38 protein-coding genes are annotated in these 42,244 nt (G+C 73.9%); 14 read left to right on the forward strand and 24 right to left on the reverse strand.

Features of this window, described 5'->3' with window-relative positions; all coding sequences use genetic code 11:
• From ACZ3YO_RS38150 to ACZ3YO_RS38175, 6 genes are all read right to left on the reverse strand, one after another.
• Positions 1 to 464, reverse strand: a 464-nt coding sequence (locus ACZ3YO_RS38150) for an adenosylhomocysteinase (RefSeq protein WP_465578660.1), incomplete at its 3' end; no start/stop codon positions are given.
• A gap of 322 nt (positions 465 to 786) precedes the next feature.
• Positions 787 to 1,761 (reverse strand): cation diffusion facilitator family transporter, encoded by a 975-nt coding sequence (locus ACZ3YO_RS38155; RefSeq protein ID WP_465554706.1) that lies wholly within the window; start codon positions 1,759 to 1,761, stop codon positions 787 to 789.
• Positions 1,762 to 1,848: 87 nt separating this feature from the next.
• Positions 1,849 to 3,105 (reverse strand): SIS domain-containing protein, encoded by a 1,257-nt coding sequence (locus ACZ3YO_RS38160; protein WP_465578662.1) that lies wholly within the window; start codon positions 3,103 to 3,105, stop codon positions 1,849 to 1,851.
• 71 nt (positions 3,106 to 3,176) lie between these two features.
• Positions 3,177 to 3,359 carry a Trm112 family protein gene (locus tag ACZ3YO_RS38165; protein WP_396325779.1) on the reverse strand — a complete coding sequence of 61 codons (183 nt, stop codon included), beginning with the start codon at positions 3,357 to 3,359 and terminating at the stop codon, positions 3,177 to 3,179.
• A gap of 154 nt (positions 3,360 to 3,513) precedes the next feature.
• Positions 3,514 to 4,947 (reverse strand): phosphomannomutase/phosphoglucomutase, encoded by a 1,434-nt coding sequence (locus tag ACZ3YO_RS38170; protein ID WP_465578665.1) that lies wholly within the window; start codon positions 4,945 to 4,947, stop codon positions 3,514 to 3,516.
• A 172-nt stretch (positions 4,948 to 5,119) separates the two neighbouring features.
• The gene (locus tag ACZ3YO_RS38175) at positions 5,120 to 5,485 is read right to left on the reverse strand and encodes a DUF3499 domain-containing protein (RefSeq protein ID WP_360192635.1); all 366 of its coding nucleotides are present in this window, start codon (positions 5,483 to 5,485) and stop codon (positions 5,120 to 5,122) included.
• A gap of 240 nt (positions 5,486 to 5,725) precedes the next feature.
• Between ACZ3YO_RS38175 and ACZ3YO_RS38180 the strand changes: the two genes are divergently transcribed.
• Positions 5,726 to 6,178 (forward strand): metallopeptidase family protein, encoded by a 453-nt coding sequence (locus tag ACZ3YO_RS38180; protein ID WP_465578667.1) that lies wholly within the window; start codon positions 5,726 to 5,728, stop codon positions 6,176 to 6,178.
• 75 nt (positions 6,179 to 6,253) lie between these two features.
• Here ACZ3YO_RS38180 and ACZ3YO_RS38185 read toward each other — a convergent pair whose 3' ends face one another.
• The 3 genes from ACZ3YO_RS38185 to ACZ3YO_RS38195 form a co-directional block, all read right to left on the reverse strand.
• Positions 6,254 to 7,969 (reverse strand): DUF5719 family protein, encoded by a 1,716-nt coding sequence (locus ACZ3YO_RS38185; protein ID WP_465578669.1) that lies wholly within the window; start codon positions 7,967 to 7,969, stop codon positions 6,254 to 6,256.
• A gap of 6 nt (positions 7,970 to 7,975) precedes the next feature.
• Positions 7,976 to 11,866: a glycosyltransferase family 2 protein gene (locus ACZ3YO_RS38190; protein WP_465578671.1), complete on the reverse strand. Its 3,891-nt coding sequence runs from the start codon at positions 11,864 to 11,866 to the stop codon at positions 7,976 to 7,978.
• Between the two features lie 238 nt (positions 11,867 to 12,104).
• Positions 12,105 to 12,377, reverse strand: coding sequence for a WhiB family transcriptional regulator (locus ACZ3YO_RS38195; RefSeq protein WP_148644569.1), 273 nt, complete (start codon positions 12,375 to 12,377; stop codon positions 12,105 to 12,107).
• 756 nt (positions 12,378 to 13,133) lie between these two features.
• On the opposite strand from ACZ3YO_RS38195, the gene ACZ3YO_RS38200 reads away from it, so the two are divergent.
• The 3 genes from ACZ3YO_RS38200 (at position 13,134) to ACZ3YO_RS38210 (ending at position 16,010) form a co-directional block, all read left to right on the forward strand.
• A complete protein-coding gene (locus ACZ3YO_RS38200; protein ID WP_465578718.1) occupies positions 13,134 to 13,649 on the forward strand; it encodes a cysteine dioxygenase in 516 nt (171 codons plus the stop codon).
• A 68-nt stretch (positions 13,650 to 13,717) separates the two neighbouring features.
• Entirely contained in the window at positions 13,718 to 14,677 is a 960-nt protein-coding gene (gene cofD, locus ACZ3YO_RS38205) for a 2-phospho-L-lactate transferase (RefSeq protein WP_465578673.1), read from the forward strand.
• A gap of 40 nt (positions 14,678 to 14,717) precedes the next feature.
• A complete protein-coding gene (locus tag ACZ3YO_RS38210; RefSeq protein ID WP_465578675.1) occupies positions 14,718 to 16,010 on the forward strand; it encodes a coenzyme F420-0:L-glutamate ligase in 1,293 nt (430 codons plus the stop codon).
• Positions 16,011 to 16,043: 33 nt separating this feature from the next.
• Here ACZ3YO_RS38210 and ACZ3YO_RS38215 read toward each other — a convergent pair whose 3' ends face one another.
• Positions 16,044 to 17,012, reverse strand: a complete 969-nt coding sequence (locus ACZ3YO_RS38215) for a DNA-3-methyladenine glycosylase family protein (RefSeq protein ID WP_465554693.1) — start codon at positions 17,010 to 17,012, stop codon at positions 16,044 to 16,046.
• Between the two features lie 6 nt (positions 17,013 to 17,018).
• Here ACZ3YO_RS38215 and ACZ3YO_RS38220 point away from each other — a divergent pair, with 6 nt between their 5' ends.
• On the forward strand, positions 17,019 to 17,510 hold the full coding sequence (locus ACZ3YO_RS38220) for an SgcJ/EcaC family oxidoreductase (protein WP_465578678.1): 492 nt from the start codon (positions 17,019 to 17,021) through the stop codon (positions 17,508 to 17,510).
• 26 nt (positions 17,511 to 17,536) lie between these two features.
• On the opposite strand, the gene ACZ3YO_RS38225 is transcribed toward ACZ3YO_RS38220, so the two are convergent.
• Positions 17,537 to 18,673, reverse strand: a complete 1,137-nt coding sequence (locus ACZ3YO_RS38225) for a peptidoglycan recognition protein family protein (protein WP_465578680.1) — start codon at positions 18,671 to 18,673, stop codon at positions 17,537 to 17,539.
• 104 nt (positions 18,674 to 18,777) lie between these two features.
• Between ACZ3YO_RS38225 and ACZ3YO_RS38230 the strand changes: the two genes are divergently transcribed.
• The 3 genes from ACZ3YO_RS38230 (at position 18,778) to ACZ3YO_RS38240 (ending at position 22,808) form a co-directional block, all read left to right on the forward strand.
• Positions 18,778 to 19,569, forward strand: a complete 792-nt coding sequence (locus ACZ3YO_RS38230; protein WP_465578682.1) for a TIGR03089 family protein — start codon at positions 18,778 to 18,780, stop codon at positions 19,567 to 19,569.
• A 36-nt stretch (positions 19,570 to 19,605) separates the two neighbouring features.
• The gene (locus ACZ3YO_RS38235; RefSeq protein ID WP_465578684.1) at positions 19,606 to 20,922 is read left to right on the forward strand and encodes an LCP family protein; all 1,317 of its coding nucleotides are present in this window, start codon (positions 19,606 to 19,608) and stop codon (positions 20,920 to 20,922) included.
• A 215-nt stretch (positions 20,923 to 21,137) separates the two neighbouring features.
• A complete protein-coding gene (locus ACZ3YO_RS38240) occupies positions 21,138 to 22,808 on the forward strand; it encodes an LCP family protein (RefSeq protein WP_465578686.1) in 1,671 nt (556 codons plus the stop codon).
• Positions 22,809 to 22,873: 65 nt separating this feature from the next.
• Here the strand turns inward: ACZ3YO_RS38240 and ACZ3YO_RS38245 are convergent, their stop codons facing one another.
• A complete protein-coding gene (locus tag ACZ3YO_RS38245) occupies positions 22,874 to 23,491 on the reverse strand; it encodes an acyltransferase (RefSeq protein WP_465578688.1) in 618 nt (205 codons plus the stop codon).
• Positions 23,492 to 23,556: 65 nt separating this feature from the next.
• Positions 23,557 to 24,597 carry a glycosyltransferase family 2 protein gene (locus ACZ3YO_RS38250; protein ID WP_396325794.1) on the reverse strand — a complete coding sequence of 347 codons (1,041 nt, stop codon included), beginning with the start codon at positions 24,595 to 24,597 and terminating at the stop codon, positions 23,557 to 23,559.
• A 164-nt stretch (positions 24,598 to 24,761) separates the two neighbouring features.
• Between ACZ3YO_RS38250 and ACZ3YO_RS38255 the strand changes: the two genes are divergently transcribed.
• Positions 24,762 to 26,525, forward strand: coding sequence for an LCP family protein (locus tag ACZ3YO_RS38255; protein ID WP_465578690.1), 1,764 nt, complete (start codon positions 24,762 to 24,764; stop codon positions 26,523 to 26,525).
• A gap of 106 nt (positions 26,526 to 26,631) precedes the next feature.
• On the opposite strand, the gene ACZ3YO_RS38260 is transcribed toward ACZ3YO_RS38255, so the two are convergent.
• From ACZ3YO_RS38260 to ACZ3YO_RS38275, 4 genes are all read right to left on the reverse strand, one after another.
• Positions 26,632 to 29,205, reverse strand: a complete 2,574-nt coding sequence (locus ACZ3YO_RS38260; protein WP_465578692.1) for an ABC transporter permease — start codon at positions 29,203 to 29,205, stop codon at positions 26,632 to 26,634.
• A gap of 19 nt (positions 29,206 to 29,224) precedes the next feature.
• Positions 29,225 to 30,010: an ABC transporter ATP-binding protein gene (locus ACZ3YO_RS38265; protein ID WP_396325797.1), complete on the reverse strand. Its 786-nt coding sequence runs from the start codon at positions 30,008 to 30,010 to the stop codon at positions 29,225 to 29,227.
• Between the two features lie 319 nt (positions 30,011 to 30,329).
• Entirely contained in the window at positions 30,330 to 30,884 is a 555-nt protein-coding gene (gene ssuE / locus ACZ3YO_RS38270) for an NADPH-dependent FMN reductase (RefSeq protein ID WP_396325798.1), read from the reverse strand.
• Between the two features lie 123 nt (positions 30,885 to 31,007).
• Entirely contained in the window at positions 31,008 to 31,094 is an 87-nt protein-coding gene (locus ACZ3YO_RS38275) for a putative leader peptide (RefSeq protein ID WP_352297720.1), read from the reverse strand.
• A gap of 252 nt (positions 31,095 to 31,346) precedes the next feature.
• On the opposite strand from ACZ3YO_RS38275, the gene ACZ3YO_RS38280 reads away from it, so the two are divergent.
• Complete coding sequence (locus ACZ3YO_RS38280; RefSeq protein WP_465578695.1) at positions 31,347 to 32,747, forward strand: LCP family protein; 1,401 nt, start codon at positions 31,347 to 31,349, stop codon at positions 32,745 to 32,747.
• A gap of 50 nt (positions 32,748 to 32,797) precedes the next feature.
• Positions 32,798 to 33,364, forward strand: a complete 567-nt coding sequence (locus ACZ3YO_RS38285) for an LbetaH domain-containing protein (protein ID WP_465578697.1) — start codon at positions 32,798 to 32,800, stop codon at positions 33,362 to 33,364.
• Positions 33,365 to 33,438: 74 nt separating this feature from the next.
• On the opposite strand, the gene ACZ3YO_RS38290 is transcribed toward ACZ3YO_RS38285, so the two are convergent.
• From ACZ3YO_RS38290 to ACZ3YO_RS38300, 3 genes are all read right to left on the reverse strand, one after another.
• Complete coding sequence (locus tag ACZ3YO_RS38290; protein WP_465578699.1) at positions 33,439 to 34,254, reverse strand: arylamine N-acetyltransferase family protein; 816 nt, start codon at positions 34,252 to 34,254, stop codon at positions 33,439 to 33,441.
• Between the two features lie 130 nt (positions 34,255 to 34,384).
• Entirely contained in the window at positions 34,385 to 34,879 is a 495-nt protein-coding gene (locus tag ACZ3YO_RS38295; protein WP_396325802.1) for a peptidylprolyl isomerase, read from the reverse strand.
• Positions 34,880 to 34,971: 92 nt separating this feature from the next.
• Positions 34,972 to 36,129: an alkene reductase gene (locus ACZ3YO_RS38300; protein WP_465578702.1), complete on the reverse strand. Its 1,158-nt coding sequence runs from the start codon at positions 36,127 to 36,129 to the stop codon at positions 34,972 to 34,974.
• A 208-nt stretch (positions 36,130 to 36,337) separates the two neighbouring features.
• Between ACZ3YO_RS38300 and ACZ3YO_RS38305 the strand changes: the two genes are divergently transcribed.
• The gene (locus ACZ3YO_RS38305; protein WP_465578704.1) at positions 36,338 to 36,940 is read left to right on the forward strand and encodes an NAD(P)H-dependent oxidoreductase; all 603 of its coding nucleotides are present in this window, start codon (positions 36,338 to 36,340) and stop codon (positions 36,938 to 36,940) included.
• Positions 36,941 to 37,123: 183 nt separating this feature from the next.
• Positions 37,124 to 37,735, forward strand: a complete 612-nt coding sequence (locus ACZ3YO_RS38310) for a hypothetical protein (protein WP_465578706.1) — start codon at positions 37,124 to 37,126, stop codon at positions 37,733 to 37,735.
• A gap of 83 nt (positions 37,736 to 37,818) precedes the next feature.
• Here the strand turns inward: ACZ3YO_RS38310 and ACZ3YO_RS38315 are convergent, their stop codons facing one another.
• The 3 genes from ACZ3YO_RS38315 to ACZ3YO_RS38325 all read right to left on the reverse strand — a co-directional run bounded on the left by ACZ3YO_RS38315 (position 37,819) and on the right by ACZ3YO_RS38325 (position 40,691).
• Positions 37,819 to 38,316, reverse strand: a complete 498-nt coding sequence (locus ACZ3YO_RS38315) for a GNAT family N-acetyltransferase (RefSeq protein WP_465578708.1) — start codon at positions 38,314 to 38,316, stop codon at positions 37,819 to 37,821.
• A 115-nt stretch (positions 38,317 to 38,431) separates the two neighbouring features.
• Positions 38,432 to 39,655, reverse strand: a complete 1,224-nt coding sequence (locus ACZ3YO_RS38320) for a beta-ketoacyl-[acyl-carrier-protein] synthase family protein (RefSeq protein WP_465578710.1) — start codon at positions 39,653 to 39,655, stop codon at positions 38,432 to 38,434.
• 172 nt (positions 39,656 to 39,827) lie between these two features.
• Positions 39,828 to 40,691, reverse strand: a complete 864-nt coding sequence (locus tag ACZ3YO_RS38325) for an oxidoreductase (RefSeq protein ID WP_465578712.1) — start codon at positions 40,689 to 40,691, stop codon at positions 39,828 to 39,830.
• A 151-nt stretch (positions 40,692 to 40,842) separates the two neighbouring features.
• On the opposite strand from ACZ3YO_RS38325, the gene ACZ3YO_RS38330 reads away from it, so the two are divergent.
• A complete protein-coding gene (locus tag ACZ3YO_RS38330; protein WP_465578714.1) occupies positions 40,843 to 41,754 on the forward strand; it encodes a LysR family transcriptional regulator in 912 nt (303 codons plus the stop codon).
• Between the two features lie 58 nt (positions 41,755 to 41,812).
• On the opposite strand, the gene ACZ3YO_RS38335 is transcribed toward ACZ3YO_RS38330, so the two are convergent.
• Positions 41,813 to 42,244 (reverse strand): acyl-CoA dehydrogenase family protein (locus ACZ3YO_RS38335; protein ID WP_465578716.1); only part of this gene is annotated, 432 nt, incomplete at its 5' end.

The raw sequence follows: 42,244 nt of genomic DNA on the forward strand, positions 1-42,244 counted from the left end.
ACACCCTTGTGGATCAGCAGCGTGGCGTCACCGCCGTCGTCCAGGATCATGTTCGGGGTCTGCCCGTCCGGCCAGGTCAGCGCCTGCTCGGTGCACCACCAGTACTCCTCCAGCGTCTCGCCCTTCCAGGCGAACACCGGAACACCCCGCGGGTTCTCCGCCGTGCCCTCCGGACCGACCGCGATCGCCGCGGCCGCGTGGTCCTGGGTGGAGAAGATGTTGCACGAGCACCAGCGGACCTCGGCACCCAGCGCCGTCAGGGTCTCGATCAGCACCGCGGTCTGCACCGTCATGTGCAGCGAACCGGTGATCCGCGCACCGGCCAGCGGCTGCGCCGCGGCGTACTCCGCACGGATGGACATCAGGCCGGGCATCTCGTGCTCGGCCAGCTGGATCTCCTTGCGCCCGAACGGCGCCAGGGAAAGGTCGGCAACCTTGAAGTCACCGGTGATGTCGGTCGACATGCGTCTGCTCCTCGCTGATGGGGTGGGGCATGGCCAAGGTCCTCAGGGTGCGTCACAGCACGGCGGGCCGCACGGGTGCGCGGCAACGCCGGATCGGCCGTCCGCGGTGGGACCGGCTCCCTGCTGCTCGGCACATACCGTCGGAGGACCTCTCTCCCTCGACCGGCGCGCACCCTCGCGGGCACGGGACCACCGATCGACCGCCATCAGCAGCGACGTTCTGGCTCTGGTGACGAATCTACACCGACGGCCCCGCGCACCGGCCCGGTACGACCGGATTCGGCCGCCGCGCCCGGCCCGAAGGAGCCCGTGCGTGCCGGGTTCAGTGCGCGCCCGGTACCGGACCGCCGGGGGTGGCGTACGGGTCGTCGCCCGCGGCCTCCTTCTCGGCGCTGTAGATGTCCGGCTCCAGGTAGATGACGCGGGCGATCGAGACGGCCCGCCGGACGCGCACCTCGGCGGCGTCGATCGCGGCGGCCACCTGCGCCGCGGTGTCCTCCGCGTTGACCGCGATCTTCGCGGCGACCAGCAGCTCCTCCGGGCCGAGGTGCATGGTGCGCATGTGGATGACGCGGGTGACGGTGTCGTGGTCGACCAGGGCGTCGCGGATCTCGGCCACCACCTCGGGGTGGGCGGACTCGCCGATCAGCAGCGACCTCGTCTCCAGCACCAGCACGATCGCGATGGCGATCAGCAGCACACCGATGGACAGGGTGCCGATGCCGTCCCAGACGCCGTCCCCGGTGATCGCGGTCAGGCCGACGCCGAACAGCGCCAGCACCAGGCCGATCAGCGCGCCGGTGTCCTCCAGCAGGACGACCGGCAGCTCCGGCGCCTTGGCCCGGCGGATGTAGGCGGGCCAGCCGTGCACGCCCTTGTCCTTGACGGCCTCGCGGTAGGCGGTGAAGAAGGACCAGGCCTCCAGGCCGATGGCCAGGAGCAGCACGCCGACCGGCCAGTACCAGTTGTCCAGCTCGTGCGGGTGGGCGATCTTCTCGTAGCCCTCGTAGAGGGCGAACATGCCGCCGACGCTGAACAGCACGATCGAGACCAGGAAGGCGTAGATGTAGCGCTCGCGCCCGTAGCCGAACGGGTGCTCGGGGGTGGCCCTGCGCTGCGAGCGCTTGCCGCCGACCAGCAGCAGTACCTGGTTGCCCGAGTCGGCCAGCGAGTGGACACCCTCGGCCAGCATCGAGGACGAGCCGGAGAACGCGAAGGCCACGAACTTGCCGACCGCGATGCCCAGGTTCGCGGACAGGGCCGCGACCAGGGCCTTGGTACCGCCTTCGGTGCTCATGCTCGGGTGGGTCCCTCCGCCGGGGGCCGTTCAGCCCGCGCTCAGTCGTTGTCGAGCGCATACGGTACCGGGCCTCCGCCCCCGGGCTCAGGACTGCGCTGCCGCGAGCCCCAGGTACACGGCGGCGAAGTCGGTCAGCGCGACCAGGTCGGCGAGCGCGTGCAGCGGGTCGGGCCGGGCGCTGGCGTACTCGGTGAGCCGGACGCCGTGGGCGGCGGCCAGCCGGTGCGCCCGGGCGGCGCCGAAGCTGCGCGGGCCCTCGTCCTCGGCCGGCACCTCGGCCGGGCCCGTCTCCTCGTCGGGCGGGCCGCCCGGGGTGCCGGGGACGTGCCGCAGCAGCAGCACCTGGAGGTGCAGCGGGTCCGGCTCGTCGACCCGGTCGCGGAAGAAGTCCTCGGGGTCGGCGCCCGCGCCGAGCTGCCCGGTGAACATGCCGCGGTGCGCGGTGAGCACCTGCGGCAGTTGCCCGGCCAACGCCGGGCGGCCGGCCCGCTCGGCCAGCTGGGCGGCGAACCGGGCGGCGGCCGCCCCGGCCACCGGGCCCTCGGCCCAGAGCAGCGGGACGGTGCCGGCCAGCCGGGCGGCCAGGCCCTTGGCCGGGTTGGTGTACGCGGCGGCGTCCGGCCGGCAGCGGACGGCGGCCGCGTCCAGCAGGTCGGCGGTGGCGGCCGGCGCGTCGTACGGGAGCTGGGTGACGCCGAGCTTCTGGGTGAGCGCGAGCAGGGGGGTGAGGTGGGCCCAGAGCGCGGCCGGGTCCTCGGCCGGCAGGTCGGGCTCGGCGGCCGGGCCGGGCGACGGCGTGCCGTCGTCGGGCAGGTTCGGCGGGACGTACGGCAGCGGCAGCGCGCGCACCTGGAGGGCGGCCTCGGCGAGCGGGCTGCCGGCCGGGGCGGTGACCACGATGGCGCAGCCGCGGGCGTACGCCTGCTCGGCGAGCGCGATCAGGCCCTGCTCCCCGCCGTCGGCGGAGCTGACGACCAGCAGGTCGAGCGGCCCGGCCCAGCCGGGGAGCTGCCAGGCCAGTCCGGCGGTGAAGACGGGCGGGGCGGCGGCCCGGTCGGTGCGCGGGACGTACGCGGCGTCGGTGGGCCCCAGCGGGGAGACCAGGACGGCGGTGCCGGCCAGGGCGGCGAGGATCTCGGCCGCCGTCAGGGCACTGCCGTGGCCGGCGACCAGCACCGCGCGCGGGCGCCCGTCGGGACGCAGCCGGTCGAGGCCGGCCGTGTCGGCGAGCCGCAGCGCGGTGCGCACCCGGGCACCGGCACCGGCCAGGGCGAGCAGGGCACGGTCGTGGTCGGCGCGCTGGAGGGCGGCCGGGTCGTCGAGCAGGGTGTCGTCGAGCATGCGGCTGGCCTCCGGCTGCTGGCTGGGCGCTGAGGGCTGCGGGGTCGGGGTGCGGGTGTCCGACCCAAGGATCAGGCCGGGCGGCGGGCCTCGTCCACCAGCAGCACCGGAATGCCGTCGCGGACGGGGTAGGCGAGGCCGCAGCTCTCGGCGGTGCAGACCAGCTCGGGGTGGTCCTCGGTGCCGCCCTCGGTGAGCGCGGCCCGGCACTGCGGGCAGACCAGGATCTCCAGCAGGAAGGATTCGAGCTTCATGGCGTTCGGGCTCCCAGTCTCGGGTGGCGGGGTCGGAGGGGTGGCACGGCGGTGCCCCGGCCGAGAGGAAACCCTACCGGCCGGGGCACCACGGGCGTGCGTCAGGCGCGTGCGCGAGGCCGCGTACGTCCGGGCCGCGCCCGGACCGCGTCCGTCAGGCGCGGACGATGGCGAGGACGCCGTCGCGCAGCTCGGCCATCCTCGCCGGGTCCTTGGCCTCGACGTTGAGGCGCAGCAGCGGCTCGGTGTTGGAGGCGCGCAGGTTGAACCACCAGTCCGGGCCGGCCACGGTGAGGCCGTCGAGCTCGTCCACCGTGGTGCCCTCCAGGTCGGCGTAGGCGGCGCGGACGGCGGCGGAGCGGTCGGCCTGGTCGGCGACGGTGCTGTTGATCTCGCCGGAGGCGGCGTACCGGTCGTACTCGGCGGTGAGCGCCGAGAGGGTGCCCGGCTGCCCGCCGAGGGCGGCCAGCACGTGCAGGGCGGCCAGCATGCCGGTGTCGGCGCGCCAGAAGTCGCGGAAGTAGTAGTGCGCGGAGTGCTCGCCGCCGAAGACCGCGTCGGTCTCGGCCATCTCCTGCTTGATGAAGGAGTGGCCGACCCGGGTGCGGACGGGCTTGCCGCCGAGCTCGCGGACCACCTCGGGGACGGTCCAGGAGGTGATCAGGTTGTGGATGACGGTCGGCTCGTCCTCGCCGGCGGCCCGGGCGCGGGCGATCTCGCGGGCGGCGACCAGCGCGGTGATCGCGGACGGGGAGACCGGCTCGCCGCGCTCGTCGACGACGAAGCAGCGGTCGGCGTCACCGTCGAAGGCGAGACCGATGTCGGCGCCGACCTCGCGCACCCTGGCCTGGAGGTCGACCAGGTTCTTGGGGTCGAGCGGGTTGGCCTCGTGGTTGGGGAAGGTGCCGTCCAACTCGAAGTACATCGGGACGAGCTCGATCGGCAGGCCGTCGAAGACGGTCGGCACGGTGTGGCCGCCCATGCCGTTGCCGGCGTCGACGGCGACCTTGAGCGGGCGGATCGCGGTGAGGTCGACCAGGCCGAGCAGGTGGTCGGCGTAACCGCGCAGGGTGTCCTGGGCGGACAGCCCGCCGGGCTTGACGTCGAGCGCCGGGACGGTGACGGTGTCGTCCTCGCCGGTCCAGGACTCGACCAGCTCGCGGATCTCGGAGAGGCCGGTGTCCTGGCCGACCGGGGCGGCGCCGGCCCGGCAGAGCTTGATGCCGTTGTACTGGGCCGGGTTGTGGCTGGCGGTGAACATCGCGCCGGGCAGGTCGAGCTTGCCGCTGGCGTAGTACAGCTGGTCGGTCGAGCAGAGGCCGATCTCGACCACGTCGGCGCCGTATGCGGCGGCGCCCTCGGCGAAGGCCCGGCTGAGCGACGGGGAGGAGGGCCGCATGTCGTGGCCGACCACGATCGCGGACGCTCCGGTGACCTGCACGAACGCGGCGCCGAAGGCGCGCGCGAGGCTCTCGTCCCACTGGTCCGGGACCACGCCTCGTACGTCGTACGCCTTCACGAGCTGCTTGAGGTCGCGCACTGCGGCTCCACCCTGGTTCTCTGTCTGATCGGCGGGCTGGTCGCCCATGGTCACGATACGTCCGAGTACGGCACCGGTCGGTGCCCGGACAGGGGGGCAGCGTACCGGGAGGCGGCGGACGGCCGGTCCGCGGCAGGGGTGGGGCGGGGTTCGAACGGGTGGGGCGGGGCCCGGGCGGGGCTGAGCGTCGGGGCTGAGTCGTCGGGCTCGGCCGTCGGGCTCAGTTGTCGGGCGAGCGCAGCACCCGCAGGTGCCCGCGGCGGCCGGCCTCGGTCGACTCGCCCTCGGGGCCGCGGCCCTGACGGGGGGTCTGCGGGCGGGCGGCCTCGCGGACGGCGTTGGCGAGCGCTTCGAGGTCATCGCTGCTGCGGCGCAGCGGGCCTGCCTCGGCGGCGAGCCGGACGACCTCCCAGCCGCGCGGGGCGGTGAGGCGTTCGGCGTGCTCGGCGCACAGGTCGTAGCAGTGCGGCTCGGCGTAGGTCGCGAGGGGGCCGAGGACGGCGGTGGAGTCCGCGTAGACGTACGTCAGCGTCGCGACGGCCGGTCGGCCGCACGCGGTCCGCGAACAACGACGTACAGAGCTCACGAGGGTGGACGGTACAGCACTCCTCGCCGGGGAGCGAAGACCGCCTGTCCGGAGGGTGTGCCGTGTCGCGGTCGGCGCGCCTTCGACACCCCCCTCGCCCCGGTCGGCGGGCGCGTCGTGCAAGGCGCACCCCCGGTGATCTGCTCGGTCCGCTCGCTCATGCGCGCCCCCTCCGCCCCGGGCGATTCGGCGCCGGGGTGGTCCACTTCCGACCGTCCAAGGACTACCCTCGGCAGTGATATGGACAGCTCTGCACCGCAGTCATCGACGGGACCTTCGCGCCGCCCCCGGCACCGCGACCGGCACGGCCGGGGTCTGCGCGGCCCGCTGGCGCCTCCGCAGGTGCCGATCTCGCTCACCCGCTCCGAGTTGTTCGACGACTACGTGCGCGAGTCGGTGGAGCGTCTCGAACGGCGCTGGCCGCAGCTGATCGAGGTGGAGTTCGCCGTCCAGGAGGTGCCGCTGCACGAGACGGACGGCCCGGACGCGGACGGCGGGGTGCCGCTGGGCCGGGTGTCGCCGGGGCAGCAGGGGCGCAAGAGCCAGATCGTGGTGTACCGGCGGCCGGTGGAGATCCGGGCCAAGTCACGGGAGGACCGCGCGGCGCTGGTGCACGAGGTCCTGATCGAGCAGGTGGCGGAGCTGCTGGGGCTGTCGCCGGACGCCATCGACCCCCGCTACGACGAGGACTGACGCGGCGACGCGCAGGTGTGACGACGAAGGGGCGGTACCCGGAGGCCCGGGTACCGCCCCTTCGCCGTCGGCGGGTCAGCGCAGCACGACGCCCGGGTCCTGGGCGGCCTGCGGGACCTTGACGCTGCTGCGGTCGTCGCGCAGCGCCTGGACGGTGAACATCGGGACGTCCTTCGCGGGGATCGCGAGCATCCGGGCAGCCATGACCGGCCCGCCGGAGACGGTCTCCACGGTGAGCGCGAAGCTGCCGTTCAACCCGCCGGGCTCGGGCGCCGGGATGGCGACCGTGCCGCCGGCCGGCAGCTGGACGTCCTTGCTGACCGGGGTGCCGCCGCCGGTGCCGGCCGAGGCGGTGACCTTGACGGTGGCGGCCTCGCCTGCGGAGGTGAGGAACAGCGTGCTGGCGCCTCCGCCCCGGTTGTCGGCCACGGTGGCGCGGGCGCCGACCGGGACGGTGCCGGCCAGCCAGGCCGCGTCGGACTTGCCGCTCTGGCCGGCGCGGTCGATCCGCAGGCCGGCCACGACCGGGGTGGGGTGCTTGGTGTCGCTGGGCGACAGACGCAGGCCGGCCACCTCGTCGCGGGTGATCTTGCCGAGGTCGACGGCGGCCACCATGCCGGCCTTGACGTGGATCGACTCGTTGCCGGCCGGGGTGAACCAGCCGTTCTTGCCGGAGAGCTCGATCTTCAGGTCGGCGTCGTCCTCCGGCGGCGCCCAGACCACCAGGCGGGCGCCGGCGGTGTCGGCGGGCAGCCCGGGGAGCACCTGGGTGGCCGCCGGGTCCGCCGAGGCGGGCACCCAGTCGGCGCCCTTGCTGCCGTCGGCCGCGTGCAGGGCGGCGCCGACCCGGCCGGTGCGGGCCACCACGTGCACGGCGAGGTCGGCGACCTGGCCCTTGCTGATGGTCGGCAGCAGGACGGACTGCGAGCTGCCGGCGGCGACGGTGATGCTGTTGGCCGCGTCGTTCTCGATCAGGCCCTTGTCGCCGTACAGCTTGATGTCGACGACGGCGGCGGTGGCCTCGGGGTTGACGAGGCTGACGTAGTCGGTGCGGTCGCCGGCCGTGCTGGCGCCGGCGAACCAGAAGCTGGTGCCGGCCGGGGTGCAGGTGATGCCGGACAGGCCCAGCCCGCGCTGCTCGGTGACGGTGGTGGTCTGGGTGACGGTGAAACCGGGCGCGAGGGCGCCGTTGGCGACCGCGCCGGCGCCGGGCGCGGTGTCGCCGTTGGCCGCGGGGCCGGTGACCGGGGTGCCGGGCTTGGCCAGGGTCAGCCGGGCGTCGGAGGGTGCGCCGCCCTTGTCGGGGGCGGGCGCGCCGGACGCGGACGGCGCCGGGGCCGGGGGCGCGGCGGCGGACGGCGTCGCCGAGGGCGCGGCGGTCGGCGGGGTGGCGGGGGCGGCCGCGTCGGTGATCCAGCCGGCCCCGGGGGCCGCTCCGTCCGCGCCGGCCGTGCCGCCGGGCGGGGTGTAGGCGGTGAGGCTGGTGGAGCCGGTCAGGCCCTGGAGCGGCTGCGGGCAGACCGCGGCCGTCCGCTCGACCTGCGCCGAGCTGGCGACGCCGCCCCGGTCGGCACCGGCCGGTGTGGCCGGCGGGCGCAGCTCGGCGATGCCGAACACCACGGCGAGCACGGCCGCGGCGGCCAGCAGCGACTGGGTGGTCCTCGTCCCGCCGGACGACCGGGGGGCGCCGTCGGGCCCGGGTGCCCCCGGGCCTGCGGAGAACCCGGCGGCGTCCGCCGGCACGGCGCCGGCCTGGTCCTGCGTCTTCTTCTTGAACGCGGGCTTCTTCATCGCGGGTCAGCTCCCCGATCCGTGGTGGTGCGGGTACCGGCCCGGCCCGTGGGGATGGTCGGGATCCTGCGGGTCGTGCGGGGCATTGGGGTCGTAGTAGACCTCGCCCTGCGGCTGCCCCGGCACCCAGGGCTGCTGACCGTCCTGCTGGTAGGGGTCGTAGCCGTACTGCTGGTCCTGCGGGTACTGCTCGTAACCGGGCTGGCCGCCCTGCTGCGGGTAGGCCTGCTGCTGCGGGTAGCCGTCGGGGCCGTACCCCTGGCCGCCGTAGGGCGCGGCCACCGGCTGCTGGGCGGTGTACGGGTCGTAGCTGTACGGGTCGGCTTGCTGGTAGCCCTGGTACGGGTCGGCGTACGGCTCGCTCTCCTCGACGGCGGCGGCCGCCCGGACCGCCTCGACCGGCGGGTCGCCGGCGGGCTGCGCCGGGATCGCGCCCGGCCGCCCCTCGTACACGCCGCCGTCCCCGTCGCCGCCCTCGCCGCCCTCGCGTTCGGCCATCCGGCGGGCCCGGCGGCTGCCGGGGGCGGGCGCCTGCGCCTGGGCGGCGGCGGCCAGCGCGGCGGCGGCGACCACCTCCTCGGGCAGGTCGTCGTCCTTGTGGCTGCGGCGGCCGGGCAGGGCCAGCACCAGGAGGGTCAGGCCGAGCAGCAGCTGCGCCCAGATCCAGCCGGTGTGCAGGAAGCCGCCCTCGCGGGTGACGACCAGCTTGCCGCCGCCGGCCGGGAGCTTGAAGCCCTGTGCCCAGCCGTCGACGGTGGTGGCCTCCAGCGCGGTGCCGTCCAGGGTGGCCTTCCACTCCGGGGCGGCGGCCTCGGCGAGGCGGAGCACCCGGCCTTCGGGGCCGGCCGGGACGGTGGCGTCGAGGTCGCGCTCGCCGGAGGGGACCACGACCGCCGTGGCGCCGGGGGCGGTGATCAGGGCACGGGCCGCCGGGGCGCCGTTGACCTGCCAGAGTGCGGCGCCGTCGTCCTGGTTGGCCTTGACCAGGCCGGGGGTGGTGTCCAGGACGTCCTTGAAGGCGGCGATCGCCGGCCGGTCCACCAGCACGTACGCGATGCCGTAGCCGGTGAGCGCGCCGGCCTGGTCGGCGCCGGAGCCGGCCAGCAGGCTGCCGACCACCTTGTTCAGGCCCGCGATGGTCCCGGTCTCCGGGTCCACCGTGGACTCGGCCTGGCCGAGTGTCAGGCCGGCGCCACGCACCAGGGTGTAGCGGACGGAGCCGCCCTTCGGGTCACCGGTGACGACGAGGGTGCGGGCACGGTCGGTGGTGCCGGCCTCCTCGGCGATGAACGCGGGCACCTGGGCGGCCTGCGACCGGTGCAGCGGGCCGTCGGCACCGGTGACGGCCCACCAGAGGCCGGTGCCCAGCGGGGCGAGCACGGCGGCGGCCACCACCAGGGCGGCGACCGGCTGGCGCCAGCCGAAGGCGATGCCGGCCACGCGGGCGTTGGCGCCGTCGGCGCCGATCGCGGCGGCGGCGAGCAGGGCGATACCGGCGAGCAGGGAGGCCGGGCCGGCCCAGGCGGGCACGGCCGGGCCGCCGGAGGCGGGGGTCACCGAGGTACCGGCCACGGCGACCGCGAAGACCATGGAGGCCCCGGCGGCGCCCCAGGCGGCGAGCACCGCGCGGCGGCGGTCGGCGCGCAGCAGGGCGGCCAGCGCGGCGAGCACCACGCCTGCCGAGAGCCAGACCGGTGGCACCCCGGCGCCGCCGGGGTTGACCAGCACCAGGCCGAGCGCGCTCGCGCCGCCGCCGTGCAGGCCGGGCAGGCCGGCCTCCAGCAGCAGCCGCTGCGGGTGCGAGAGCACCTGCAGCGACCAGGGCGCGAGCACCAGCACGGGCACCGCGAGGATCACCAGGACGCGCAGCCCGAGCAGGCGCAGCGCCTGCGCGCCGGAGCCGAACGCCCCGCCGCGCACCACCGCTGCGGCCAGCACGGCCAGGCAGAGCGGTACGGCCAGCGCCCAGACCAGCGGGACGAACGCGGTGGCCAGGGTGAGCAGGAGGACGGCCATCCAGACGGGCCGCCAGCCGGGCCGGGCGCCCTTGGCGGCGCTCTCGGCGCGGATGCCGAGGCCGGCGGAGATGGCGGCCGCGCGGGCCAGCGGCGGCAGCAGCACGGCCAGCACGGCGGTGCCGATCCGGCCCTGGGCGAGCGCGCCGGTGGCGGCGGGCAGCAGCGCGTAGGTGGCGCTGGCCCAGGCGCGGACGAGCTTGGAGTCGAGCAGCGGCCGGGAGACCAGGTAGGCGCTGACGGCGGCGAGCGGCACCGAGAGGACGACCAGCAGGGTGACCGCGAGGTCGGCGTGGTCGAACAGCATCCAGGAGAGCACCGACAGCACGCCGAGGTACGGCGGCGCGGCGGCGGTGGAGCCGGTGCCGACGGGGTGCCAGGCGTCCGCGTACATCGACCAGAGGCCGCCGGCACCGCCGGTGGCGGGCAGCAGCGCGCCACCGAAGAGCTCGCCGCCGCCGAGCAGGCCGCGGCAGGCGACCAGGGCGAAGACCAGCAGGGCGGCGAAGAGCACCGGTGCCGGGCGCCGGGCCAGCTTCTTGATCAGCGCGAACTGCTCGACGACCAGGTCCTCGGTGTCCTCGTCGCCCGGTCCGGCCTCGACCGAGCCGTGGCGGCCGGCCCCGGAGTCGTCGGCGCCCCCTATGCCGAGGGAGCTGATCACACCCTCGACGGCGAGCCTGGCGGTCGCGCCCGGCGCGGGGAAGAGCGTCCGGTCGTCCAGCGCGTCGGCGGCCCGCAGCCGGGCCCGTCGTTTGCGGGCGGCCAGCAGCCGGGGCAGCCGGACCAGTTCGTGGCTCAGGCCGGCCAGTTCGTCGAAGGCCTGCTTCGGGTCCTTGCCGAGCAGGTTGGTGACGACCCGCAGCAGGGTCCCGAGCACCAGCCGGAGCAGGACGTAGGGGAAGAGCAGGCCCTTGGAGTTGGCGAGGAGGGTGAAGACGGCGCCGGCCTTGTCCACCCGGTGCGGGTGGGTGGGGCCGCAGTCGATGACGCGGCGCTCGCGGCTGGCCGCCTCGGCGTGCCGCAGCACCGCGTCGGGGGCGATGACGACGCGGTGGCCGGCGGCGTTGACCCGCCAGCAGAAGTCGGTGTCGTCGCGCATCAGCGGCAGCGCCTTGTCGAAGCCGCCGAGCTCCTCGAAGACGTCGCGGCGCACCAGCATGCCGGCGGTGGAGACGGCGAGCACCGGGCGGACCTGGTCGTGCTGGCCCTGGTCCTGCTCGCGGCGGTCCAGCCCGGTCCAGCGGCGGCCGGAGCGGGCGATGCTGACGCCGACCTCGAGCAGCTGGCGGCGGTCGTACCAGCTGCGCAGCTTGGGGCCGACGACGGCGGCGCTGGGGGTGGAGTCGGCGACCTGGAGCAGCCGGCGCAGCGCATCGGTCTGCGGTTCGCAGTCGTCGTGCAGGAGCCAGAGCCACTCGACCGGCTGGGTCTCGCGGGGGCCGCCGCGGCCGAGGTCGTCCTCGTGGCCGAGCGGGTCGCCGAAGTCGTCCCAGCCGCCGGTGACCGGGTCGTACCCGGAGGGGTCGAGCCGGTACGGCAGGTCCTCGGGCCGCAGCGGCGGGCTGTTGAAGACGGCCTCGCCGACGGCGGTGCCGAAGCCGGCCCGGCGGCCGAGAATGATCGGGCCGCCGTCCGGCATCCCGTCGGCGTGGCCGAAGTCGTCGAGCGCCTTGGCGAGCAGCTGCGGGGAGTTGTCGGTGGAGCCGGTGTCGACGGCGAGCACCCGCTGGACCTGGCGGTCCTGGCCGAGCAGGCCGGCCAGGGCCTGCGGCAGCCAGCGGGCGCCGTCGTGCGAGACGATCACGGCGGTGACCAGGTGACGCGGATAGGCGGGCGGCCTGGCAGCGGTGAAGCCGCTCTGGTGGCTGTAGACGGTCATCGAGTGCGCGGGCCCCAGTTCTCGGTGGACACAGCCGGTGAACGGCAACCGGATGGCGCACCACACTAACGGCTCCGGATGGCGCCTTTGTCCGCGGTGTCCGTGGAGAGGCTGTGGACGGCGGACGCCGGGGACGCCCGTACGGGCCCGGGAACACGAAAGCGCCCCACCACCGCGGTGAGGCGCCCGTAACAGCTGTGTGGTTGTCGCAGGGTCAGCAGGGTCAGGGGCGACCCGCTCAGACCGCGCTCTTCTTGAGCCGACGGCGCTCGCGCTCGGAGAGGCCGCCCCAGATACCGAACCGCTCGTCGTTGGCGAGGGCGTACTCCAGGCACTCGGAGCGGACCTCACAGGCGAGGCAGACCTTCTTGGCCTCGCGGGTGGAGCCGCCCTTCTCCGGGAAGAAGGACTCGGGGTCGGTCTGGGCGCACAGCGCGCGCTCCTGCCAGCCGAGTTCCTCTTCTTCCTCCTCGATGCCGTCACCGATCAACAGCTCAAAGAGCTCGCTCATGTGGCGCGCCTCCTCTGCCCCTATTTGGCGTCCCCGTGGTTGCCGTTGCCTCGTGCGGCTGACGACACGAGTGAAATTACAGTTGCGTCACTCTGGCCCAGTCAAGCCGAGCTCTGGTATTGGGGCCAGGATTCACTCCCCGGCACCAAGCCGTTACGAATAGTGTACATATTCGGACACATCGGACTTACTGCCCGGATGGCATCGAACCATTCGCAACCCTCCGCCGAGTGACGTGCAGTCACCGTCACAGGCCGGTCATCGGCCTGCCTTCCCGGCGATCTTCCCATCGAAACATAGAGGGTGATTTATCACCCCATCGGGTACTTCATGACCTAACCCGCCCGAATGCCCCAGCTCCGGACTTGACACCGGCCTCCCGCATGCGGTCTCCTTTCCCCCATGTCAGAGTTGGCCAGCACCCGGAGCGGTTCCACGCTTCGCCCTGCCGCGAACTCTTGTTGTCGCCTCTGTTCCTGCTGTATCTAGGCGCCCGCGTCCCACCGCGCGCCGCCCAGGAAGCACAGAGGCCGCCCGCGATTCCCGCCCCAGGACATCCCGGATCCGGCTGATCCCCCGACGAACCAGCCGTACTCCGAGGACGACCCCGTGCGAACGACCCGCATCCGCAAGCGGAACCGCGACCGCAACAAGCCGGCCCACCACGGCCTCGCCCCGACCGCCCCTCCCTCCGCACCCGCCCGCGCCGTTCACCCCGCGCAGACCGTGCACCCCGGTCAGGCGTGGGCCGACGGCCTGAGCGACGTCTCCATCGCCGGCGATCCGCTCGCCTTCCCGCACCTGGCCCGCACCGACCTGCCCAGCCACCCCACCACCGTCGCCGGCTACGCCCGACTGGTCCGCGAGATCGCCGCCGACCGCGCACGATGGGAGCCGCTGGTCCGCTACGACGCGCTCACCCGCTGGTACTCCCGCCTGGAGACCGGCCCCGGCTACGAGGTCTGGCTGCTCAGCTGGCTGCCCGGCCAGAGCAGCGGGTTCCACGACCACGGCGTCTCCTCCGGGGTGATGACCGTCGTCCAGGGTGAGCTGATCGAGCGCTCCCTCACGCACGCGGGCGAAGGCGCCCGCACCCTCAGGCCCGGCGGGCAGCGGGTCTTCTCCTCCGGCTACCTGCACGAGGTGGTCAACGGCGCGCTGGAGCCCGCCGTCTCCATCCACCTCTACGCGCCGGGCCTGACCGAGATGAACCAGTACGGCGGCACCGCCGTCCCCGAGCAGCACCCGCAGGAGCAGGCCGAGGCCCGCTGACGGCGGGCGCGGCAGCGGTCGGTCGAGGGTCGGGCTGACGACCTGTCGGGCCGTGGCAGGATGGGCGCATGCGCATCGTGGCACTGGCAGGCGGGATCGGCGGAGCGCGTTTCCTGCGCGGACTCCGGGAGGCCATCGGTCCGGAGGACGAGATCACCGTCATCGGCAACACCGGTGACGACATCCACCTCTACGGCCTGAAGGTCTGCCCCGACCTCGACACCGTCATGTACACCCTCGGCGGCGGCATCCATGAGGAGCAGGGCTGGGGCCGGACCGACGAGACCTGGTCGATCAAGGCCGAGATGAAGGAGTACGGCGTCGGGCCCGAGTGGTTCGGGCTCGGCGACCGCGACTTCGCCACCCACCTCGTCCGCAGCCAGATGCTCACCGCCGGGTACACCCTCAGCCAGGTCACCGAGGCGCTCTGCGTGCGCTGGAAGCCGGGCGTCCGGCTGCTGCCGATGAGCGACGACCGGGTCGAGACACACGTGAAGATCACGGACGGGGACGGGACCCGGGCCGTCCACTTCCAGGAGTACTGGGTCCGGCTGCACGCCGCCGTCGACGCCGAGGCGATCATCCCGGTCGGCGCGGACACCGCCAAGCCCGCGCCCGGCGTGCTGGAGGCCATCGCCGCCGCCGACGTGATCCTCTTCCCGCCGTCCAACCCGGTCGTCTCGATCGGCACCATCCTCGCCGTCCCCGGCATCCGGGCCGCGGTCGCCGCCGCCTCCGCACCGGTGGTCGGGCTCTCCCCGATCATCGGCGGGGCGCCGGTGCGCGGCATGGCCGACAAGGTGCTCGCCGCCGTCGGCGTCGAGGCCACCGCGGAGGCCGTCGCACTGGACTACGGCTCCGCGCTGCTGGACGGCTGGCTGGTGGACACCGCCGACGAGGCCGCGGTCGCCGCCGTCGAGGCCGGCGGGATCGCCTGCCGCGCCGTCCCGCTGCTGATGACGGACGTCGACGCCACCGCCGAGATGGCCCGGGCCGCGCTGGCGCTCGCCGAGCAGGTCCGCGCGTGAGCGTTCGGGGCACGAGCCCTGCGTCCGGCGAGGCGGGCGCATGAGCCTGCACATCCTGCCGGTCGAGGGGCTGCCCGAGATCGACGCCGGTGCCGACCTCGCCGGGCTGATCGCCAAGGCCGCCACGTACGAGGACGGCGACATCCTGCTCGTCACCTCGAAGATCGTCAGCAAGGCGGAGGGCCGGCTGCTGCACGCCGTCGACCGCGAGGCCGCGATCGACGCCGAGACCGTCCGGGTGGTCGCCCGGCGCGGCCCGGCCCGGATCGTCGAGAACCGCAACGGCCTGGTGATGGCCGCCGCCGGCGTCGACGCCTCCAACACCGCCCCCGGCACCGTGCTGCTGCTGCCCGAGGACCCGGACGCCTCCGCCCGCGCGCTTCGGGCCCACCTCCAGCAGCTCACCGGCCGCCGGCTCGCCGTCGTCGTCACCGACACCTTCGGCCGGCCCTGGCGCAACGGGCTCACCGACGTCGCCATCGGCGCCGCCGGGCTGCCCGTCCTGGAGGACCACCGGGGCCGCACCGACTCCCACGGCAACGAGCTGGCCCTCACCGTCACCGCGACGGCCGACGAACTCGCCGCCGCCGCCGACCTGGTGAAGGGCAAGGCCACCGGCACCCCGGTCGCCGTGGTCCGCGGCCTCGGCCACCTGGTCACCGCTGAGGACGGCGAGGGCACCCGGCCGCTGATCCGCCCCGCCGCCGACGACATGTTCCGGCTAGGCACCTCCGAGGCGCTGCGGCAGGCCGTCACCCTGCGGCGCACCATCCGCGCCTTCGGCCCCGAACCGGTCGACCCCGGCGCCGTCCGCCGCGCCGTCGCCGCCGCCGTCACCGCGCCCGCCCCGCACCACACGACGCCCTGGCGGTTCGTGCTGCTGGAGTCGCCGGAGACCCGGACGGTGCTGCTGGACGCGATGCTCGCCGCCTGGCAGCGCGACCTGCGCGAACTCGACGGCTGGGACGACGCCAGGATCGCCCGCCGCACCGCCCGGGGCGACGTCCTGCGCGCCGCGCCGTACCTGGTGGTCCCCTGCCTGGTGATGGACGGCTCGCACGACTACCCCGACCGGCGCCGGGCCACCGCCGAACGCGAGATGTTCACCGTCGCCATCGGCGCGGCCGTGCAGAACCTCCTGGTCGCCCTCACCGGCGAGGGCTACGGCTCCGCCTGGGTCTCCTCCACCATGTTCTGCCGCGACACCGTCCGCGAGGCCCTCGACCTCCCCGCCGGATGGGACCCGATGGGCGCCATCGCCGTCGGCCGCCCGGCCGAGCCCCCGCGCGAGCGCCCCGACCGCAGCGCGGACGCCTTCATCGAGGTGCGGTAGGGGCCGGAGCCGGCGACGCGTCCCGGCGGTCGCTCATCTCCCCCTGTGGTCGTTGGGGGTGAGGCGGGGGCCGTAACGGGGGGCGTGGGTGCCGGTGGCGAGGAGGAGACGGCAGAGGCGGTGGCGGTGGGGCCGGTAGGGCTCCAGCAGCGCGAGCATCTGGGCGTCGTCGCTGCGGGGCCGGCCGGCCAGGGCCCAGCCGACCAGGTTGGGCAGGTGGTAGTCGCCGACCGAGACCGCGTCCGGGTCGCCGTTGCTGCGCTGGAGGGTCTCGGCGGCCGTCCAGATCCCGATGCCCGGCACCGCGGTGAGGCGGGCAAAAGCCTCGGTGTGGTCCATCGCGGCGGCCTCCTCCAGCCGCGGGGCCAGCCGGACCGCGCGCACGACCGTCGCCGAGCGCTTCGGGTCCACGCCGGCGCGGTGCCACTCCCAGCTGGGGACGAGCGCCCACTCGCGGGCCGACGGCGCCACCCGCATGCCCTCGGCCGGACCGGGTGCCGGCGTGCCGAAGTCGCGCAGCAGCGTCCGCCAGGCGCGGTACGCCTCGCTGGTGGTGACCTTCTGCTCCAGGATCGCCGGCACCAGTGACTCCATCACCAGCCCCGTCCGGGCCAGCCGGACCCCGGCCACCCGTCGCTGGGCGTCGCGCAGCGGGCCGGGCGGGAGCACCAGGCCGGCCGGGTCGTCCTCTGCGCCGAGCAGGACCGGCAGCTTGTCCAGCAGCCACTCCGCGCCCGGGCCCCAGGCGTTCGCCTCGACCGTGCCCTCGGCGGGGCGGGCCAGCACGCGCAGGGTGCCGATGCCGGCCGGGGTGCGGGAGGCCCGCCAGAGCGCGCCGTCGCCGGTCGTCCGGTACGCCGGGTCGGCAGGGCCGCGGCGCAGCGGCAGCAGGGTGCGGGCCGCGTCCAGGGGGAAGCCGGGGCGCCAGCGGCGTACCGCGCCTTCGCTCGTCGCCGCGGGGGCTGTCACCGCCGTGCACCTCCTTCGCTCTCCGCCGACCATGGGGTTATGAACGATACGCGGCTGCCGGAGCTGTCCCCCGCGGACGAGGGCGCCGTCCGGGCGCTCTACCACCGGGCGCTGGAGGGCTGGAACCTGCGGGACGGCGCGGCCTTCGCCGGGCCGTTCGCCGGGGACGGCGAGGTGATCGGGTTCGACGGCACCCGGCACAGCGGCCGCTCGGTGATCGCCGCCGAGCTGGGGCGGATCTTCGCGGACCACGTCACCCCCGAGTACGTCGCCAAGGTCCGGCGGATCCGGGGGCTGGGGCCGGGGGTGGCCCAGCTGGACGCCGTCGCGGGGCTGGTGCCGGACGACGCCGAGGACCTCGATCCGGCGCTGAACGCCCTGCAGACGGTGATCGCGGTCAACGCGGGGACGGGCTGGCGGATCGCGCTGCTGCAGAACACCCCGGCCCGGTACGACCTGCGGCCGGACCTCGCGCGGGCACTCACCGCGGAGCTGCGGACGCTGATCGGACGCGGACCGGGGCCGGTGTAGGGCGCGGAGCCGCCGACGGGCCGGGGTCAGTGTGTCTGGAGGTACACGGCGTGGGAGCGGATGGTGGGGAGGAGGGGGTAGAGGGCGGAGCCGGGGCACTCGGTGGCGAAGGCGTCGCGGTGGCCGGAGATGGCGTCGAAGGTGACCACCGTGTCCTTGGGGTAGAGGCTGCCGTCGGAGGTGGAGGTCAGCTCGGTGGTGCCGGCCGGGTCCTGGCCGGTGAGGCCGAGTTTCCAGGCGGCCGTCCGGGCGAGGCCGTCGAGCAGGGCCAGCGGGGGGAGGTCGGTGACGTAGGTGCCGATCGCGGCGACGCCCGCCGAGTCGGTGTTGAAGCCGAGGGTGTGCGCGCCGTGCACCGGCAGCTCGGCGCCGCCGGCCCGGCCCTCGTAGACGGTGCCGCAGCGGTCGACCAGGAAGTTGTAGCCGATGTCCCGCCAGCCGTTGGTCTGCACGTGGTACTGGTAGATGCCCCTGATCACCCGGGGCGCGTCCGCGCAGTCGTACGCGGTGGCGCTGGCGGTGTGGTGGACGAAGACCGCCCGGACCGGGCCGGTGTACTCGAAGTCCGGGTCCCGAAGGGACTCGTCGGCGCCCCAGCCGGCCCGGGTGACGATGGCGGGCCGCGGGGCCTGGTGCCCGTCCGACGGCCTGGCCGGCAGCGTCCGGGCTGTGGCGGGGGCGGCGCCCTCGCCCGGGTCGACCAGTTCGACCCGCAGGCCGGCCGGCAGGCCGCCGGGGCCGGGGGTGACCTCGACGGCGACACCGTCGCTGCGCCCGGTCCAGAGCGGGGCCGTCGCGCCGTGCGGCCCGGCGTCCGTCGAGGCCGTGTCCGGCCCGTCCTCGCCGTCCGCCTCCAGGGTGTGCCAGCCGGTCCAGATCCCGGTGGCGGCGTCCCTGGTGCGGACCCGGACCGAGCCGCCCGCGAGCGCGCCGGCCGGGCCGTCCCAGCCGACGCCGAGCAGCTCGAACGGGCGGGTGGTGCTCGGGGGCATGGCCCGGCCGCCCGGCAGCGGCAGGGCGGTGACGGAGCCTCCGCCGGCCGAGGTGCGGTACCGCGGGGCCGGGCCGGCCGGGGCGCCGGTGGCGGCCGGTTGGAGGAGTAGCACGGCGGTGCAGCCGGCGAGGACGGCGGCGGGGAGGGCCGCCGGGAGAGAGATGCGCATAAAAGGGATGTTCACGGTAAATCGCCGTGCCCGCCACGCCGCCTCGCACCCTCCCGGGCACCCCTCCCGGTCGCCCACCCGAAGGCCGTAGGCTGGGGCGCACCATGACTGCGCCTTTCGCTGCCGATGCCCGAACCCCCGTCGAGCTGCTGCACGCATACCTGCGAGGTGGCACTCCTTCAGTCGATCCCGCGGCCCCGCTGGTCACCTTCTACGACGACGCCACCGGCGAACGGGTGGAGCTCTCCGCCCGGACCTTCGACAACTGGGTGGCCAAGACCGCCAACCTCCTCCAGGACGAGCTGAACGCCGGCCCGGGCGACCGCGCCGCGCTGCTGCTGCCCGCCCACTGGCAGAGCGCCGTCTGGCTGCTGGCCTGCTGGTCCGTCGGGGTGGCGGCGGTCCCCGGCGGCGAGCCCGCCGACGCCGACCTGGTGGTCAGCGGCCCGGACGGCCTGGAGTCCGCCCAGGCCTGCGAGGGCGAGCGGGTGGCCCTCGCGCTGCGCCCGCTCGGCGGCCGCTTCCCGCAGCGCCCGGACGGCTTCCTGGACTACGCCGCCGAGGTGCCCGGCCAGGGCGACCGGTTCGCGCCGTACTCCCCCGTCACGCCGGACGCGCCCGCGCTGGAGACCGGGGTGGACGGCCTGCCGCTGAAGCTGACCGGTGACCAGACCGTGCAGCTGGCCCGGGAGGGTGCCGCCCGGCTCGGCATCAAGACCGGCGACCGGGTGCTCTCGACCCTCTCGTTCGACGACTGGTCGGGCCTGGAGGCCGGCCTGCTGGCGCCGCTGGCGGCCGGCGCCTCGGTGGTGCTCTGCCGCAACTCGGAGGGCCTCAGCGCCGAGCAGTGGGAGAAGCGGACCGAATCCGAACGGGTGACACTGCGCCTCGGGTAACTCCCGGCCCCGGCCCGGCGGGTAGGGATCCCTGCCATGGCCGAGGACGACACCGAGCACCCCCCGACCGACAACCCCCCTCCCCGGGACGCCGCCGAGGCCCCGGACACCCCGACCGCACCCGGACGACGGCGCCGGCGGTGGCTGATGATCACCGCCGGCGTCCTCGCCTTCCTGCTGGTCGCCTGCGGCGCGCTGCTCTGGATCGCCTACCGCAAGCTCGACGGGAACATCCAGACCGACTCCACCACCGACCGGCTGCTGGCCCGGCTGGAGGCCGAACGGCCCAGCCGCACCTCCGGGGCCAAGGGTGCCGAGAACATCCTGCTGATCGGCAGCGACGACCGCACCGGCACCAACGCCTCGTACGGCGAGGCCGGCGGGCAGCGCTCGGACACCACAATCCTGCTGCACCTGGCGGCGGACCGGAGGCACGCGACGGCGGTCTCCATCCCCCGCGACGTCATGGTCACCGTCCCCGCCTGCGAGAAGCCGGACGGCACCCGGAGCCGGCCCGCGCTGCTGCAGTTCAACGCGGCCTTCGAGACCGGCGGCCCGGCCTGCTCGATCCGGACCGTGGAGCAGCTGAGCGGCATCCGGATCGACCACTACGTGATCCTCGACTTCACCGGGTTCAAGTCCATGGTCGACGCCGTCGACGGGGTCGAGGTGTGCGTACCGCAGGCGATCCACGACAAGGACGCCAAGCTGGACCTCCCGGCCGGGCGGCAGACCCTGCACGGCGAGCAGGCGCTCGGCTACGTCCGCGCCCGGGAGACCCTCGGCGACGGCAGCGACACCCAGCGGATGGGCCGTCAGCAGCAGTTCCTGGCCGCGCTGATCCGCAAGGTGCAGTCGCAGGGCGTGCTGCTCAACCCGGCCCGGCTCTGGCCGGTGCTGGACGCGGCGACCTCCTCGGTCAAGGCCGACGGCGGGCTCTCCTCGCTGGGCGCGCTCTACGACCTGACCCAGGACCTGCGCGGGATCCCCTCCTCCGACGTGGTGTTCCTGACCGCGCCGCGCCGCCCGTACCGCTTCGACTCGGACCGGGACGAGTTCGTGCAGCCGCAGACCACGCAGCTGTTCACGGCGCTGCGCGACGACCGTCCGGTCGCCGTCCGCCCGCCGGGGTCCGCCGCTCCGACCACGGCGGGACCGAGCTCGGCGGGAGCGAGCGCGCGGCCGAGCACGGGACCTACTCCGACATCGAGCGCGACCGCCGCGCCGAGTGCGGCTGCCGGGGCGACAGCGCCGGCCGGGGCGGACCGGGCTGCCGGGGCGTCACCCTCCGCCACGGCGCCGCCCTCCTTCGAGGGGCGCACCGCCGACGTGGACTCCTGCGCGATCCATTGACCGCGGGCCGGGTCACCCTTTTGTGTACAGATCATGGGGCTGCCGGGCATTCCCCGGGAATTCCCAGGCGCCTGATTGCCTGGTGAATTGGGGTTTCCGGACATGGCGGAGATCACATCAGGAACAATTCCCCCATGCGGCTCGTCTAGTGTGTCCGGGTCGGTGCGCGGCACGCGCGCCGACCCGTGCAGACCGGTCGGAGGGAGGGAACCCCCGTGCAGCAGGACAGGCAGGAGGTCGACCCCGCCGACCAGTGGGTGCTCGACCCCGACACCGGGCAGTACCGGCTCGACCCGGGCGCGGGCATCCCCGCGCAGCGCCGCCGGGCGGCCGCCCCCGAACCGGGTTCCGCGGCCGCCGCACCGGAAGCCGCCACCGAGCCCGGTCACCCCGGCGGCCGGACCGGACACCGCCGCAGGGGCGCGGCCAGGCGCAACCGGCGGCGCCGGGCGCTGAAGTGGACGGCCGGGGTCGGCGCGCTGGTCCTGGTGGCCGGCTGCGGCGGCGCCTACTACGCGTACCAGCACTTCAACGACAACATCACCGCCGTCAAGGTGCAGCTGGGCAGCGAGGAGGAGCGGCCCAAGGCGGCCGGTGACGCGCTGAACATCCTGGTGATCGGAACAGACAGCCGGGAGGGCCTGGGCCGCGAGTACGGCGACGAGGGCAGTGCCGGGCACGCCGACACCACCCTGCTCTTCCACGTCGCCAAGGACCGCAGCAACGCGACCGTGATCAGCATTCCGCGCGATCTGATGGTGCCGGTCCCGGAGTGCGACACCGATACCGGAAAGAAGATCCCCGGCTCGGCACGGGCGATGTTCAACGAGAGCCTCGGGCAGGAGGGACGCGATCCGGGCTGCACCTGGAAGACCGTCGAGAAGATGACGGGTATCCGGGTCGACCATTTCGTCATGGTCAACTTCGATGCCGTGAAGACGCTCTCCACCGCCGTCGGCGGAGTCGAGGTGTGCGCGGCCAAGGACATCAACGACCCGGACTCCCACCTGAAGATGACCAAGGGCCGGCACGTGGTGCAGGGAGACGAGGCGCTGGCCTTCGTCCGCACCCGGCACGCCGTCGGCCTGGGCGGGGACCTCACCCGGATCCCGCTCCAGCAGCAGTTCATCAGCTCGATGATCCGCTCGGTCAAGAGCAGCGACACGCTGACCAGCCCGACCAAGCTGTGGAAGCTCGCCGACGCCGCCACCAAGGCGCTCACCGTGGACTCCGGTATCGGCAGCGTCGACAAGCTGAAGGACCTGGCGCTGGACGTCAGCAAGGTCGACACCAAGAACATCACCTTCGCCACCGTGCCGGTGCTGGACGACCCGAAGGACGAGAACCGGCTGGTGCTGAAGCAGCCGGACGCCGGGCAGGTGTTCTCGCTGGTCGCGAACGACCGCTCGCTGACCGAGACGGCGGCCCCTGCCGCCCCGGCCGCCCCCGGGGCCACCACCCCGGAGGCCGCGGCAGCGCCGGCACCCTCGCCGACGGCCACCACCCCCGCGGTGGACGCCAAGGACGTCCGGGTGATCGTGCGCAACGGCAGCGGGACGCCCGGGCAGGCGCAGCAGGCCGTCGACAAGCTCCAGGCGAAGAGCTTCTCCAAGGCCGCGACCGCCGCCAACGCACCTGCCACGCCCACCACTTCGGTCGCGTACCCGGCCGGGAAGGCCGCCGAGGCCGCCGCGCTGGCCGCCGCCCTCGGCCTGCCGGCCGATGCGGTCAGGGAGGACCCGAAGGCGGGTGCCAGGGACGCTCTGGTCCTGGTGCTCGGCAAGGACGTGCTGACGGCTGCGGCCACCCCGGGCGCCGCGCCGACCGAGGCGCCCAAGGACCTCCAGCGCGTCCAGGCGGACGACACCGACGTCTGCGCCAAGTAGCGGCCGGGACGCCTCCAGGTCCTGGCCGGCCGGTCGCGCGCCCGGCAGGACCGGCCGGCCGAGACCTAGAGCGGCGCGAGGGTGCCGTCGGTCTCGCGGTACCGCTCGCCGGTGCGCGGGCAGCGCCAGTGGTCCGGGCCGTCCGGCTCCAGCGGCTCGCCGGCCCGGCCGACCCACTTGATCCGGCGGGCCGGGACGCCGGCCACCAGGGCGAAGTCCGGGACGTCGCGGTGCACCACGGCGCCTGCGGCGACCAGCGCCCAGCGGCCGACCGTCACCCCGGCGACGAGGACGGCGCGGCCGCCGACCGAGCAGCCCTCGCGGAGCGTCACCCCGCGGGCGTGCCAGTCGTCGCCGCGCTTCAGCTTCCCGTCGACGTCGACGGAGCGCGGGTAGAGGTCGTTGGTGAGCACGGCCGCCGGGCCGACGAACACGCCGTCCTCGACCACGGCGGGCTCGTACACCAGCGCGTGGTTCTGCAGCTTGACGCGGTCTCCGATCCGCACGCCCGGGCCGACGTAGGCGCCGCGGCCGATGATGCAGTCGGCGCCGACCACGGCGTCCTCCCGCACCTGGGCGAGGTGCCAGACGGTCGTCCCGGAGCCGAGCACCGCCCGGTCGTCCACGTCCGCGGTCGGCTCGACGCGGGCACCGGCGACGGGCCCGCCCTCAACTGTCCCCATGGCGCCCGACGATAGCGTCGGCGCAGGGGGCACGAGGGCGGGTCGGCGGGATTGGCCGGATCGGGTCAGCCGACCTCGGCCACGACGTCGGTGGCGGCCGGGGCGCGGCTGCCGATCACCCGGCGCGCCAGCGAGCGCGGCGAGGTGAGGAAGCCGAAGCCCCAGCTGAGGTGCATGGTCGCGAAGGCGACCGGCAGCAGTGCCTTTGCCTTCGCCGGGAGGCCGCGGCCCACGACCACCGCGCCGCCGAGGATGCCCAGCAGGTAGGCGGCGGGCACCGCGAGGAACGCCGGGTGGACGGCGGCGCCGAGCACCAGCCCGAGGGTGACGCCCAGGAAGGCGGCCGGCGGGGCGAGGTAGCGGAAGTTGACCGAGCCCCGGTGGTAGCGGGTGACCACCCGGCGCCAACGCCCGTAGTCCTTGTACTGCTTGGCCAGCGCCCGCACGGTGGGGCGCGGGCGGTAGGTGACCCGCAGCTGCGGGGTGAACCAGACCAGGCCGCCGTCCTGGCGGATGCGGTAGTTGAGCTCCCAGTCCTGGGCGCGGACGAACTCCTCGTTGTAGCCGCCGAGCCTCTCCAGCACCTCGCGCCGGAACACCCCGAGGTAGACGGTGTCCGCCGGGCCGGCCAGGCCGCCGGTGTGGAAGGCCGCGTTGCCGACACCGATCTTGGAGGTCATCGCGGCGGCGACCGCGTTCTCCCAGTCGGTCTCGCCCTCGGCGTGCATGATGCCGCCGACATTGGCGGCCTCCATGTCGCCGAGCAGCCGGACCGCCGTGGTGATGTAGCCGGGGGTCAGCAGGCCGTGACCGTCGACGCGGACCACTATCGGGTGGCTGGACCCCCGGATCGCCGCGTTCAGACCGGCGGGCGTGCGGCCGGTGGGGTTCTCCACGGTACGGACCCGCGGGTCCTCGGCGGTCAGCTCGGCGGCGATCTGCGCGGTGCGGTCGGTGGACGGGCCGAGGGCGATCACCACCTCCATCGGCCCGGCGTAGTCCTGTTCCAGGATGTGCCGGACGGCCGTACGCAGGTGTCGTTCCTCGTTGAGCACCGGCATGATCACGGAGACCGCCGGCAGCTCCTCAGCAGCCTTGGTGTTCATCGGGGCCAACCGTACCGGTGCCGAAGGGTCGCCGTCTTGTCCCGGTTCGGGTACCTCCGCACACCCTTCACCGGAGGAACGTTTCATCGACGAGGCCCACCGTACTCCTCACCCCCGGCGCGCCCTCACCCAGCCCGGAGCGGACCGCCCCTACCATCCGAGAGATGCCCGTCTCCCCCCTGCACGCCCCGCCCGGGCGGCGCCGCGCCTGGCCCAGCCGGCTGGCCGCCGGCATCGCCTTCAGCGTCCTCGCCACCTCCTGCGGCGGCTGGGCGGTGCTGCACGGCCTCGGCTCGATCGACCGGGTCGACGCCTTCAGCGGCGACCAGGCCCGGCCCGCCGACGACGGCTCCACCACCTTCCTGGTGGTCGGCACCGACGAACGGGACGGCATCCCCGAGAGGACCCTCAAGGACGTGCTGCACGCCGGGGGCGAGTCGTGCCACTGCACCGACACCATGATGATCGTCCAGCTCGCCGGGGACGGCGCCCGGGCCAGCGTGGTCAGCATCCCCCGTGACTCGTACGTGGACATCCCCGCCCACCGGGACCGGATCACCCGCAAGGAGGTCCCGGCCGCCAAGGGCAAGATCAACGCGGCGTACGGGATGGGCGGGCCGCAGCTCACCGTCGCCACCGTCGAGCAGAACACCGGGTTGCGGATCGACCACTACCTCCAGGTCGACTTCGCCGGGTTCGTCTCCGCCGTGGACGCCGTCGGCGGCGTGAAGGTGTGCACCGCCAAGCCGCTCAAGGACGAGTACTCCGGGCTCGACCTGCCGGCCGGCACCAGCACCCTGGACGGCGCCGGGGCGCTCAAGTACGTCCGCGCCCGGCATGTGGACGCCAGCTCCGACCTGGGGCGGATGCACCGGCAGCAGAAGCTCGTCGCCCAGTTGCTGCACCAGGTCACCAGTGGCGGCACCCTGCTCAACCCGGTCCGGCTGGCCCGGGTGACCGACAGCCTGCTCGGCTCGGTCAAGGCCGACAAGGACCTCACCGCGGACGACCTGATCACCCTGGCCACCCGGATGAAGGAGCTGTCGACGGGCCGGGCGGACTTCGCGACGGTGCCGCTGGCGCAGGTCGACCACCCGGTGAGCGGGTGGGGCTCGACGGTGCTCTGGGACCAGGCCGGGGCGCGGGCCCTGTTCGACGCGGTGCGGGCCGGGCGTCCACTGGGGGACGGGACGGCGGAGACGTCGCCCTCGGCGGTTCCGGCTCCGGCGCCGGCCGGGGCTTCCGGTCCGACGCCGGCCGGGGCCGCCGGTCCGGCCGCTGCCACCGCGACCGCCGTCGCGCCGGAGCAGGTGCACGTCCAGGTGTTCAACGCGGCCGGGGTCGTCGGGCTCGGCGCGCGGGTCGACGGCGACCTGCGACGGGCCGGCTTCGCCACCACCGGCGCGCCGTCCAACGCCCCCGCCGGGACGGCGCCCGGCCGGACGGTGGTCCGGTACGACCCGCGCTGGGCCGAGTCGGCGCGGACGCTGGCGGCCGCCCTGCCGGGCGCGGAGCTCGCGACCGTTCCGGGGCTCGGGCCCACCCTGCAGGTGTTCGCGGGCGCGGACTACCCGGCGGCCCCGGGTGCGTCGGCGAGCGCGAGTCCGAGCGCGAGTCCTAGCGCGAGTCCTAGCGCGAGTCCGAGCGGGGGGCCTGGCGCGAGTCCTAGCGCGAGTCCGAGCGGGGGGCCTGGCGCGAGTCCGGGCGGGGGGCCTGGCGCGAGTCCGGGCGCGAGTCCGGGCGCGAGTCCGAGCGGGGGGCCTGGCGCGAGTCCGAGCGCGAGTCCGAGCGGGGGGCCTGGCGCGTCCGGTCCGCCCGCGCCTCCGCCGCCCCCGGCCTCTTCACCGGCTCCGGCCTCTCCGGCCGCCACGGCGGCGCCTTCCGTGCCGGTGACGGCCGAGCGGGCGACGGACATCATCTGTCCTTAGGCCCTGATCCTCCGGACAGGACCCGGCCGAGGCGGGTACGCGGCAGGGGCCGGGTGCTGTCGCGCACCCGGCCCCTGCCGTCCCCCGGTCCCCCGATCCGGGGGGGTCAGTCCGTCGCGATCGCCGCGAGGACGTTCATCCGCCCGGCCCGGAAGGCCGGGACGAGGGCGGCGACCAGGCCGATGACCACCGAGGCGACCAGCGTGACCACGATCGTGCCGGTCGGCACGGCCAGCGTCGCCAGGCCCTGCTCCTTGAGGACCTGCTGCCCGGTGATTCCCCAGGCCAGGCCGAGGCCGGTACCGAGGATCGCGCCGAACAGGGCGATCACCACGGACTCCAGCCGGATCATCCGGCGCAGCTGGCGGCGGGAGAGCCCGATCGCCCGGAGCAGGCCGATCTCGCGGGTCCGCTCGACCACCGAGAGCGCCAGGGTGTTGATCACACCGAGCACCGCGACCACGATCGCCAGGCCGAGCAGGCCGTAGATCATGTAGAGCAGGGTGTTGATCTGCTGCTGGACGAGGTCCTTGTAGCCGGCCTGGTCCCGGACCTTGAGCTGCGGGTAGTCCTTGAGCGACTCCTCCAGCGCGGCGAGCGTCTTGGCGACGTCGGCGCCGGCCGCGGCCTTGCCGTAGATCTGCACGTCGAGCGGCATCTCGGCCGCCGGGATGGCCTTGGCCACGGTGTCGATGCCCACGAACGTGGCGCCGTTGAAGAGCGAGTCGCCCTTGGACATCACCACCCCGACCGGCACGGACTGGGCCCGACCCTGGCCGTAGTCCAGCTTGACCGTGTCGCCGACCTTGAGGCCGTAGTCCTTGGCGAGGTCCTCGCCGATCGCCAGCGAGCCCTGGTTCAGCGAGCCGGCCGCGCCGGACTTGACCGGGAGCCGGAAGTCGTCGGTGAAGTCCGCCGAGACCGCGGAGATGCCCGTGGTCACCGTCCGGCCGTCCGGCACGTTGATCTTCACCCCCCGCAGTTCCTTCTGCTCGGTGACGTGCGCCACGCCCGGGGTCTTCTTCGCCGCCTGGACCATCGCCTCGCCGATGATGCCCTGGCTGCTGGAGATGACGTAGTCGGCACCGACCGACTTGTCGATCTGCTCGTTGGTCGACTTGACCATCGAGGAGGTGAAGACGGAGGCGCCGATCACCAGCGCCAGCCCGATCATCAGCGCGGCCGCCGTGGCCCCCGTACGGCGCGGGTTGCGCATCGCGTTGCGCTGGGCCAGCCTGCCGGACGGGCCGAACAGGGCCGGCAGCACGGCGCCGAGCCCCCGGACCACCGTGGTGGCCAGCAGCGGGCCGAGGACGACGAAGCCGATCAGGGTGAGCAGCACGCCGAGGCCCAGGTACTGGCCGCCGGTGGCGGCCTTGCCGGCCTTGGCCGCCAGCACCAGCAGGCCGCCACCACCGGCGGTCAGCACGAGGCCGACGACGGTGCGGACCACGTTGGAGCGGGCCTCGGCCGGGGTGCCGTGGTCACGCAGGGCCGCGATCGGAGCGATCTTGCTGGCCCGGCGCGCGGGGATCCAGGCGGCCAACACGGTGATCACGATGCCGACCGCGTACGCGGCGACCGGCACGTTCAGCCCGATCTGCAGATCGGTCGCGCTGAGGTTCATCCCGACGGCCTTCATCAGCTGGATGAGGCCGGTCGCCAGGCCGAGGCCGGCACCGAGGCCCAGCGTCGAACCGAGCAGGCCGAGGATCAGCGCCTCCACCAGCACCGAGCGGTTGACCTGCTTGCGGCTACCGCCGATGGCGCGCAGCAGGCCGATCTCACGGGTGCGCTGGGCGACCAGCATGGAGAAGGTGTTGATGATCAGGAAGCCGCCGACCAGCAGCGAGATACCGGCGAAGCCGAGCATCGCGTACTTCATGAAGTTGAGGAAGGAACCGACGCTCTTGTTGTTCTCCTCCTTCTGCTCGGCCGCGGTCTTCACCTGGTAGCCGGCGCCCAGCTTGCCGAGCGCGTCGGCCTTGAGCTGGTCGTTGGAGCGGCTGCCGTCGCCGAAGACCTCGACCGACGTGAACTCGGCCTTCCCGAGGAGGTCCTGCTGCGCCGTCGGGGTGTCCAGGAAGGCGAGCGCCGCACCCGGGTTGGTGGTCTTGAAGGTGGCGATTCCGGCGAGGGTGAAGTCGTGGTTGCCGTTGGTGGCGGTGATGACGCGCACCTTGGCACCGAGGCCGAGCTTCGCCTTCTTCGCCGTGTCGGCGTCCAGCACGATCTGGTCGCCGCCCTGCGGCACGTGGCCGCTGGTGATCTCGACCGAGTTGCGCGGGGTGTCGGTCCAGTTGCCGGTCAGTGTCGGGGCGCCGCCGGTCGGGCCGATCTGCTTGTTGGTGAGCGGGTCGACCAGCACGGCGCTGCCGACGAAGACCTGGCCGAGAGCCTGCTTGACCCCGGGCGCGGCCGCGGCCTTCTGGACCACGTCGGCCGGCACGGTGGCGACCCTGCCGGCCGGCTGGTCCGGCTCGTCACCGTCGGCCTTGGCCGGCTGGACGGATATGTCGGAGGCGGTCGAGGCGAAGAGCCTGTCGAAGGTGCTGGTGGCGGTGTTGGAGAACACCAGGGTGCCGGACACGAACGCGACCGACAGCACGACCGCGATCAGCGAGAGCACCATCCGCCCCTTGTGGGCGAAGAAGGTTCTCAGTGACGTCTTGAGCAGCATGAGTCTGTGTCCCGCCCGCTCAGCTGGTGCGCTTGCCGTCGAAACGGCGCATGCGTTCGAGGACGGAGTCGGCGGTGGGGGCGTGCATCTCGTCGACGATCACGCCGTCGGCGAGGAAGAGCACGCGGTCCGCGTAGCCGGCGGCGACCGGGTCGTGGGTGACCATGACGATGGTCTGGCCGAGCTCGTCGACCGAGCGGCGCAGGAAGGTCAGCACCTCGGCGCCGGAGCGCGAGTCGAGGTTGCCGGTGGGCTCGTCCCCGAAGATGATCTCGGGGCGGGCGGCCAGCGCCCGGGCCACCGCGACACGCTGCTGCTGTCCGCCGGAGAGCTGGGTCGGGCGGTGCTTGAGCCGGTCGGCCAGCCCCACCGTCTCGACCACCTGGTTCAGCCAGGCGGTGTCCGGCTTGCGGCCGGCGATGTCCATCGGGAGCGTGATGTTCTCCAGCGCGTTCAGCGTCGGGAGCAGGTTGAACGCCTGGAAGATGAAGCCGATCTTGTCCCGGCGCAGCTTGGTGAGCTGCTTGTCCTTGAGGCCGGTGATCTCGGTGTCACCGATCCGGATCCGGCCCTCGGACACGGTGTCCAGGCCGGCCAGGCAGTGCATCAGGGTCGACTTGCCCGAACCCGAGGGGCCCATGATCGCGGTGAAGCGGCCGCGCTGGATGTCCACGTCCACCGCGTCCAGCGCGGTGACCCTGGTCTCGCCGGTGCCGTAGGCCTTGGTCACCTGACGGGCCGAGGCGGCGACGGCGGCCGCGCCGCCGGGAAGCTGGGGGTCGTACACGGCTGCTGCCGTCGTCACTGGATTCTCCTAAGAAGTGGGCCCACCCGTTACCCCCAGCCTTGCCGCTGCCACCTGTGCTGCGACAGGGTGCAGGAGAGAGTCCTCGACCGGGAGTCAGCTCCACCCTTCCGGTGGACCTGGCTGCCGACCCGACAGAACCGGACCCTCCTCGGACGGGCGGGGATGTGATCCACGTTAGGAGCGGCGGCACGATCGCTCGTCATCCGCCGGTATGAAGCGCCTCAACCGTAGTTGTACGGGGCGCGGCGCCCCTCCCCCTAGGGGTAGCCGCCACCCGGGTCGGGGTCGGCCCGTACGGGGCCGTTCCCGAAGGCCGTCAGCCGGTGAGCGCGGGCACGGCGAGCCGCTCCAGCGCGGCGGCGAAGGCCTCCACCACCGGCGTCAGCAGCACGTCCGTCTCCCGCTCGATCGCGGTGCCGCCGTCCTCCCGGACGGTGATGTGGCGGTCGAGCACGAACCAGCCCTGGGTGATGTGGCCGGCGCCCATCGAGCTGAGCACCGGGCGCAGTGCGTAGTCCACCGCCAGCACGTGCGCGGTGGAGCCGCCGGTGGCCAGCGGCAGGACGGCCTTGCCGGTCAGCGCGTACTGCGGGAGCACGTCCAGCAGGGTCTTCAGCAGGCCCGAGTACGCGGCCTTGTAGACGGGGGTGCCGATGACGATGCCGTCCGCCCGGGCGAACAGCTCCAGGGCGGCGACGATCTCGGGGTGGGAGAAGTCCGCCGAGAGCAGCGCGTGCGCGGGCAGGCTGCGCACCTCGAACGGGACGACGTGGTGGCCGCGGGCTTCGAGCTGCGCGTCGACGTGGCGCAGCAGGCGGGTGGTGCGGGACGTCGCGGACGGCGAGCCGGAAACGGACAGGACGGTGGCCATGGAGTTCACCTCTGGGGCGGGAAGCGGGGACGGCGCTACGGCTGCGGGGCGCACGCTGCGCGGGCAGCGGCGGAGCAGGGTGCGGAGCGGTGCGGGAGCTGGAGAGGGTTCGACGGGCGCGCGTCAGCCACGACAGAGCGAACAGGACACACGCTGAAGGTCGACGTGCCGCCGACGCGTGAGGGTCCATCGCTGATCCATGGCAGTCATGCAAACACGCAGCGTTCCGGCCGGTCAAGGATTGTTCCGGCAGGTGAACCAGGGGCGAGAAGGATGGTGGGACGCGGTAGTGGGCCGCGGTGGTGCGCGCTGGGGGCTCGGCCGCCGCGGCGTCGGCCGCCGGGTCCGCCCCGCGCGAACTTGCGGCGGAACGATCCGGCACGTGCATCAAAACTGCTACAAGGCGCCTGGTGGGGGCCCCGGGGGGAGTCACCGCACCCGGCGTCGGGCATCCTCTCCCACATGAACACGTGGCAGGAGGGCCGCCCGGGCGGCGGCGGGAACCCTTCCCCAGCCTTTGGCTGGGGGGACCCCCATGGCGGCGGCAGCGGCAACGGCGGCGCGTACGGACACAGCGGGGGCGGTACGGCGGCCGAACCGCCGCTGCCGGCTTCGCTGAACCCGCGCGGGCCCGGGGCCCCCGCGCAGCGGCAGCCACAGGAGTACGGGCAGCCGTCCGGCGGGCAGGCGCCGGTTCCGGCGCAGGCGCCCGGGTACGGGCCGTCCCAGGGCTACGGGCAGCCGCCGTCGCACGGGCAGCCGGGCACTCGGCCCGGGGTGCCCGCGCAGGGGCCGGGGGCGACCGGTGGCGCCGGTGGCCCCGGCGGGCCGATAGCCCCGGGCGGCACCCAGCCGCCCTCGGCCGCCAGCCCGTCGCGCTGGCCGCGGCGCCGGATCATCAAGTGGTCGGTGTTCGGCGTCCTGATCGCGATGATGGTGACCGCCGTCTCGACCTGGTTCTGGGCCGGCTCCAAGCTGAACCACGAGAACGTGCTCACCGACTACGCGGGCCGCCCCGCCGCCGGCAAGGGCACCAACTGGCTGATCGTCGGCTCCGACAGCCGCAACGGCCTGTCCGACTCGCAGGAGGAGGACCTGCACACCGGCCACGCGGGCGGCAAGCGCAGCGACTCGATGATGGTCCTGCACATCGGGGACAACGGGAACACCCTGATGAGCATCCCGCGTGACTCCTGGGTACCGATCCCCGAGCACCCCGGCGACAACGGGAAGACCGTCAAGGCCACCACCTCGAAGATCAACTCGGCCTTCGCGGCGGGCGGCGGCAAGCTGCTCGCCCAGACCGTCGAGCAGAACACCGGCATCCGCATCGACCACTACGCCGAGATCGGCTTCGCCGGGTTCGTCGGCATCGTCGACTCGGTCGGCGGCGTGGACATGTGCATCGACCAGGACGTCAAGGACAAGGACTCCGGCCTCGACCTCAAGGCCGGCTGCCAGAACCTCACCGGCACCCAGGCGCTCGCCTTCGTCCGCCAGCGCCACCAGATGGCCGACCAGGACCTCGGCCGGATGCGCAACCAGCAGAAGTTCCTCGGCGCACTGGCCAAGCAGGCCGCCTCGCCCGCCACCCTGCTGAACCCCTTCACCTTCTACCCGCTGGTGGACTCCGGCCTCGGCACCCTGATCGTCGACGACGACGCCGGCCTGACCGACCTCGGCTCGCTCTTCCTCGCGATGAAGGACGTCAACGGCGGGGGCGGCAAGAGCATCACCGTGCCGATCGCCAACCCGGACTTCAAGACCAACACCGGTGAGTCTGCGGTCAAGTGGGACAGCGCCAAGGCCAAGCAGGTCTTCGACGCGTTCAAGAACGACACGGCCGTCCCGGACACGAAGTAACCCCCGCGACCACACGTGACGCGGCGTGACGCCATCGGCACAATGGGTGGATGTCACTCGTCACCGCGCTGATCTACCGCCGCCGTCACCGCCTCCTGGGCCGCCTGGTCCAGGAGGCGCTCGCGTTCTACGGGATGGAGGTGCCGGCCGCCGCCGCGATCGGGCCCGGACTGACCGTCTTCCACCGCGGCTTCGGCACCGTCCTGCACCCGAACACCACGCTCGGCGCCGGCGTGACGCTCTACAACGGCGTGACGATCGGGCGGGCCGACCCGTGGGTGCCGCAGGAGCGGAGCGCGATGCGGCGGGTGGTGGTGGAGGACGGCGCGGTGCTCTGCACGGGAGCCAAGGTGGTCTGCAAGGAGGGCGTGCTGACCGTCGGCGCGGGCACCGTCGTCGGCGCCAACGCCGTCCTCACCCGCTCGACCGGCCCCGGCGAGATCTGGGCCGGCGCTCCGGCCCGCAGGGTGGGCCTGCGTGAGGGCTCGTGGGCGGCGGGCGCAGCGGCTCCGGACGAGCTGACGCCCGGTGAGGCTCCCGGTGAGGTGGCTGCCGGCGGGGTGGCTGCCGGCGGGGCCCCCGGCGAGGCGGGGCGGGCCCCGGCCGACCTGCGCTAGCCGGCCGCCTGGTCCGCTGTTCCGCGCACCCGACCGGCCGGTCCGACTCCCCTCCTCCGGTCACCGGCTTCCCGCTACCGCGGGTGCAGCACCGTGGGGAGGCGGTCCAGGGCGATGCCGAAGAACGAACGGTAGGCGGCCAACGCCGCGGCCTCGTCGAGGAGTTCCTCGGTGCGCCCGCCGTCGGCGCCGGTGCGGATCAGACGGGTGCCGCTCAGGGTGACCCGGCCGCCGTCCGGGGCCGGCAGCGAGCAGGTGGTCGAGTGGGTGAAGTGCGAGTCCGGCGAGGTGGCCTGCCACCAGCAGGTCGGCACGAAGTCGGCCGGCTCGTACGGGCGCAGGCCGAGCCGGTACTGCGGCTCGCCGTCCATCCGCACGTCGAGCTCGTCGCCGCCGTACGGGGTGATGGTGAACTCCCCCGCTGGGTCCGGCTGTTGCCCGCGGTCGTCCAGGCGCAGCGGGAGCCGGCTGAACCGTCCGAACCCGACGTCGGCCAGCCAGGGCCCGTCGAGGTCCACCCGCAGGGCGAGGTGGTCGAACGGCGGCCCGAGGCGGTCCCCGTCGAAGACGCGCGCGCCGAGCAGGCTCACCCGGTAGCCGAGTGCGCGCAGCAGGGCCGCGAAGGAGGCGTTGAGTTCGTAGCAGAATCCGCCGCGGCGCCGGGTGACGATCTTCTCGAACAGCGCGCCGGCTCCGAGCAGCACGGGCTCGCCGAGGTGCACGCTCAGGTTCTCGAACGGCACGGCGTCCAGATGCGCGCGCTGCAGCTGCGCCAGCGCGGCCTCGGAGGGCCGACCGGGCCGGACCGCGCCGATCCGGGCGAGGTAGGCGTCCACCTGCGCGGCGGTCAGCCCGCCGCCGGTCGATGAAGGATGTTCCACACCACCCATTCCATCGCGCCGGGCTCCGTTCGGCCATCGGTCCTTGGTCCTAGGGCACGCTCCGGGGCCCGGAAACGGCGAGGAGCAGGAAGTCGGCCGGGCCGACGTCCTGCTCCACAGCGCCTCGAGGCGGGCGGAACTACTCCACGATGCCCGAGTCGGCGATGGTGATCTTCGCCTTGGTGCGGCCGCTCTGCGAGCCGAGCGACTCGATCTTCGTCACCAGCTCCAGGTTTTCGACGACCTCGCCGAAGACGACGTGCTTGCCGTCCAGCCAGTCGGTCACGATGGTGGTGATGAAGAACTGCGAGCCGTTGGTGTTCCGGCCGGCGTTGGCCATCGAGAGCTGGCCCGGCTTGGTGTGCTTGAGCTGGAAGTTCTCGTCCGCGAACTTCTCGCCGTAGATGCTCTTGCCGCCGGTGCCGTCACCACGGGTGAAGTCGCCGCCCTGGAGCATGAAGCCCGGGATCACACGGTGGAAGGACGAGCCCTTGTAGCCGAAGCCGTGCTGGCCGGTGGCCAGCTCGCGGAAGTTCTGGGCGGTCTTCGGGACGATGTCGTCGAAGAGCTTGAAGACGATCCGGCCGGCCGGCTCGTCGTTGATGGTGATGTCGAAGTAAACGTTGGAACCCATGCAGGGATCATGGCATGCCGCCCCCCGCGACGCGCGACGACCCCGGCCTGCGGTCACAGGGCGCTAACGGCCCGGGGCAGGCGGCACCGGCGTCAGGCGGCGGCCGGCTCGGCGGCGAGCACGGGGTAGTCCGTGTACCCCTCCGCGCCGCTCGCGTACATCTGGGCGCCGCGCACCGGGTTGAGCGGCGCGCCGGTGCGCAGGCGCTCGACCAGGTCGGGGTTGGCGAGGAAGCCGCGGCCGTAGGAGATCAGGTCGGCGCCGGCCGCGAGCAGCCGCTCGCCGGCCGAGCGGCCGCCGTCCGCCGGGAGGGGCTCGCCCCAGCCGAGGACCGGGTTGGCGATCAGCGCACCGTCCCAGGCCTTCCGGATCTCCCGGAAGAGGGGCGACTGCGGGTCGGCGAAGACCACGTGTAGGTAGGCCAGGCCCTCCCCCGCCAGCTCGCCGAGCAGGGTCCGGTAGATCTCCTCGGTGTCACCCTCCTCGATGCCGTTGACGGTCAGGCCCGGCGCGATCCGCACGCCGACCCGCTCGGGGCCGATCGCCTCCGCGACCGCCCGCACCACCTCGACGACGAACCGGACGCGGCCGGCGGCCGCGCCGCCGTACGCGTCGGTGCGACGGTTGGTGTTCCGGGCCAGGAACTGGTGCAGCAGGTAGCCGTTGGCCGCGTGCACCTCGACACCCGCGAAACCCGCCTCGACCGCGTTGCGGGCGGCGGCCGCGAAGTCGGCGACCGTCTCGTGGATCTCGGCGACGGTCATCTCCCGGGGCACCACCGCCTCCCGGTGGCCGCCCGCGGTGTGGATGGTGTCCGGCAGGGCGACGGCCGAGGGCGCCACCGGGTGCAGTCCGCTGTTCTCCGGGTGGCCGACCCTCCCGCCGTGTTGCAGCTGCAGGAACATCCGGCCGCCCGCCGCGTGCACGGCCTCCGTCACGAGCCGCCACCCGGCCACGTGTTTCTCCGCGTGGATCGCCGGGATGTCGGCGTAGGTCTGCCCGACGGCGTTCGGGGTGGTGGCCTCGGCGATGATCAGGCCGGCGGAGGCCCGCTGGGCGTAGTAGGTGGCCATGATCGGCTGCGGGACGCCGTCCGCGGTGGCGCGGGTACGGGTCATCGGGGCCATCACCAGGCGGTTCGGCAGCTCCAGCGCACCGAGGCGGGCCGGCTGGAAGAGCGAGGTCGGCTGCGTGGTGGTCGTGGTCCCGGCCGGGCTCGTGGTCTTCGTCGCGTTCGTCGTGTTCGTCATGCGCAAACCGTAGAAGTTGACATCAGTGTCAGGTTCAAGTCCGTCCTCGAACCGCGCGGCCCACACCGGGGCGGCCCCCGGCGACCGGGCGGCCGCCGACCCCGCCCACCCCGGCGACGGGCGCCACACCCCACCCGGCGCCGCCGGGAGGGGCCCGCCGACGCACCCTAGGATCATCACAGAGCAACTGACGGAGGGGGAACGGGACATGGGCGCACTGAGGGTCGGGGTCTATCTGGCACATCCGGGGCCGGGGAGCTTCAACCACGCGCTGTTCGAGGCCGTGGCGGACGAACTGCGCGGCCACGGCTGCGAGGTGGTGGCGCACGACCTGTACGCGGAGGGGTTCCAGCCGGCACTGACCGCCGGGGAGACGGAGACCGTCGCCGCGGCCGGTGAGTCCGCCGACCCGCAACTCGCCCTGCACCGGGCCGAGGTGGCGACCCTCGACGCACTGGTCCTGGTCCACCCGAACTGGTGGGGCATGCCGCCCGCCGTCCTGGCCGGCTGGGTGCAGCGGGTCCTGGTGCCCGGGGTGGCGTACAAGCTGGGCACGGCGGACGGCGAGCCGGCCGGGCTGCTCCGGGCCGGGCGGGCGCTGGTGCTGAACACCTCCGACACCCCGGAGGAGCGCGAGCACGGCGAGTTCGGCGATCCGCTGCAACGGATCTGGACGGCCTGCGTCCTGCCCTACGTGGGCGTGGACGACGTGCGGCGGGTGGTCTTCCGGACCGTCACGGACTCGACGGAGGCCACCCGCGCGCAGTGGCTGCAGCAGGCTCGGCGGGAGGCGGCGGCGCTGCTCGACTGAGCCCGGGAGCGGCCGCACGGACGGATATGGCCGACGGACGGGCGTCCGGTGGCGGGTAACCGCCCCTGCCGTCCGGCGGGGGTGCGGAGATCCACATGAGCATGCTAGAACCAGCGGCGGGCACAAAACCTTGCCCGAATCACCGTGCGACCTTCACACCACCGGCCACCCCTTGGGAGACCCATGTCCGCCGCACGCACCGCCCGCACCGGCGCCGTCCGCCTGGTGCTCGCCGCCCTCTCCGTCCTGGCACTGCTGCTCTCCGGCGCCGCCACCGCGACCACCGCCTCCGCCGCCACCACCGCCGTCACCAGCCTCGACGGAGCCTGGGCGTGCGACGTCCCGGCCGGCTACGTCTACGACCAGGTGTCCATGAACCGGACCTGCAGCTCCGGTAGTTGGAACGCGCCGCAGTTCCACCTGCGCACCCCCGTCGACGGGCTGACCGCCTGTAAGAGCGCGCCCGGCTTCGTCTACGACGCCATCACCTGGGGCAGCGCCTGCAGCCAGATGCCCGGCGTGACCTCCAACGCGTACCACCTGCGGACTCCGGTCGACGGCCTCACCGCCTGCATGGCAACCCCGGCCTTCACCTACGACCGGATCACCTTCACGAGCCAGTGCAGCCTCAACCAGGGCGTCCAGGCCACGACCTTCCACCTCCGCAAGCCGGCCAACGGGATCTGGGCGTGCACCATCCCCACCGGCTTCACCTACAGCCAGACCATCCAGAACACCGACTGCAGCAACATCCAGGGAAGCGTCCTGTCGACCAAGTACCTGCTGCTGGGCTGACGCCCGGCGCACCGGTGGAGCAGGAGGTCGGCCGGACCGGCCTCCTGCTCCACACGCGTCCGGGCCGCCCGGACGGGCCGGGGTCAGTCCCCCGGCAGAGCGAGCTCGGCCACCTCCTGGTCGCCGCTGAACTCGCCGGTGGGGCGGAAGCCGAGGCTCGCGTAGAACCCGGCCGGCCCGTGGTCGCCCGGCACGTAGGTGACCGTCACCCGGCGCCCGCCGCGGCGGCGGATCTCCGCGCAGACCTGCTCGACGGCGAAGCGCCCGTACCCGCGGCCCTGCTCCTCGGCACCGATGTTGAGGCGCCAGAGGCCGGAGCGCGGCTGGTCCCCGGGCTGGTCGGGGTTGAAGCGGATGTCGAGGAACGCCATCACGAACCCGACCGGCCGGTCCCCGTCGAAGACCAGCCGGGGCCAGGCGGTGTCTCCATGGGCGTACGCCTCGGCCAGGGACTTCACCACCGGCGACACCAGCCCCTCCTGGTCGGGCCGCACCTTCAGGGCGAGCGCGGCGTCGATGGTGGCGGGGGTGATCGGCTCCAGGCGCAGGGCCGGCGAGGGCGAAGGCGACGACGTAGACATGCCGGTCACCCTAGTGAGGGCCGGCGGCACGGTCGCCCGGTTTCAGGGCCCCGGCGCGCAAGGCGCCGGCTTCCCGGGTGCCGCATTCAAGGTGCCGGCTCCGAGGCGCCGGCACTCAGGGCGCCGGGGTGAAGACCAGGGACGCGTTGTGGCCGCCGAAGCCGAAGGAGTTGGTGAGCGCGGCGCTCAGCGCACCGCGCCGCGGGGCGCCCGCCACGACGTCCAGCTTGACCGCCGGGTCCAGGGTCTCCAGGTTCCGGGTGGCCGGCACGACGCCGTCGCGCAGTGCGAGGACGGCGGCCAGCGCGCCGACCGCACCGGCGGCCCCGAAGAGGTGGCCGGTCATCGACTTGGTCGCCGTGACGGCCGGGTGCAGGCCGATCGCCTCGGCGACCGACTCGGCCTCGACCAGGTCGCCCAGCGGGGTCGAGGTGGCGTGGGCGTGGACAAGGCCTATGTCGCCCGGGGCGAGCCCGGCCTCGGCCACCGCCCGGCGCATCGCCCGGACCTGGCCCTCGGCCGCGGCCCCCGTGATGTGGTACGCGTCCGAGGTGACCGCCGCACCCGCGAGGGTGGCGTGCGCGCGGGCGGACCGGGCCGCTGCGAACCCGGCCCGCTCCAGGACGACGACCACCGAACCCTCGCCGATCACGAAGCCGTCCCGGTCCACGTCGAACGGACGGGACGCCCGCCCGGGCTCGTCGTTGCGGGTCGAGTGGGCCTTGGCCTGGGCGAACCCGGCCAGCGGCAGCGGGCAGATGCACGCCTCGGCGCCACCCGCCACCACCACGTCGGCCCGGCCGAGCCGGATCAGGTCCAGGCCCATCGCGATCGCCTCGGCGCCGGACGCGCAGGCGCTCACCGGGGTGTGCGCGCCGGCCCGCGCGCCCAGGTCGATGGAGACCCAGGCGGCCGGGCCGTTCGCCATCAGCATCGGCACGGTGTGCGGGGAGACCTTCCGCACCCCGGACGCCTCCAGCACGTCGTCCTGGCCGAGCATGGTGAGCGCCCCGCCGGTACCGGTGCCGATCACCACGGCGAGGCGTTCCGGGTCCACCTCGGGTGCCCCCGCGTCGGCCCAGGCCTGCCGGGCGGCGACCAGCGCCACCTGCTCGCAGCGGTCCATCCGCCGGGCCTGCACCCGGTCCAGCACCTCGGACGGCTCGACCCTGAGCCGCCCGGCGATCCGGACCGGCAGGCCGTCGGCCCACTCCTCCTCGATCGCGCGGATGCCCGAGTCGCCGGCCAGCAGACCGGCCCAGGTCGAGGCGACGTCCCCGCCGAGCGGCGTCGTCGCGCCGAGCCCGGTGACCAGCACACCGTTGTTGTCGACACTCATCGAACGAACCCCCTGACTGTTGTGGAGATTGTGAGAGAGGCACAACTCCCCGCGTCGGGTCGACGCGGGGAGCAGCCGCCCCACCTGCCACCTTGCCAGGGAGGTGATGATCGATCAGGTGTGCAGGGGAACCGATTCGACCACGAAGATGTTGTGGGGTTTCTCCATGTGATCAGGCCTGGAAGTCGGTGCCCCGGCCGACCGGCTCCCAGTCCCGGAGCTCCTTCTCGGCGGCCTGGAGGTTGCCGAGGACGGCATCGACGGCATCGTTCCCGAGCGCCAGCCGCAGCGGGGTTCGCTCGGCGTACAGCGCGGACAGGATCGCGGCGGCGGCCCTGGCCGGGTCGCCGGGCTGCTTGCCGTCGCTCTCCGGCAGGGCCGCGCGCACCGGACCGACCACCGAGTCGTACGCGGGGATGACGGTGGCCTGGGCGAGTGCGCCGGGACCGGCGAAGGAGGTGCGGAAGGAGCCGGGCTCGACGATCAGCACCTTGACGCCGAACTGGGCTACCTCCTGCGCCAGCGCCTCGGAGAGGCCCTCAAGCGCGAACTTGGTGGCCGAGTAGGCGCCCACGCCGGGGAACGAGAAACGGCCGCCCATACTGCTCATCTGGACGACGGCGCCGGAGCCCTGGGCCCGCATGTGCGGCAGGACGGCGCGGGTGAGCGTGGCCGGGCCGAAGAAGTGCAGCTCCATCAAGTCCCGCAGCTCGCGGTCGGTGTACTCCTCGACGGCGCCGATCAGCCCGCGCCCGGCGTTGTTCACCAGGACGTCGATCCGCCCGTACCAGAGCAGGGTGTCCGCCACCACGGAGGCGATCCCGGCCGGGTCGGTGACGTCCAGCCGGACCGGGACGACCCGGTCAGGGTGGGCGGCGGCCAGGGCGTCCAGCGTCCCGGGGCGGCGGGCGGCCGCCACCACGGTGTCGCCGGCGGCCAGCGCGGCCTCGGCGATCGCCTGGCCGAAGCCGGAGTTGGCGCCGGTGATCAGCCAGACCCGGCCGGCCGCGTTCTTCTCAGGGGTGGTACTGGTCATCCGGAGTGCCTCCGTAAGCCGTTGGAAGACTTGCTAGTTGACGCACTCAGTTATGTCAGCCGGGCCCGGCGGGCGTCCAAGACAGATGCCTGGTCGCTCGATAAGGATGCTTTATGGCCCACCGCGTGATCACCGTCCTTATGATCACCGGATGGAGCTGCGCCAGCTGCACTACCTGATCGCGATCGCCGACGAGGGCAACCTCGGCCGGGCCGCCGCCCGTCTGTACGTGAGCCAGCCCGCCCTCTCCTACGCCCTGCGGAACCTGGAGACCGAATTCGGCGTCCGCCTCTTCGACCGCCACTCCGGCGGGGTCACCGCCACCGCGGCCGGGCTCGACGTGGTGGCCGAGGCCCGCCGCACGGTCGCCCAGGCGGAGCGGATCACGGCTGCCGCCGAGCGGCACCGGCGGGCGGCGAGCGGGGTGCTGCGGGTGGGGTTCGAGGCCAGCGGCGCGGGCGAGTTGACGACCCGGGCGCGCGCCGAGTTCGCGCGCCGGCACGCGGGCGTACGGGTCGAGCCGAAGCGGTTCGACTGGGGCCAGGAGGCCGACGGGCTGCGCGACGGCCGGGTGGACGTCGCCTTCGTCTGGCTGCCGGCCGACCTCACCGGGCTGCACGCGGAGATCGTCCACACCGAGCCGCGGGTCGTCGGACTGCCCGCCGGCCACCGGCTGGCCGGGCGCGCGGGCATCTCCGTCCTGGAGGTCAACGACGAGCCGCTGATGTGGACCGAGCGCGCACCCCGCGCCTGGGTCGACTGGTGGGCGGTCAACCCGCGCCCGGACGGCTCGGCGCCGCGCTGGGGGCCGACCAACGACAACGTCGAGGAGATGCTGGAACAGGTCGCCGAGGGCGCCGCCATCTGCTTCGCCCCGGCCGGTCTGGCCCGCTACTACGCCCGCCCGGACCTCGTCTGGGTCCCGCTCACCGACGTCGAGCCGCTGCGGGTCGCCCTCGCCTGGCCGGAGGGCGCGGACAACCCACTGGTGCACGGATTCGCCGCCGTGGTGCGCGAACTGGCGGGTCCGCCGAGGGAACCGGCCCCCGGCGGGTCGAAGTGACCGGGGGCCGAAACCCATGACGCAGCGGAGCGTCCGACAGCGGCCTACAGCGGCCGGGTTACGGCAGGTTGCGGGCCATGACGATGCGCTGGATCTGGTTGGTGCCCTCGTAGATCTGCGTGATCTTCGCGTCCCGCATCATCCGCTCCAAGGGGTAGTCCCGCGTGTACCCGTACCCACCCAGCAACTGCACCGCATCCGTCGTGATCTCCATCGCCGCGTCCGACGCGAAACACTTCGCCGCCGCCCCGAAGAACGTCAGATCCGCATCCGTCCGCTGCGACCGCGCCGCCGCCGCATACGTCAACTGCCGCGCCGCCTCCAGCTTCACCGCCATGTCCGCCAACATGAACTGCACACCCTGGAAATCACCGATCGGCTTCCCGAACTGCTTACGCTCACGCACATAGCCCTTCGCGTAGTCCAACGCCCCCTGCGCGATCCCCAACGCCTGCGCCGCGATCGTCACCCGCGTGTGGTCCAGCGTCTT

The organism is Kitasatospora sp. NPDC022785 (assembly GCF_055561295.1).

Excerpts from the sequence above, each read along its gene's own strand:
- ACZ3YO_RS38185 (WP_465578669.1), bottom strand. The coding sequence starts at position 7,969 with ATGAAGAAGCCCGCGTTCAAGAAGAAGACGCAGGACCAGGCCGGCGCC.
- ACZ3YO_RS38220 (WP_465578678.1), top strand. The coding sequence starts at position 17,019 with ATGAACGATACGCGGCTGCCGGAGCTGTCCCCCGCGGACGAGGGCGCC.
- ACZ3YO_RS38280 (WP_465578695.1), top strand. The coding sequence starts at position 31,347 with ATGAACACGTGGCAGGAGGGCCGCCCGGGCGGCGGCGGGAACCCTTCC.
- ACZ3YO_RS38260 (WP_465578692.1), bottom strand. The coding sequence starts at position 29,205 with ATGCTGCTCAAGACGTCACTGAGAACCTTCTTCGCCCACAAGGGGCGG.
- ACZ3YO_RS38330 (WP_465578714.1), top strand. The coding sequence starts at position 40,843 with ATGGAGCTGCGCCAGCTGCACTACCTGATCGCGATCGCCGACGAGGGC.
- ACZ3YO_RS38285 (WP_465578697.1), top strand. The coding sequence starts at position 32,798 with ATGTCACTCGTCACCGCGCTGATCTACCGCCGCCGTCACCGCCTCCTG.
- ACZ3YO_RS38245 (WP_465578688.1), bottom strand. The coding sequence starts at position 23,491 with ATGGGGACAGTTGAGGGCGGGCCCGTCGCCGGTGCCCGCGTCGAGCCG.
- ACZ3YO_RS38170 (WP_465578665.1), bottom strand. The coding sequence starts at position 4,947 with ATGGGCGACCAGCCCGCCGATCAGACAGAGAACCAGGGTGGAGCCGCA.
- ACZ3YO_RS38255 (WP_465578690.1), top strand. The coding sequence starts at position 24,762 with ATGCCCGTCTCCCCCCTGCACGCCCCGCCCGGGCGGCGCCGCGCCTGG.
- ACZ3YO_RS38325 (WP_465578712.1), bottom strand. The coding sequence starts at position 40,691 with ATGACCAGTACCACCCCTGAGAAGAACGCGGCCGGCCGGGTCTGGCTG.
- ACZ3YO_RS38235 (WP_465578684.1), top strand. The coding sequence starts at position 19,606 with ATGGCCGAGGACGACACCGAGCACCCCCCGACCGACAACCCCCCTCCC.
- ACZ3YO_RS38320 (WP_465578710.1), bottom strand. The coding sequence starts at position 39,655 with ATGAGTGTCGACAACAACGGTGTGCTGGTCACCGGGCTCGGCGCGACG.
- ACZ3YO_RS38250 (WP_396325794.1), bottom strand. The coding sequence starts at position 24,597 with ATGAACACCAAGGCTGCTGAGGAGCTGCCGGCGGTCTCCGTGATCATG.
- ACZ3YO_RS38210 (WP_465578675.1), top strand. The coding sequence starts at position 14,718 with ATGAGCCTGCACATCCTGCCGGTCGAGGGGCTGCCCGAGATCGACGCC.
- ACZ3YO_RS38180 (WP_465578667.1), top strand. The coding sequence starts at position 5,726 with ATGGACAGCTCTGCACCGCAGTCATCGACGGGACCTTCGCGCCGCCCC.
- ACZ3YO_RS38195 (WP_148644569.1), bottom strand. The coding sequence starts at position 12,377 with ATGAGCGAGCTCTTTGAGCTGTTGATCGGTGACGGCATCGAGGAGGAA.
- ACZ3YO_RS38165 (WP_396325779.1), bottom strand. The coding sequence starts at position 3,359 with ATGAAGCTCGAATCCTTCCTGCTGGAGATCCTGGTCTGCCCGCAGTGC.
- ACZ3YO_RS38310 (WP_465578706.1), top strand. The coding sequence starts at position 37,124 with ATGTCCGCCGCACGCACCGCCCGCACCGGCGCCGTCCGCCTGGTGCTC.
- ACZ3YO_RS38295 (WP_396325802.1), bottom strand. The coding sequence starts at position 34,879 with ATGGGTTCCAACGTTTACTTCGACATCACCATCAACGACGAGCCGGCC.
- ACZ3YO_RS38230 (WP_465578682.1), top strand. The coding sequence starts at position 18,778 with ATGACTGCGCCTTTCGCTGCCGATGCCCGAACCCCCGTCGAGCTGCTG.
- ACZ3YO_RS38225 (WP_465578680.1), bottom strand. The coding sequence starts at position 18,673 with ATGCGCATCTCTCTCCCGGCGGCCCTCCCCGCCGCCGTCCTCGCCGGC.
- ACZ3YO_RS38275 (WP_352297720.1), bottom strand. The coding sequence starts at position 31,094 with ATGACTGCCATGGATCAGCGATGGACCCTCACGCGTCGGCGGCACGTC.
- ACZ3YO_RS38300 (WP_465578702.1), bottom strand. The coding sequence starts at position 36,129 with ATGACGAACACGACGAACGCGACGAAGACCACGAGCCCGGCCGGGACC.
- ACZ3YO_RS38155 (WP_465554706.1), bottom strand. The coding sequence starts at position 1,761 with ATGAGCACCGAAGGCGGTACCAAGGCCCTGGTCGCGGCCCTGTCCGCG.
- ssuE (WP_396325798.1), bottom strand. The coding sequence starts at position 30,884 with ATGGCCACCGTCCTGTCCGTTTCCGGCTCGCCGTCCGCGACGTCCCGC.
- cofD (WP_465578673.1), top strand. The coding sequence starts at position 13,718 with ATGCGCATCGTGGCACTGGCAGGCGGGATCGGCGGAGCGCGTTTCCTG.
- ACZ3YO_RS38160 (WP_465578662.1), bottom strand. The coding sequence starts at position 3,105 with ATGCTCGACGACACCCTGCTCGACGACCCGGCCGCCCTCCAGCGCGCC.
- ACZ3YO_RS38190 (WP_465578671.1), bottom strand. The coding sequence starts at position 11,866 with ATGACCGTCTACAGCCACCAGAGCGGCTTCACCGCTGCCAGGCCGCCC.
- ACZ3YO_RS38305 (WP_465578704.1), top strand. The coding sequence starts at position 36,338 with ATGGGCGCACTGAGGGTCGGGGTCTATCTGGCACATCCGGGGCCGGGG.
- ACZ3YO_RS38215 (WP_465554693.1), bottom strand. The coding sequence starts at position 17,012 with ATGGTCGGCGGAGAGCGAAGGAGGTGCACGGCGGTGACAGCCCCCGCG.
- ACZ3YO_RS38290 (WP_465578699.1), bottom strand. The coding sequence starts at position 34,254 with ATGGGTGGTGTGGAACATCCTTCATCGACCGGCGGCGGGCTGACCGCC.
- ACZ3YO_RS38315 (WP_465578708.1), bottom strand. The coding sequence starts at position 38,316 with ATGTCTACGTCGTCGCCTTCGCCCTCGCCGGCCCTGCGCCTGGAGCCG.